The organism is Leptolyngbya sp. FACHB-8 (assembly GCF_014695575.1).
In the GTDB taxonomy this organism is placed as follows: Bacteria; Cyanobacteriota; Cyanobacteriia; order Elainellales; family Elainellaceae; genus Vacuolonema.
Window position 1 is genome coordinate 1 of the sequence record NZ_JACJOO010000017.1, and the last position, 50,682, is coordinate 50,682.

Genomic DNA, 50,682 nt, shown 5'->3' on the forward strand with positions numbered 1-50,682 from the left:
GGTTTCACAAAAACTGTCCGAACTAAGGAGATTTCCAGTAATGAAATTACCCCCAGAATGTTGGTGCTTTGCCCGCTTCGCGGGCAAAGCACCAACATTCTGGGTAAATTCTTATGCAGAAACCTCCTAATGTTATTTAAAGTTTTGTTTAAAGTGGCAGCCTCAAAAATTACAGGATTACGTTAGCCAAATTTAAGTATAGATTAAGCGATCGCAAGAGCTGAAACCCAACAGGTAAGGGCGTTATATGCAATGTCTCTATCTAAAGGGTTTCAGCTTACATAACTATTCTCCATAAATAATACAAATTAAATGACTGGGATTCTAACTGACCTTGCATAAACTCCGGAAAGCGGACGTGTAGTTGGGTAGGTGAAAACGCGATAGGTCTGTAGATGCTATCTGAGGTGCTGATATGATTCGTGTCCTACTGGTAGACAATCAAGGTCTCGTCCGTGACGGAATCAAAGCATTGCTGAATCATGAACCCGACTTGGCTGTAGTCGGCACAGCCGAAAATGGGAGAGAGGCATTAGAACAAATTGAAGTAACACAGCCAGATATCGTCCTCACGGATCTGAGTATGCCAGTTATGGGTGGGAAAGAGACGACGCAGGCGATCGCCCAACGTTTCCCCACTGTCAAAGTTCTCATCTTAAGTACCTGTAACGACACACCATCTGTCATTGAAGCGTTGTATGCTGGAGCGAAAGGTTACCTCCTAAAAACGATGATTGCGGAGGAACTGGCCGACTCTATTCGCCTGGTTCATCGGGGTTATACACAACTGGCTCCCGGTCTAATGGAAAAAATTCTGGATCAGGCCCTTCGTTCAGGGCTATCCCGTGGAGAGTCAGAATTACCCGCGATCGCCGAATTATCTGCCCGAGAAAGAGATGTCTTGCGATTAATCGGCAAAGGCGCAACCAATAGCGAGATCGCTCAACAGTTATTTATTTCAGAAGGAACGGTAAAAACCTATGTGACCCGTTTATTTACACGCCTCAATTTTAGAAACCGCTCAGAATTGGCGATCTACGCCAATTCTGTAGAATGGCACGACACCTGGAAGGCTGAAAGTGGTGGGGGCGATCGAACACCCACATCCAACGCCTGTTGATCGGAATTTCAAGAGAAAAACTATTCCCTATCGTTAAGGATGGGTAAATCAAGTGAAACAGAAGGAGCGATACACCTGATGATTGCAGTCAGCGGTTGTTCGTAACCTTGAACCCAGCATTAGTGATTTCCTTCAATCTACTGCACCGTTATCATTAGGTGAGTTGTCTAATGGTAGGGTGGTGATGCTTGCTTAAACAGAAGATGGTTTCTAAGAAGATTTCCAGTAATGAAATTACCCCCAGAATGTTGGTGCTTTGCCCGCTTCGCGGGCAAAGCACCAACATTCTGGGTAAATTCTTATGCAGAAACCTCCTAAAGGCACATCAGTTGAAACAAAAGCAGAAGCAGAAGCACCAGTGGCTGTGATAATTGCGACTACAGCGCATGATTAAGCACCGAGACCAGACGATGGAAGTGGACAGACTTCCATGGCTTGAATCAAGCCATGCTCAATGGTAAAACGGTGGCCAACGTGCTCATCGGCAAGCACGGCCCCGACCAAATCGCGCACGACCTGATGCACCTCGACCAGGACCTGCCCAGCGTCCTCTGGGTAAAAGGCAATTGGCTCGACGGATGGATTGATCTCACTCCACTGCTCTGTCCAGTAAGCGCGGACTTCCTCAGGCCCGTGAACAAAACCGCCTTTGAACGCCTTCGGCCAGGCCACATCGGGAGTCATAAGGGCGAGGGCGGCATCAATGTCACGCGCGTTGAAGGCCGCATACGCTGCGCGTAGCAGCTCGATTTCTGGTGCAGGTTGATTTGACATAGTAATTCAATATACAACACCGCTTGCAAGCCGTCGAACGGTTCGGCCAGCGATTGGCGATCGCTCTGCATCTACCCAACTTGAAGGAATAGACTTCTCTCCCAACGTGATCTCTATGCCACCCGGCAAAACTAAACTCTCTGCTTCAAGAAGTTGCTCTAAAATAACTTGTTCATCACTTGCAATACCAAATCAATGTGAAGCTGCACAGAATGAGAGTGGCAGCGGGTACCCGCCGCCACTCTCATTCTGTGCAGCTTCATATAAAACCGGTATAAGTTCTATTGGATTGTATTGAGCCAGTTGAGCCAAAACTAATCCAATTTCTAGATGTGTCATTTCTCCAGACAAACGGATCCTTGAAAAGGATTTACACTCTGGAACCGACCAAGGACAGGGAAATTTACCTTCGTAGTAGGGTGTTTCCATAACCGCCTGCATCTGGGCCATGAGTTCATTCATGCTTACACTTCTAAGGAGATTTCCAGATAAGAACTTCCCCATTATTTGGAAAAAAGGCGCGGCTTCGCCGCGCCTTTTTTCCAAATAATGGGGATATTGTTTCCCAGAAATCTCCTAAAAACCTAAACACAGTGTTTTCTATAGGCAACGGCAGAAGTATTGGCGATAGAGCTGACATCTGGGGACTCCATCATTACCAACAAGTTTTATGAGCCCCATACTGCTGAGTTTGAAGGCTTGCTCGGAGGGCAATCGCACTGGGGTGTTGTGGAATACGACCTCTCGAAATGCCTGCATCAAGGGTGGATTCTGTTCGAGATTGCTGAGATGACGACGGAGATGATCGGCATAGATGCCACCTTCTGTTGGCGCGGTCTGCAAGAGTTGCTCTAGGCTCAAATTTAGGTGGGCGATCGCATAGAGTGCCAGTCGAATCAAGAAGGGATGTCCTCCGACTAACCCCATTAACGCTTGAATCATCTCTGGTTGCTGGGGAAGACCGTATCGCTGCACCAGTTCCCCGACCTGACTGGTTGTAAATTCGGGTAGCTCAATGGGTAGTCCTACATTAAACGGAGACTTGTTTACATCGAGCGGGATATAAACCTCGGTGGAATGAACCACGATCAGACGAATATTTTTCCAGATCTCTCGCCGTTTCGCCTCTTCATGCAAAGCACGTAGCAATCCGAAGAAATCATCAGCAATTTCAAGACTGGCAAAGACGCGATCGACCTCATCTAATCCCAATGTTAAGGGAGTAGCCAGCTGCGGCAGTAAATACTGTTCAAAATAGGCTTTACAGCACTGGTTACTGCCAATCAAATCGGCAAGCTGCCAATGCTTTGCCAATTGCTCTGGATCAAGAAGCCCCAATTCCAGACTGACACTGGCACAAAACCACTGGAGAAATGTATCTGAATTGTTGAAGATGCGCTGATTAGCAAGTTGGAAGCTCAACGGCACAATCCGAGATCCCTGCTGTTCTGCTTGATGTAATATCCGCGCCATCAATGAGGTTTTTCCCATCTGCCGGGGCGCTTTAATCCGAATCAGGGCACCAGGTTGGGCGATCGCCTCATAACACAGTGTCTCAATAGGAGGACGCTGGATGTAAAGTCTCGACTCAAGATCCATCTGTCCCCCTGGAATTTCAGGAGAAGCGGTCGGCAGGGGCGGAGTAGGGGCACGAGTCGCTGGAGCCGTAAGCTGTGCCCAAGGGATAGCTAGCTCATGAGCCGGTAGCGCCATGCGCCGCTGATTGAATACGTCCAACAGTGCTGACGCTAAACGCGTGGGCGGCTCAGAGAGTTGCCATTGCCACGGCTGGCTTTCCTGCAAATAATTCAGCAGATCGAATGGCAATCGCTGTATCCAGGGCAGATTAATCGCGATGGGTAAGATAGTGGGTCGCTGTGTCTTATCCCATAACTCTCTGGCTAGCTGAACATTGGCCAGGGTTGCTTCGCTAACAGCTGATGGCTCGGTTAATAACAGCAGCCAATAGTCAAAGGATTGTAAGGTTTCCGCTAGTAGGAGGGGCGTTGGAGCGATCGCCACCTGATATGAAGTCTGAGCAAAATACTGCTGGATCTGAGCCGATAACTCGACACAACCCACATCACCACTAATTAAAACTGTCGCAGCATATTCCTGGGCTGCCGGTTCCTCTACCTGCTCCCCTAGCGGCTCAGCGTCCAGATCCACAAGATCGCGCCAGTCTTGTCCTAAGGCTTGAGAAAGTTCTACAAAATTTACGAAGTCTACGGATTTGCCGTTGAGGAAATGGCTAACGGTCGATTGGGCAATCTTCAAGTGCTCGGCCAGAATGCGCTGGCTGGGAAAGCCATTGCGCAACAGGGACAGCTTGATACGAGAGATGCAAGATTGACGAAGTCTGAGCGATCGCGGCATGGCAGAAATCACAGTAGGCCTGGTCAGCGTATCCCATTAGCGCATGAATGCAGGGTTCAAGATCGGATAGCATTTTGATGAAATTCTAGCTTGTATCGCAATATGGCAGGGGCGATCGCCTGCTCACGTACAAATCATAGTAGGCCGTGCTTTAAAGCAGAACCTGGTTTTCTGGCCACATATAAAAACTACAATTCAAGCTGGATATGCTATTGCTGACATCTCAATAAAGTCGATGGCAAGTCAATCACAATTCGAAGTTCTCCCTCCTGAACTCATCAATTGATCGAGTTTCATAGGAAATGACAACGGATTCCCTCGGAATCTATTCCTCTCATTTCTCGTCTAAATCGCTATGGCTGCACAAAAAGATCACGCTGCGATCGCTACCTACTACCAGGCCGGCGGCACTCTACCTGAACATGCTGCTACTTATGTTAAGCGGCAAGCTGACCTTGATTTGTATCAGGGGTTAAAAGCGGGAGAGTTCTGCTATGTTCTGAATTCTCGGCAAATGGGCAAATCGAGTCTTCAGGTGCAGGTGATGAATCGCTTGCAGGCGGAAGGAATTGCCTGCGTCACGATCGATATTTCAGATATTGGCAATCAGGTGTCGCTAGAGCAGTGGTATGGCGGCGTTGCCTATAAGCTGGCGAGCAGTCTGAATGTATTCACTTCTAAAGAATTCATGGGCTGGTGGAGCGATCGCGCCTCGCTTTCACCTGTGCAGCGGTTGAGTCAGTTGATTGAAGAAATTCTGCTGAAGCAATCACAGCCCATTGTCGTTTTCATTGATGAAATTGACAGTATTCTGAGCTTTCGTGACTCACTGGATGATTTCTTTGTGCTGATTCGTGCTTGCTACAACAAACGAGCGCATCACCCCGCTTATCGGCATTTAACGTTTGCATTGTTGGGTGTTGCCACCCCTAGCGATCTGATCAGCGACACCCACCGCACCCCCTTCAATATTGGTCGAGCCATTGATTTGCAGGGATTTGCTGAGCACGAAGCGCAAGTTTTATCAGAGGGATTGACAGAAATCGTTGACGCGCCTCAAACAGCATTGCATGAAATTTTGCGCTGGACGGGTGGACAACCGTTTCTAACGCAAAAGGTGTGTCAATTGGTGGTGCAGGAGTGGAGGAGTGAAGCAACAGATCATTTCACTACTTCATTGCTTCATGACTCGATCGAGCGCCTCATTCAAACCTACATAATCGACAATTGGGAAGCACAGGATTATCCTGAGCATTTCAAAACCATTCGCGATCGCCTACTGCGGAATGAGCAACGGGCCGGTCGATTATTGGGGCTTTATCAACAGATATTACTGGCTCCAGATCGGTCGATTCCAGCCGATGATTCGGCCGAGCAGATGGCGCTGAAGCTGTCTGGGCTAGTGGTGCAGCGTCAGGGCAAAGTGTGGGTTGCTAACCGGATTTATGAAACAGTGTTTGATGTCGCCTGGGTCAGTGAGCAGTTGGGTAATCTGCGAATTTACAATGATGCGATCGCCGCCTGGATATCTTCCGAGCGAGAGGATGGCTCTCGACTATTGCGGGGACAGACTTTGCGAGAAGCGCTGGATTGGGCAGCAGGAAAGAGTTTAAGCGATGAAGATTACCAATTTTTGGCAGCGAGTCAGGAAGCTGAAAATCGCACCATTCAATTAGAAAAGCTGGAGGTTCAGATCGGTTGGGATATTGAAAAACAGGAAAAGGAAACGATTGCCAAAGCGAATCAAATTTTGACGGTTGCTAACCATCAAGCCAAACGCCGAATACAAGTTGGTTCACTGATTCTGGCTGTTTCTGTGGTGGGAGCGGCAATCGCGGGCACCTTTGCCAGTGTTGCCCTGCAAAAGCAGCAGACTGCCCTGGCAGGAACTCGCTTGGAGCGACAAGGGATGAAGGTTTTGCGTCAGTTTGAAACCTCTGAACTGGATGCTTTAGTCTCAGCCATGGAGGCTGGGCAGGAGCTAAACCAACTGGTGAAAAGCGATCGCCCCTGGTCTGAATATCCAGCAACCAGCCCAATTCTGGCGCTACAAAATGTTTTAAGTCAAATTCATGAACAAAATCGGTTTACAGGCTTTCCGGTCAACCTGGGTGCAGCCGAATTTAGCCCCGATGGAGAGCTGGTCATCACGGCTTCTGCCTCTTCCTCCATAGATGTGCAATCAACAGCTCAATTGTGGACGACGCAAGGAACCTTGATTGCCAACCTGGGAGATCACGGGGGAACAGAGGTAGCAATGGGGTTTAGTCCTGATGGTCAATTGCTAGCTACATCTGGGTTTGATGGCAAAATTCGACTCTGGAATCGACAGGGCGATCGCCTTCGGGAGTTGCAACAGCCCGGAAACCGTCAGGTGTTTACTCTGGCGTTTAGTCCTAATGGTGAATCCCTTGCCGCGGCGAGTTCTCAAACCGTTGATGTTTGGTCGTCTCAAGGGAACTATCAGTTCAAACTAGAGGGCTTTGAGGGTAACATCCATACTGTGCAATTCAGCCCGGATGGGCAACATCTAGCGGCAATTGATGAGCAGGGCAATGTGAAAATTAGCTCGCTCAATGGGCAAAACCTCACTACCTTCAAGGCATCTGTTCCCCTGAACATGCAGTGGAGTTCCAATAGTGAGTATTTATTAACCGTTGGCCGGGAAGGAAACACGGAAGTCTGGACAGTGAAGGGCGATCGCCTCAGCGAGATTAAGGTTCCAGGTGGCGGCAATGGCTCCTATAAGTCCATTGCGGATGCTCAATTTACATCCAGCAATGAAATCGTTGTTGTCACCGTCAATGGAGAATTGAGCTACTGGACGCCCCAAGGGAAGCAACTACCGCCCAGGATTCCTAGAATTCCTCCTCAGCCTTTAACCCTTGTTCCGGTGGAGGCAAATTTGCAACTGAGTCCTCAGGGCGATCGCTTGATTTTTAGTAATTTCCCCGGCACCATCTACTTGTTGCAACAGATCGAGTCCATGCAACCGATTGCCTCAACGCTGAAGGGACAAGGCAGAATTTTGAATGCCTGGTTTAGCCCAGAGGGCGATCGCCTGCTCACCTTTTCCAGCACAGGCACCGTTCAGGACTGGAACCTGCAAGCGCAGAATCAACACCAGTTAGCAGGGATTGCACCCGGCACAACCCTCTTCTCAGACCTGAATGGACAATCGCAGCGCATCCTAAGCGTCAATAATCAGGACGGCAGTGCCCTTTTGTGGGATCTGGCAGGACGACAACAGGCAACGCTGAATGTATCGGGTCAGTCTTCTCCCCATACTCAGTTCAGCCAGGATGGTCAGGTGATGGCGATCGCGGGCAGAGAAGGCTTAATTCGCCTGTGGAATCCACAAGGTCAACTGATCCAAGAACTAACAGACAGCCTCCCCTCCCCTGCCTCTCTTGCCCTTAGCCACAATGGTAGCCACATTGCCGCTGCTACCGCCAATAATCAGATTAACCTCTGGACTCGTGAGGGAGAATTGCTACTGCAAACGCGCACACCATCTCAGGCTTCCATCAATGCTCTGAGCCTCAGTCCAAGGGGAAATTATCTGGCGGTGGGTCAGATGGATGGCCAGATGACGCTGTGGTCGGCCAAAGGAGAAGTTTTGGCAACGCTCAAAGCCCATGAGCAAGATATTATCGCAATGCAGTTTAGCCCCGATGAGCAACACCTAATCACCACAGGTCTAGAAGGAACGGTGAAAATTTGGACGCCTCAAGGAAAGCTGGTCAAAACACTATCTCAGTTTCAACCAGATGTTTACCTGATTAAATTCAGCCCGGATGGCAACTACTTTGCTACCTCTGGAGCGAACGGCAGCATTAAGCTGTGGAATCGCCAGGGGCAACTCATCACCGATTTTACAGGCAATACAGACACAACCTTCCGAATGGAATTTAGCCCCGATAGCCGCAGTCTTGCCACCGTTGCTAACAACACGCTAAAGCTGTGGACATTAGAAGGAAACTTGCTGAGCAACATCACTGTCCCAGAAGGCATTCACAATATCAGCTTCAGCAACGATGGAAAAACAATTTTCACCATTGGTACTAGCACTACAGTGCACCATTGGCAGGTTGCCAGTTTGCCAAATCTCCTAGACCGTGGCTGCGATTGGTTAGACGGCTATTTCAATCACCATCCAGACTTACGCGCTAAGCTCAGATGTTCCACCTGAACTGGAGGAGCCTGGTTCATTGCTGTGCGTGGTGTGTGATGGTGCCCATTACGCACGATGCACAGCTAAGGTTGGGTGAGCAATTCAACCAGCTGACTACCGATCCTCTCAGTTGTGCCGTTTCTGTCTATCACCCCAAATTCTGTGGATCGCAAGAAATTTTCTTCAGATTATTCCGCGTTGGTGCGATCGCAAGAAATCTTTCAGATTATTTTAGATACGAGATGCTGGTAGCGATCGCAGCCCCACCACTCACCTAAATGATCGACACCCAGCCTTTTACCTCAGTATCAGTGAGGGTTCGTTCTAGCTTCATATATTCGCTATAAGCCGCATCCCGCAGGTGATGCATCTGCACAGGTTCATTGTTGCTGGCTGCCAGAAATGTAGCATTCAAGGCGATATTGCGAATGTTGCCCCCTGAAACATTGAGTTTTGCCAGCTTTTGAAAATCCAGGTCATGGGTGGGTGTTTGTGGCGGAAATATTTTCTGCCAGATGCGTATCCGTTGGGCGATGTCAGGGAAGGGGAATTTAACAACGAAGCGAATCCGGCGCAGGAAGGCTGTATCTAGCGAATCTTTCAGGTTACTGGTGAGGATAGCCAAGCCCTGATAGGATTCCATGCGTTGGAGTAGATAGCTCACTTCCATATTGGCGTAGCGATCGTGGGAGTCCTTTACATCTGAGCGCTTGCCAAACAACGCATCCGCCTCATCAAATAAAAGAATGACTGTGCTGGCTTCCGCTGCATCAAAAATTCGGCGTAAATTCTTCTCCGTTTCACCAATGTATTTACTAACAACAGAACTCAAATCAATACGGTACAGGTCTAATTGCAACGTATGGGCTAGAACCTCCGCAGACATGGTTTTTCCGGTGCCGCTGACTCCTGCAAACAGCGCGCTAATGCCTAACCCGCGACTACTCTTGGAACGGAATCCCCATTGTTCATACACACGAATGCGCTGGTTCACATGGGCAGCAATGGTTTGCAAAACGGCACATTCCTTGTCGGGGAGAATCAGGTCGTTCCAGGTGGCGATCGCCTCAATCCGCTGCGCCAGATCATCCAATTGTGGACGCGTATGGATACGACAGACCTGCCAGAGTGCCTGACCTAATGACTCGCTTTGCGCGGCATGAACCGTAGAAGGCGGATGAACATCGCCTATCACTTCCGTACAAATGGTCTGAATCGTTGAAGCATTTAGCCGAAACTGGCTGGCTAATTGCTCCACCTGACCGTTGAGAGACGCGGCTACTGGCCCCAGAGCTTGCTGCCAGAGTCTCTGTTGCTCATCGCGCGTTGGTGATTCAACCGTCAGGCTAACGAAAGCACGCTGTTGTTGAGGCCAGCGATCGCGACTGGCAATCATCAACGGACTCCGAATCTGTTCCATCAGCCGGGTCAGGGCATCCTCACGAGAGTTGAATTCATGGGCGATCGCATCACAATCAACTAACAATACCGAAGGTTGAAGCGCCGCCGTCCGTTCCCACAGGGTTAGCAGGGTTTGGAGATCCTGCATTTGAGCCGGGAGAACAAGGGCTGAGAGGGTGTGAAGTTGCCAACCGAGTTGATGGCATGCGGCAGCGGCGATCGCCTGCTTACTGCCCGATTCTGAGCCACAGAGTTGGGCGATCGGATAATGTGTGGTGTCTCCCTGTTGCCAGAGTGCGGCTAATTGATTGGCAAGCTGTTGATGGGAAGACACCAGGCTGGGCTGTAATGAGACGGGTTGAATCAGATGCAGGGTGCGATCGTCACCGCATTGTGTTCCCGTTAGATAATGCAAAATCCACTCATCGACCCGTAATGGACTGAGCATCAGCGTTTGACTGATTCCCATTTCAATCAATCGCCAGCGTCGTAGAGGGGCTGTCGGCGTGAGGGCGCTCCAATGGGCGCTGGGTAAGATAGCCAACGCTAGATCAAATGTGGGATAAGGCTTTTGTGTATCTCCTTGCGCTTCAGCACAGAGGGCGGCAATGGTGCGATCCAATTCCATGCCGACACATAGCAGGAGGATAGCCCGTTCAAACGGCGATAGCCCAAAGGTATTGCACAGGTGTTCCAGGTTGGAAGGGGCGATCGCCGATTCAGGTTCACTCGATGACCTATTCTCCTGCGGATTCGTAGCCCTCGCATCGGAAGAGTGCACACGGGCAATGTGTTGTTCGAGGTAGTGGCGAATTTGAGAGAGTTCAGACCAGAGCGATCGCCACGAATCCTGGGCTGAAGCAAGGGTGGATGGGCTCATGAAATTTCGATGGTAGGGCCAATGTACTGTTCAAACGTGGGGCTATTGGGAGTGGTATCTACGGTGAGGGGGCTTTCGGAGCGATCAACCTGAATTCGCACCAGGTATACCCCCTCCTGCACGTCTTGAATGGGGAACTCCACCATGTGAGTATCCATTTCACGGGTTTTGGCCTTAAAGATGTAGGCCGCAGGATTCTGGGATGTTAGTTGGTTGAGTAATAGAAAAACTCGTTGTTCTTTACCAATCAACAGATCCGACTGAACTTGAATTTCACCGTTATATTCGTCATCCTCTGTGAGATGCCTGTGAACCAGGACGATTTCGCGAATAGTGGGACATAGGACGATCGCCATCACATTAGAACCAATCGCCCGATCAATATCAAAGGCCGTTCGCTTAGCAACGGGATGGAGTACCTGCAAGCTTTGAACACCAGCCCGTAGCCCTGCCACTTCTGCCCCTGACAAGCCAGACAGGTTGAGTCTGATTTGGGTTTCCCCGACTTCCTGGGGGGTCACCCTGGCATCTCCAACCCGAATCTGGATTTGATCCATTCGCAATTGCTTGCCCCGAATTGTTAGAGAACTGCCCAGGGTAATCGGCTGATGGCTACCCCCATCGGGAATAACCTGGTCAACCACAGGCTGATTGGGCGTGATATAGAACTGGCAACCGCGCAGAGGAAGCAAGCGACGGGCGGGTTTATCCCCTTCAATCAGAACAGTGCTGCCCTGGTAGCCAAAGGATAACGTGTAGGGAGTTTGAAAAAAGACGGACCAGATTTTCGAGAGTTCTTCTGTGGTCATGGAACTGGGAACCAGCGTAACCCGTTCAACCTGACTGGCTAGTGTTGAATCTGCCAGGTAGCTAAATGCAGGATGTTGAACAGTCTCCTCAATCATGTCCTGGGTTAGAATCGGCTGATCAATTAACGTGCGTACTGCACTTCCCAGTAACCGTTGAGGTTCTAACTCAATCTCATTTCCGTAAAACGTCATTAAATAAAATAAATTTAGACCGGCCTGCGAATGCTTAATCAGATCGCCCTTAGGACGACGGGTATGCAGGTCATTGTTGCGCCAGGCTGGATTAGGAGAAGCCTGGTACAGATAGAGATTAACCCCAATATCGGGAGTGCCACTGCCGGAAGCATCGGGCCGTGTTGTGGTTACACGAACACCCGGCACATCGCTTTGTAGTGATGCTTGCAATAGACGCTGCATGGTTGCGGTAACGGTTGCGATCGCCAAATAATTACTCATTACATCCTTTCCTGCAAAGCAATAAAACATTCCCTAAACTTTGATAGCTCCATTCATACCGATTGTGAGTAAGAGATACCAGTCTTCATCACAAGATCAAGACTTTAGTGATGCGTAGTCCAGTATGAATGAATACATGGCGTACAGAGATGATGAATTCGTATCAACGAAGGTCTTAAGGCTACTCGACTTTCTTCTGAATTGATATTGGGACATTCTTCAGATACCCAAGACCAGAGCCGCTGCCTATGATATGAGCCAACACACAAACATTTCAAATACTGAATAGCCCCATCCCATACGGAGATACGTAACATGGCAAGACTGGATTACTTTGCCCCCGGTGTTTATGTTGAAGAGGTCGATCGCGGCAGTCGTCCAATTGAAGGTGTACAAACCAATATTGCTGGCTTTGTGGGTTTTACAGAAGCCATTCGGGGTGGTGCTGAGTTGGGTAAACCCGTTCTCGTCGCCAGTTGGAATCAATATCTGGAATACTTTGCCCGCGAAAACTCTGATGGATTTACAGACTTTGACGCCTATTTGCCGTTTGCCGTGAACGGTTGGTTTCTCAACGGAGGTGCCCGGTGTTGGATCGTGAGCATCGGTACCGATCTTCCCAAAACTGATCCAGAAAACCAGCAACCAGATTTCAATACAACGGCTGTGACCATCAAAACTGCAAGCCGTCACGAGGCGCTCCAGGTACGTCTCAAATCAGACGCGACATGCGGTTCTGTCCGCATGGCAGTGCTTCCCGGAGAACCCAAGGCCCTTCCAGAAGACCCCAATACACCAGCCCCGATTCCTGCGGAGTTTTTCACACTGGTGGTCAAGCGAGATGGAGAAGAATTAGAGATCTTCCGTCACTTGACGATGGATACACAGGTACAGCCCGAAGTGGGGGATTATGTCGTCACGAAGTTACAGGAATCTCAGTACCTTCAAGTTGCTGATGTCACCCAATCCGGTTTAGCCCTAGCTCGCCGTCCCGTGGATGGGCAATACGAAATCAGCATGCCGCCTCTCCTGCCGACCCCTGAGAACCTGGCTCGCTATGTGCAGGGGATTCGAGATGACCGCCGAGGCATCCAGGGGTTATTTGAAATTGATGAAATTACCATAATTGCCTGCCCCGACTTGATGCGGGCTTACGAAGCAGATTTAATGAACGCTGATCAGGTGCATAACTTGATGCAACTAATGGTCAGCCTTTGCGAAAATTCGGCTCCTAATCCACCCAATCGCATGGTGGTGTTAGACACGCCACCCGAATGCATCAAGCCCCAACAGGTCGTTCACTGGTTAGATCAGGACTTTAGCCGTCGATCGATGTTCGCGGCCCTGTACTACCCCTGGATTAAAGTTCCCAATCCCCGTAAGGGTGGACGCTCCATTGCCATCCCTCCCTGCGGCCACATGATGGGTATCTGGTCGCGTACCGATGAAACTCGTGGTGTCTACAAAGCACCCGCGAACGAAACTCCTCGTGGCGTTGTGGGCTTAGCCTACGACTGCAACTTCCGCGAACAAGAAATGCTAAACCCCAGGGGCATTAACTGTATTCGCACCTTCCCCAATCGCGGCATTAAGGTTTGGGGGGCACGGACGCTGGTTGAACCCGAAAAGACGGATTGGCGGTATATCAACGTCCGTCGTCTGGTCAGCTATATCGAAAAATCAATTGAGTTGGGGACGCAATGGGTTGTTTTTGAACCCAACGATCAAGACTTGTGGGCACGCGTTCGTCGTACCGTCAACAACTTCTTGGAACGACTCTGGCGAGAAGGCGCATTATTCGGCGCAACACCGGAACAAGCCTTTTATGTCAAATGTGATGAGGAAATTAATACCCCCGAAACGATGTTACTGGGTCGTTTGTATGTGGAAGTCGGTATTTGCCCGGTACGACCAGCAGAATTTGTTGTGTTTCGAATTAGCCAGTGGGTTAGCCAGCAAGATGAATAAAAAATCCTACGATTAAGCATGCTTTGTGAATGTAAGTGTGAACTAGAAGGAATCTCATCATGATGCAGCAAGAAGAAGTATTAGTCAGTTGTCGGTTTTACTTTGAGGCCGACGGGGTTACGGATAAGCAGATTTTGGAGGTGTCGGGTTTAAGTTCGGAAACCCCTGCGGCAGGGGGAGATAAGGTGCTGGGTTCAGGGAAGAATGCGATCAATTTGCGGCAGGCAACACCGACACGGACTAAGTTTACCCCGGTGGTCATCAAGCTGGTGGCGACAACCAACAAAGATCTGTACCGCTGGTACGAGGATTGTAATCGAAATGAGGGCGGGCGTTCTGATTGGAGCAGCAGTCGGAAAGCAGCTTCGGTGAGTGTGTACGATCAGGCAGGAGATATGAAAGCTCGATGGGAATTGCTGAATGCTTATCCCACCAAGTATGAGGGACCCAAGCTGGAAGCAGGAGCCAATGATGTGGCGAATGAAACCCTGACCCTGGTGCATGAGGGAATTAAACGGGTGATGTAATCCATGGCAAACCTGATTAATCACTTTCCAGAAATTCTCACCACCTGTCGCTTCTATATTGAATTGAAACTGGATGGCAGTCTGGATCCCGTTGATGCTTTTTTTATGGAATGTAAGGGGTTCAAGCAGAGCCAGACGGCGATCGAGGTGAGTGAGGTGTCTCCCCGGCAGTGGGGAAAGGCTAAATCGGGGCAAATCTCTCATACCAAGCTTCCAGGCAATGCGAAAACCAGCAACCTCACCCTACGGCGGGGAATGACGCAATCTGCAACACTCTGGAATTGGTTTGAAACGGTGCAGCAAGGCAACTGGGCCAGACAATTACGGGATGGGGCATTGACGATCTATGACCAGGCGGGGAATTCTCAAGCGCTCTTTCAATTTCAGGGAGCATGGCCCGTTAGCTATCTGGTTTCTGATCTGAATGTAGGTACAGGAGATCTGGCGATCGAAGAAATGGAATTAGCCGTTGAAACGTTTACACGGCAGAGGTAAAACATGTTTCCAACAGAATTTGAGTTTGTATTGCCAAAAGGCTATCTGGATGGGGAGGGCAACCTACACCGCCATGGATTGATGCGCTTAGCTACAGCGGCAGATGAAGTCATGCCATTGCGGGATCCAAGAGTGAAAGCTAATCCCGCCTATGCAACGGTGATTATCCTGTCTCGGGTAATTACGCAGCTAGGGGTTTTAGAAGACGTAACACCCGTTGTGATTGAAGGGCTGTTTGCCTGCGATCTCAATTATCTTTACCAGTTTTATCGCCAAATCAATGAGCTGGAAACAGAGCTGTCTTCCTCAACGGTCGATGAGCCGATGATTGAATCCTTCAATTCGGCCATTCCCACGGAAACAGCACAGCTTGAGGTTGGTTAGGGTATTTCCCTTTCCTAAAAGCCTTGCTTATGCATCATCGAATCCGACCCGTTTCGTCGTGAGGGATTGCTATGAAGTTAACCGACATTATCTTCAGGCTAGGCCACTATTATCGTGGGGCTGAAAACTTCATTCGTCATCCCGTTGAAATCCTGGCACAACGGGGCAGGCGTGAGGCTCAGCATCGGCTGGAGGAGATTGAAATCCCCATGGGAAGGGAAACGCCACGCTCGGCACCATCGCGTCAGGTAGATAGGGCTGAAAGGGAGGAACATTGGCAAAATCCCCCTGAACGCGATGTGCGCCGTTTCCAAGCACGTACTGCCACTGCCGCACCGACACCAGTGAGTGCGCGATCGCGCCCCCTCCCAACCCCTCTACCTACCCGATCCACTCGTTCTACAGAGATTCCATTTTTGTCTGAACAGGATCAGATCCGGGGACGGTGGGGGCGCTATCGCCGGGTAGGTGATGTTCTCCAAACTGGGGAACGGGTGCGGTGCTATAACGGGATTCTGGCCCTGAATAACAAACCCGTTTTAATCAAAGAGTATTTGCTGTTAGAAGGAGATTTCAACGCTAGAGAGATTCGCGATCGCAAAGAAAAGTTCACCACTCTCGCCAACCTAAATTTACGCAACGGGGGTGGACAAGACTTTCGGTTAGTGAATCTGTATGAGGCGATCGCCTCCCCTAACTCCACCGAAAACCGCTGTTATTTGATCAGCGAACCGATTCCCAAAAGTCAAACACTCCGTCAGTATCTTGCAGCTACTCCAACGGTCACGCCTCGTCAGGTCCGTCATGTTCTAGCCCAGGTGTTGCAAACGCTCTGGTTCCTGCATCAGCAGAAGGTGCGGTTGCCTACAGGGGAAGTTCAGTACGGCCTGCCCCACGGCAATCTCAGCTTAAATAGCTTGCTCATTGCTCCCCAATCCTCAACAGAACAGCTAACCCCAGAAAATGAACTGCAATTTTTCATTTACGTGACAGATTTGGCCCTTTGGGAACATCTCTTTCTACCTGCGTCTGCCAAAGTTGCAACCCCTACTCTAGCAGGGGATCTGGTTGATTTAGGCTACCTTGGCTTTGATCTGCTCACCGGAATGGCAAATGCAACTCGTCCAAATCTTCTGCTAGAGCAGCCCTGGGCATCAGTGGCAGATCAACCCCTTAAGCAATTTATTCGCCAACTAGTTAGCGGTAAATTTAAAGCCAATGCGGAAGAAGCTCGTCAAGTTTTACTGGGTCTTCCGTGGCAAGAAGCATCGGAACAGGGAGAGCCTCTAGCAACGGAACAGGCTACATCCAGTGAAACGAGACATCGGTTTCTACGGCAACTGTTGCTTTTAGGGTTGCTGGGTGGATGCCTCGGCGGATTGCTCTGGATAGGAGGACGTTGGTTTGTTGGGCGATCGCCCAACGCCACAGATCCCACCCGCCCCTGTTGCCTGGCTGCGATTACAAGCCTGCCTGATCAGCCTACTTCCTATGTGATCGAAGCGGGGGGAATTTGGGACAGGGTGTTGCGATCGCAACACTCCATTGCCTTGAGTCGTACTCTGGAACAGACCTTACAGGAACGAGATGCTCGCCTGAAGCAATACACCTTACAAACAACTCAGGAAGATGTGATATCGGTTTTACGTTCTAAATCCGCTGCGTTTGCACTCACGGAATGGCGAACCGATTTGCCGGAAGGGTTTGAGCAACAGGAGGTGGCCTACGATGGCCTGGTAGCCGTGGTCGCATTTAGCGATGGTAATCCTTCTAATGGCAATGCAACGTTACTGAAGGGCATTCCAGAGCAATTGGAGGGCCGTATCACGGTTGAGCAGTTACGTCAGCTTTATACAGGCCATGTTACCCCACAGGATTTAGCCGACCGCTTAGAAGGATGGTCACTTAAGCTCTACCGTCCTGCGGATCAAGCGACGATTCAGCAGTTCGAACAGACGGTTTTGCAAGGCGATCGCACCACCATTCAGCAATTTCGGGAACGGGCGATCGCCCCTCTACCCGTTAACCAGATGTTCAGTGAAATCCTGAAGGATTTTGAGCAGCGGCATACTGTGGGAATTGGATTTGCACGCCTCAGTCAGGTCATTAACCAATGCTCAGTGTATCCGCTAGCGCTGGGGGAAAACGGCAAGGAAGTTCAACCCCTGATGCAACAGCAAGGAGTACCCATTAATCCAGCGACAGACTTATGTGGTGACAAAGGTAGCTATACCTCTAATGCCAACGTGTTTAGCTCCAGCCGAGGGTTTCTGCAAAATCAATATCCTCTGCGCTATCGTCTGGTGGTTGTTTATCCAAAGGGCTCCCAGGCAGGCCGCAGCTTTGCAGAAACCCTCAGAACGGATGAGGGGCAAGCTCTCCTCAATGCAGCAGGTCTGGTTCCGATTCGGGCTTTGAGCGATCGCTAACAACACCCAGACACCCGGTGTTTTTAAAAACACTAGTAGGCTGGGGCAGAAGTGTACAACCTATTTTTTGTGGTGGGGTGCTTCGCACCCCACCACAAAAAATAGGCAACGAACTTAGGCCGGAGCCTACTAGGTGTCTAATTCTCCACAGGCCAATTGAATAGATTGGAAGATGTATATGAATGCGAACGAAACAAGCTTATTAAAGCTGATCGATCAGGTTTTACAAGATCCAGTGTTGTTGCTGAAGCTGAGCGATCGCATCTACGAACGAATACAACAGGAAAATTCAATGGATTGGGATCGTGACAGATCTTATCCGAATTTTAGGAGATAGAAAATGGCTAAAAACGGTGTTGTTACACACGAATTTAACTACGTCACGTCAAATCGTTTCTACGTAGAAATGGAAAGCCAAATAACCGCTTCATTCAGTGAATGCTCCGGGCTAGGTGTAACCGTGAAGCGTGATGTTCAGCGGGAGGGAGGCGTTAATGATCAGCAACGAATTCTCTTAGGGCAGGCAGAATTCACCGATGTCACCTTAAAACGGGGCATAACGGACAGCCTGACTTTTTGGAGCTGGATGGATCAAACCCTCAGCAGTACGAAAAAAGAACGGCGTAATGTCAATATTTTGCTGTTTAACCAGGCAGGTGAAACCATGCAATGTTGGACGCTGATTGGAGCCGTTCCGATTGGATGGAAAGCTCCAGCTCTACAAGCCAATGCAGACAGCACCGCCATCGAAGAATTGACCCTGGCCTATGAAGGCTTAAAAATTATTCGTTCCAATGGTGGTGGAGCTACGATTCACACCACGGGTCGGGATTCTACCGGCTATTTCCCGAGCAATTAACCCTCACCGTTTCTCCTCTCGTTATGGCTCCCAAACGATTCCCATTTCCATCCCTGGCTCAGCGCTTTTACTTTGCGGGTCAGCGATCGCTCGCCCAACAGCGATCGCCCTTAGGCAATCATCGCCCCCTCGGTTGGGCCAGCCAATCCACGCCGCCCGTCTCCCTACCCTTTCAGATGCCATTGGGAGGGCAATCTGAAGCTTTGCCAACGTACTTCTCGCAGCCTAATTTTCGGCCTTGGGCTGAAAAAGGGGTGCCTGATGGGAACGGGTGGCGATCGCAAACTAGGTTTCAAGCGCCTGAAAAAACGAACTCCTCCCATACTGCTCGTCCACCCGAAACAACGCCCCCTTCTGAAACCAGCACAGCCCATCTATCTACAGCTTCATCCGAGCCTTCCACTTCACCTACCTACCTCGGATCAGAACACGAAACTGAGCCTCTAGATTCCTCTGAACCTCAGGCTGTCCAGACCCAAGCAGAGCCGACCACTTCACTCGGACTGGAGCGCACAACACCTGAAGCTCCTCCAACGAAACCTTCGGCTATCCAGACCCAGGCAGAGCCGACCGCTTCTCCCGCGCTGGAGCGCACAACACCTGAAGCTTCTCTAACGGGACTTTCACCACAAAATACATCTCACAGTTCAGAGGTTCAGCGCCCTCAGATTCAGCCACAACTGGATCATGCTGAAGCACCTGCTGACGTTAGCGAAGCACCCCAGAAGAACACCCGTTCCTCTACAGAATCCGCTTTAAGTGCAGAGCTACTTGCAACGCTTCAACGCCAGCCTGAAACGCAAAACGTAGAGGCAGAGCAATCCTTTTCGTCTTCTAATACCAAATTATCCCCTCGCAATCAGGGCGAACCTGGCACACATGTAGCAAAAACAAATCAAGCGATTCCCGAAATTCAGCCCCGCATAGAAGAGAATGCGGAGAAAAATCTTCTCCAAAAAAGCTCGACTAACACCCAAAGCAAGGAAAAGGCCCAGGTAACAAGCCAGTTGAGTGACCCAGTAACGGTTGACGTAGGGCAGCGATCGCCCCAAACTCCAACGCCAACTATTCAGACAAAGCCTAGCTTTCCAGAACTACCCCGCTCTGACACAGCCCATCAACCTCCTAGAGCTGCGTCTCCCTCCACTCATCCGGATACACCGTCCCCATCTTTCGACGTGGCTGGTAACAATACCAAGTCCACGCTGCCATTACCAACTATTCAACGACGTGTAGTGGCTCCTGAGGAAAAAGAGAACAGGCAGTCGATCGATCCCTCCATCCCTGTAAAAGGCGATCGCTCAACTGCATCTTCAATTACACCCAACCAAACCACTCAAGCTGAAGCAACAGGGGAGATCACACAATCCTCTACCCTACCTCTGATATCACCTCAACGTGAGCATCCCCATTCCATTCTGCTAAAACCATTGGGGTTCACTCATTCACTTGCAAAAACTAATGAGGTGGCTGCACTAGATTCTACAAGGGCACCAGATTCATTACATTCTTCCTTTGATTCAGCATCATCAGAATATTCCCCAACTACTTCAATTCAAAGAAAATCTAACCATTCACATCCAGAATACTTCGACCGCTCAACTTCAACTACAAGTGTAAATTTAGAATCTCAATCCTCTATCGATTTGTCTCATCAATCTTCACAAACATCCGAACAAAATTCCTCTGCAATTATCCATCATTCAGCTATTTTTTCCATTCAGAGACGCATTACTTCATCCAATTCACAAGCTCAATTACCTTCTCAATCAATTCCAAAAACCTGGTCAGATATTTCCGAACTGCTTCATCATAATTCATCTATTTATGATGCAGCTGATCCGGTTCATCATCTAATGGCATCTGATGATTTTGATAAATCCTTAGAGAAAACATCCGAGACAATCGGCAAGGAAACCCCTACGAAACCGGACGAATCGACTGGCTCTAATCCAACAGATTACGGGAAAGATCAGGAACAAAGAAGGAGCGATCGCAAATCCTCTTCAAAGGAGAACCGCCCTCTGTCACGGCAATCTTTAGAACAAGAGTTAGAACAGCTCATTTATCCCGTATCTTACCTGCTGGAGCAACATTGGCATCTTGAAGCCGAGCGTCAATTCAATCTGCGAACAGGCATTCCTTTCTGGTCTAGCGATCGCCTATGGAACGGTTTTCTATCGGAACTTCCCTCCTCAAATTCCCATCACGCCACAACCGTTCTGGAACCGCCTATACCCGGCTCTCCCCTCTACACCAAACTCCAATGTCTATCGGATCGGGTGAAGGGATTGGTGCAGGAAAAATGGGAGGTTGAACGAGAACGGAATGGCCTTTACACAATGGATCGTTCGTTTTAGGAGAAATCGTCATGTTGGTCAAAGCAACGTTGAAATCCGATGATGGAGTTCCCCCTCTAGAGTTTATGTTTAATCCGGCAGAACTGGCCTTTGAAGGAGTCGTGGATACCGCTGAAAGCCCAGGTTCACGCACTGAAGAAACGGGTCAGCCTAAAGTGAGTTTTGCCAATGTGAAAGCCTATACCGTCACCATCAGCCAGGTGATGTTTGACACATACGAAGAACGAACCGATGTAGTACAGCGCTACATTGAACCCTTTCGCAAAGCAGTGCAATTTGTTTCAGGCAAACAACGCCCACCCATCTATACCCTGATGTGGGGAAAACAGATATATCTGCGCCGTTGTTTTGTCGAAAAGCTGAGCTATAAACTCACCCTTTTTCTCCCCGATGGTACCCCCGTTCGTGCCGTGATTGACAATCTCACCTTAAAGGAAGCTGACGAGCCGAAACCCAACGGCTCTCTGGCAGCCACGGCTCCCACCGCTGCCGATCGCCAGAATGACAGCATTCCCGCCCGCCAGAACGCCGCAAGATAGGAGACGTCCCATGCCCGCAACCCACCGCGATCGCCCTACCCTGCTGATCGATGGCCAACCGGCCCCCACCGAGTTAATGGAAGACATCCTGCAACTGTCGGTTGAGGAAAGCCTGCATCGCCCCGGTTTATTTACCCTGGTGTTGCAGAATGATTACTATCCGGGGCGATCGCACACCCGACCCTGGCGGCATCAAAACCTGCTTCAGATTGGCAAACCCATCAAGGTTGGTTTCAGCACCAGCACCACCGAAGCCCCTGCCTTCAACCAGTCCAACCAGAACTATTTACTGGAAGGCGAGATTACAGCCATCGAAACCCAATTTAGTGAGAAGTCACAAGCTCCAATTATTGTGCGTGGCTACGATGTTTCCCATCGTCTGCATCGCGGCCACCATAACCGCTCGTTTCAGAACATGACCGACAGCGACATCGTCAAAAAGATTGTGGCGGAAGTGGGTATTAAAGAAGGGGCGATCGAGGATAGCGGCATCCCCCATGACTATGTGTTTCAGGAGAACCAGAGTAATATGGCATTCCTGCGGGAACGAGCCATGCGGCTTGGCTTTGAACTGTTTGTTCAGGATGGCAAACTCAACTTCCGCAAGCCTAAAGTCGATGGGGAATTGCGCCTGAAGTGGCTGACGGATCTGCACAGCTTCCGCGTTCGCGTGACGAGCGCAGAACAGGTCAAAGCGGTGGAAGTACGAGCCTGGGATTATGGGGAAAAACGGGCGATCGTCTCCACCCGCCAGCGAGAGCAGGTTTTAACGACCACCCAAAACGGACACGGCAGTGACACCAGCCCACAATTTAATGGCAGACCCAACAACCCGACCACGATCCTGGTCGATCAGCCCGTCTTCAGCTCCAAAGAAGCGGATGTCATGGCTCAGGCAGCATGTGATGAACTGGGGGGACAATTTGTCTGCGCCGATGCGAGGGGCGAGGGAAATGCCACGATTCGCCCTGGGCGAGTCGTGCAACTGGACGACATGGGGCCACATAGCGGTCAGTATTATGTGACGGAGACCCGCCACATCTATCAGGAACGAGTGTACCGAACCGAATTTAGCGTGCGGGGATTGCGAGGAGGCTATATACCCAGGCTCACCCCTCAACCCTCCCTGCAACCGGGACAAACGCTGCTCGTGGGCATCGTGACAGACAACGAAGATCCTGAAGGCTGGGGACGCGTTAAGGTCAAGTTCCCAACCTTGACGGAGGAGCACGCTAGCAATTGGGCGCGGGTCGTCGCGATTGGGGCAGGTAATGCCTGTGGTTTTGATTGTCTCCCCGAAATTAATGATGAAGTGCTAGTGGCCTTTGAGCATGGCGACATTCATCGTCCTTACATCCTGGGTGGCGTGTGGAATGGTACCGATGCGCCACCCGTACCCGTACGGCAAAGCGTCCAGAATGGCAGAGTCCGGGTACGAACGTTCAAAACGCGCGCCGGACATCAGCTTCAGTTTGTCGATGATGAGGGTGGCAAGATTCAGATTCAAACAGCAGGTGGCCAGACCATCACACTGAATGATAGCGATGGCAGTATTCAAATTTCGGCTACAGCGAGTGTCGCGATCGCCGCTCCCAAAATCAGTTTGCGTGGGGCACTGGTGACAACAACGACACCCATCCAAGTTGTTCCAGGTTGATGATGACAACTCAACCTTAGTCTCAACCATACCAAGACTTTCGATGACAGACAGGTGTGTTATCAGCCCGTTACTGTTAATCCAATCGCTCGTCAACGTCTTCAGGTTTCTCTAGTTTGTCCTGCCGAGGATACATCCCATGAGTCAAACGCTCCATCATCAGGTCAAGCCATCAACGGATGTATCCCCACCCGTACAATCGGAGTCGCAACTGCAACGGCGTGCTTTTCCCCATGAAGTGGAGTCGCAAGCTGGTAAGGCGATCGCTCCTCCCACTCCCATCTCAGCCGACTGGCAAGCCCAGCAAGGGAAAATAGCGCGTGCCCGATTTAACCCCGGCATGATTTCGCTCTATCCTGCTAACCCACTGAAGGATGAGAAGGATAAACCCGTTCAGAAGAAAGCAGATTCTACCGTTGAATCAGATGACCATCAAACAAAACCTATTCAGCGAAAGGAAGGAGCAACTTCTGAACCCGATAGAGACACGAAAGATACAATTCAACAAAAGACTGAATCAACAGCGCAGAATGAACTAGAGAAGGATAAACCATCGTCTAACAAGTTGGTACAGACGAAACTCAGTGTGGGGAAGGTGGGCGATCGCTACGAACAGGAAGCCGATCAGGTCGCCGCCAAAGTCATGACCATGCCCGACCCCGCTCACAATCGTATCCAGCGACAACCAGAGCAACCGGAATCTGATATCCAGCCTAAACCTTTAGCCATTACTCCCCTGGTGCAGAGACAAGCGTCCGAGGAGGAGGTGCAGACCAAAGCAACTCAGGAGCGATCGCAACCGGACAACCATTTCGAGGCTCGGTTATCCAGCAGTATGGCTGGGGGTAACCCGTTGCCGGAAGATGTGCGATCGTTCATGGAACCGCGCTTGGGCGTTAGCTTAAAGCATGTAAAGGCTCATACAGGAGCCAACGCTGCTCAGATGAATAAAGCCGTGAGTGCCCAGGCATTCACTTATCGCAATCACATTTTCTATGCGGCTGGAAAAGCGCCAGCCAAGGATGAGTTAACGGCTCACGAATTAACCCACGTCATCCAACAAACTGGCGCAAAAGAACTGAACAAAGAAAAGGTGCGGCGATCGCCCGATGAAACGGAATCCCTTCAGCCAAAAGCGATCGAATCCCATTCCACAAAAGCCGAGGACAATAAACTCACTCCAGCAGAAGCTTCAATCCAACGTCGCGATATCAGTCTCGTTTCTCCTCGCATTCAACGCGATGTCCTTGGGGCAGTTGGCAATCTTCTGACAGGCAATTTTGAAGGAGCCAAGCGGGAATTTTTAGATTCCGTGGCAGGCTTTGCTTCTCGGATGCCAGGATATTCCCTTCTATCGGTGGTGCTGGGCAAAGATCCCATTAAAGATACGCCTGTCGAGCGCAATGCAACCAATTTAGTCAAAGGGGTGCTGGAGCTGGCACCGGGGGGCGATCGCCTATTCCAAAATCTCCAGGAATCGGGTGCATTGCAGAAAGCGTTTGATTGGTTTGGACAAGAAATCCAAAAGCTGAATCTGACATGGGATGTCATTAAAAGCCTATTCCGCCGGGCCATTGATGCGCTTTCCCCTGATGACATTCTCAATCCAGGGGGACTGATAGAAGAACTCGCCAATATTTTCAGAGAACCCATTCAGCGAATCGTACGTTTTGCCCTTAACGTTGGTCAAAAGGTGATGGAATTCATCTTTGAAGGGGCTATGGCGCTGGCTGGGAAAGGCGGAGCCGAGCAGGTTATGGGCATTCTGAAGAAGGTCGGTGGCCTGTTCATGACCATTATCAAAGACCCGGTGGGTTTCGTCGGGAATCTCGTGAAATCTGTCAAAGGTGGCTTTGAGCAGTTTTCCGCCAATATTACCAGGCACCTCAAAGCAGGTCTGATGGGTTGGCTATTCGGTGCCCTCTCAGGATCTGGATTGCAAATGCCCCCTGCACTTAACTCGAAAGGAATGCTATCGATTGCATTGCAGGTCGCTGGCGCAACTTATCAGAACCTGAGAAAGCAACTGGTGAAGCGCATGGGCGAGAAAAGGGTTTCCCAGGTAGAAAAATCATTCGCGTTACTCCGAAGTATTGCAACGGGTGGACTGATCGCTGCCTGGCAGCAAATCTCCCAAAGCGTTGGCGATGTGAAAGAGATGGTAATTAGCGAAGTACGCAACTGGGTGATCACGACTATCATCAAGCAGGCTGTCATCAAACTCGTATCGATGTTCAACCCAGCCGGTGCCATTGTGCAGGCGATCATCGCCGTTTACAACGCCGTCATGTTCTTCATTGAACGGTGGCAGCAAATTTTAGATCTTGCCAATGCCGTATTCAATTCCATTAGCAGCATCGTCGCAGGCAAAATTGGAGCCGCGATCAAATTCGTTGAGCAATCCATGGCAAAATCCCTCCCCGTCATTATCAGCTTCATGGCACGGCTACTTGGCTTAGGCGGTATCTCCAATAGAATCCGCAACATTATCAAGCGGATACAAAAGCCGCTCGACCGGGCAATGAATCGAATTGTTGACTTGGTAATGAAGTTTGCAAGGAAGCTTTTTGGCAAGAAACAGAAAAATGGTAAGAGTGACGATCGTACTGATTTACAAAAGAAGGAAGATTTGCAAAAAGCATTAAAGGAGGCAGAAAAGCAATTAAAAGATCCTAATGCAACTACTCGAAAGATTAAGAAAGCGCTTCCGAAGATAAAAAGTAGTTTTAACTTGAAGAGAATTGAATTGATTAATAATGATAGAGGTGGCAACAATAATAACTTCTATATTCAGGCGGAAATTAATCCCATAGATAACACAGCAGTTGTACCATTAGTGACTAAAATGCAAGAAGTCAAAGTCGAGTTTGAAGTTCCTTTGAAGTTCAAAGAGCAATACCATCAATTCAAAGGTCAATTAAGACAACATGAACGCGGTATTAATGCGCTTAAAATGAGTGAGTGGTCTGCGAGAAGGGACCGATTTAAAAAACTCAAACTAACGCGAACAAAGGGGAGAACCTCTGAAAGCGATGCCGACCAAAAATTGTTTCGAAGGATAATCGAAAATAGAATCATTAAACAACGAATTGAGAATTCTGTCAAAGCCGGAAAATCTTGTGAAGAAGCCCGCAAGGATGCCGAAGCTTTTGCTAAAAAATGGATGAAAAAACGTGTAGCTCTTCATGGTCCCGACCATATCGCTGGTGGAGGTAGATCGGTTGGTGATATAACCCCAGCCAAAGATATAGAGTCAGAATCTTTCTCTGAACTTAGGAAGCGAACCGGACTAAATGGCATGGGCAATTCTCGTATTAATTACTCTATTGGTCCAAGATGGGGGAAAAACGTTACTAAAATCGACAATGAAGTTAATAGTAGCAAATATACTCTCGAGATGAAGAAGGAGTTTCATATGGATGTAAGTATAGACGTGAAACAAGGTAACAAGTAAGAAAAAGTGCGATTGCCATTACCACAATTTGAATTGCCAGAATTTTTAATGCAATTGCCTGCAAGCCATAGATTGGCTTCATTCCTCAACTCAACATCCACGTCAATCGCATTGCTACCAGTATTACTTGAATTGAATTTCACAAACCATCATTACCTCTCAATTTGACCTTTGTTGGGTTTCGTCAAGCTCAACTCAACCTGCAAAATGTAAAAGGAGCCATTGGCATGAATTTGGATGAATTGCCTCAAAGTATTTCTAATGTGCTTGAGCAAGAACTATCGCCAAGTAAGCAAATGTTTGATCAACTGATCACTTTCTTCGCCAACGATGATTGGTCATTCACTCGTTTGCATGGTGAACCCATCCTCTACACTTCCATCCAAGGTAAGAACGGTGAATGGAATTGCTATGCTCATATTCGAGGGGAGCAAGCACAATTCGCCTTCTACTCCATCTGCCCGATCGCCACTCCCTCCGAGAAACTCCTCTCAATCGCCGAATTCATCACCCGGGTCAACTCTGGAATGATTTTGGGCAACTTTGAGCTTGACTTTGAGGATGGTGAGATTCGTTATAAGACCAGTATTGATGTCACGGATGATTACCTCAGTTATGCCCTGATTAAGCAGCTTGTCTATGCCAACATCAGTATGATGGATGCTTATCTGCCAGGTATCCGGGCTGTGATTGCGGGAGCGGCTACGCCGCTGGAGGCGATTCGACAGATTGAAGCATCTGGGCAGGTGGCAGAGGGAAGCAGAGAGATTGAAGAATCCGAGAATGTCCCGGTTGAGGTGTAAATAGTCGGGTGCGAATCTTTTGGGTTCAACATCCCGTTTCCGATATTCGTCTGTGAACCTCTGGCATTGATGCGTGAGTCTTGAATACTCAATCACGAGTCTTTTTGACTGAATCACGAGTTTCAACTACTCAATCACGAGTCTTTTTGACTGAATCACGAGTTTCAACTACTCAATCGTGATTCTCGGATACTCGGTGATGAGGTTTTGAGACTCAACCACCAGTCATGGAAGATGGCGATCGCCCCTCCTCACCCATCAACACCCATCAAAATCCCCTTCTGCTAGTAATTCCCTGTACAGGTCATGTATACACAGGTCAATACCTCAGCCATTAGCCCGCCCGCGAATAAAATTGCGGGCTAATCAGAAAAGTCCGTTAAAACGGACTGCGCACTTATTGGGAGTTCTTCAACCCATTTCAATGGGTTTTCCTGTCATTAGCCCACAATTCATTCGCGGGCGGGTGTAAACGGGGAGCAAGACCACCGTATGGCAAGCACAAGCAAGTTACATATACCCCTTAGCCTGTACAGGGAAATGGCAAGATTCTGCCTGCATAAACTCCAACAGCCATCCGTAATGTTCAGGTAGAGGTGTCTACATCCACTGCCCCCGGAGTCAACCATGAAACGCTCGATCGCCACCATGAGAAATACAACGGCGAATCTGCTCCTGAATCCGCTTTATACAACATTGCTCACCATGTTGCAGGGCGATCGCCACACCACAGATCGTTTAATCCAAACTATTCGTATCACGTACCCGCATCAGTCTAAACAATGGTGGTACGAAAAAGCGATCGATCAAGTGATGCGCGATCGCCCCTTATCCAGGTAACGCAGCCCCTTCAAATAGTAGTCATTCCCATGTTGCAATCGATAAACAATTCTCCAGATTACATTGGTTCTGGCTTTGCATCTCCGTTGCAAATTAACGTTCAAGGTGGCATTCAGTTGAGTGCCAAAACGTCGAATATTGAGGAATCAATTTACATCATCTTACGTACAGATCTGGGTGAGCGAGTGTATCGCCCCGCTTTTGGTTCACGCTTATCAGAATTGATGTATGAACCGTTGAACCTGCAAACGTTATTGCAAATTCGTTTGTATGTGGAAGAAGCCTTACAAATGTGGGAACCGCGCATTAATCTGCGAGGCGTTCAAACAGAGCCAGATCCCATTCGGGGCAAGGTCAACATTACGATTTCCTATCAGCCCAAAGGGAGCCATGACATTCGCAGTCTGGTCTATCCCTTCTACCTGGCATCAGCCCCTGAGAAGCCTTACGAATAACCTACGTTGGATTCAGAGAAATCAGTCATGAGCTTCGACTTTTTACCCCAACTGCCCAAGCCCAACTTAGACGATCGCAAATACAACGATCTAGTTGAAGAATGCCTGCTTCGGATTCCCCGCTATTGCCCTGAATGGACGAATCACAACCCCAGCGATCCCGGCGTGACGTTGCTAGAACTGTTCGCCTGGCTGACAGATCAAATGTTGTTCCGGTTCAATCAGGTGCCTTACCGGAATTACATTGTTTTCCTGGAAATGTTGGGAATTCGGCTGCAAGCGCCTGCCCCTGCACAAACCGCACTGACCTTCTACCTCAGCCAATCTCAAACCGATGCAGTGAGGATTCCCTACAGTACGGAGGTGGCAACCCTGCGAACGGAAAGTGAGCCTGCGATTATCTTCAGCACCGAGCAAGAACTGGTGATTGGTACGCCACAAATTAAACATTTGCTCACGGCAGATGTCGCTGAAGAGCATCCCCAACAATGGCGCGATCGCACGCCACCCAATCACCAATGGCATCGCTTCGAAGAAACTCAACTCTTTGAACAACCGACCCCCGGCAACTGCTTCTATCTGGCACTGGACGCACCCGACAATTCGATTCAAGGGAATGTTGTCGCCATCAACATTAAAGGCGTTGCGGCTCGTACCACGGGCATCAATCCTGATGATCCGCCCCGACAATGGCAGGCATGGAATGGGCAGGAGTGGGAGCCGATTCTGCGGGGCGAAGCGGATGATAAAACGCGAGGCTTTAGTTTTAGCGAATTTAATCAAGCGGCTCAAAATTCGGTGCAGGAAGGTGCGGATGTCATCCTGCACTTGCCGCAACGGTTTCCTGCCTGGGAGTTTGGAGCTGGGAATACGCACCATCGAGGGCATTGGATTCGCTGTATCTATACATCTCCCCGCGACCTCCAGCCCAGCTACAGCAGTTCGCCCAGCATTGTCGGCTTGTCTGTACGTTCCATTGGCGGGACAGTCAACGCCAGCCAGTGCGTTCGGGTAGAACGGGAGTTACTGGGGGTGAGCAATGGCAAACCGGGGCAAAGCTTTGAGTTGCAGGGGAAGCCTGTTTTAGAGCGGCAGAGCGATCGCGACGAATACATTGAACTGCGACTTCCCACAGGTGAAATACAGCGTTGGCGGGAGGTGCCCGACTTCGCAGATTCAGGAGCCGAAGACCCCCACTACACCCTCGATTCCCTCACCGGAACCGTACAATTCGGCCCCCTGATTCGGGAGCCTGCCCAGTTGCGACAGAAGACCCAGCAACGGGCCTTGCAACAAGCCTGGCAAGGGCCCACCCAGCGATCGCCCTCTCGTCATAATCCCCTGGAAACACGGACCCAGAATGGGACAGGGGCGATCGCTTCCCTCAGTGAGTTGCTGGAGCGCCAATATGGCAAAGTGCCGCCTCTGGGAGCCGAAATTTACATGGTGGCTTACCGGACAGGGGGAGGAAGTCAGGGCAACGTTCAGGCAGAAAAACTGACGGTGTTGAAGTCTGCCATTCCCTACGTGAAGCATGTGACGAATTATGGGGCCGCGGTGGGTGGCGTCGATGCCGAGTCCTTAGACGAGGCCGTTTTACGGGTGCCCCATCTGCTGCGCACACGGGAATCAGCCGTTATCCCCGAAGATTTTGAGAATGTGGCCCGCAAAGCTTCCCGTTCCGTTGCCCGTGCCCATTGCCTGAGCGAGGCCCAAACCACTCCAGGGATTGTTCGGCTGCTCATGGTTCCCCAGGTGTCCCTGGAAACAGTGGATTGGCAGATGGGGATGCACCCGGATGAAGCCTTTACGCTGAATGAAAGGCTAAAGGCTGAGGTTTTGGACTACATCCGCGATCGCAAACCTCTGGGAATTCAGGTGCACCTTCAAGAACCGGAGTACGTTGGGGTTAGTGTACGCCTTAAGCTATTGCTCGATCCGAGCTACAACCATCCTGTCACCCAAGCTGCCATTCGTGAGCAGCTTTTGCGGGCACTCTATCGCTTCCTTAATCCATTAACGGGGGGGATTGATGGACGTGGTTGGGAATTGGGCCGTCCTGTCTATCCAAACGATATTGTCGGATTATGCCAGGGGCAAGTGATGCCGGGGCTTCGGCATGTGGGATTCGTGGAGTTATACGAACTGCGGAAATATGGCGAAGAATGGTTTCGTTCTTCGTTACCAGAACCCGCAATCAATCCTGGCTCATTGGGATTAATTTGCTCCTGGAATGATGGCGATTCCCATCTGCGATCGCACCATGTCATCGAATTTGCTGATTAACCCTATCGCTATCGCTTCAACGAAGGATCTGCCATGACACTCAGCTATACCCCATCCTTAACCCTTCAAGCCACCTCTACCCATATCCCCGAAGCGCTCGCCACCGTGACAATATCCCTCTCAGGTGGGCCAGACGAGCAGGCGTCCAACCAGCTACTCCTGCATCCTGGAGAACCCAGTGCGATCGCCATCCATGTGGAAAACCACAGCGATCGCCCCCTCCGTTGGAGTCTTGAGACAAAAGGAGACTTCCCCTCAGAGTGGTGCCAGTGGCAGGTTGATGTCCCTGTTCTTGCGTTTCAACAACGACTCGATCGCACCATCGAGTTTCAGGTGCCCCACGACTTTTTTGAACGTTCGGAGGAGTTGGGGGGCGATCGCTCGCACTTACAACTCAATTATCAAAGTGAAGTGTTCGTCTACATCGAACATGAAGCAGACGGTAAGCCTGAGGGGACACCGACGTCTCGCCAGTTAGTTGGCTATCAGGTCTTTACCCTCCATGTTCGGCCCCCCAGCCCCTACCTTAACTTTTTACCCGCTCTATACCGAGAGAATGATTTCATAGGCCGGTTCCTCGCCATTATTGAACAAGCATTTGATCCCGTGGTGCAAACTATGGATCAAATGTGGGCTTATTTAGATCCCCTCACCGCCCCCGAAGCCTTACTTCCCTTCCTGGCACACTGGGTCGGTTGGACAACAGATACTCAATGGACGGTTCAACAACAACGACGCCTGATTCGTCATGCCGTCACGCTTTATCGTTGGCACGGCACCCGGCAAGGCCTACGCTTCTATCTTCATCTCTATACAGGATTACCTTTAGATGAACATGTGAAAAAGGAGTCAGAGAAGCATATTTGTATTGAAGAAGTTTTCAGCTATGGTTTTGTTGTAAATCAGGCTGCTATTGGAGAAGACGCCATGTTGGGAGGAGGACGGCCTTACCACTTCATCGTGCGTCTGCGGTTGAACGAACGTGCCAGCCATATACACGAAGATCTCATACGCAAAATTATTGACTCTCAAAAACCAGCTTTTTGTACTTACGATCTATACATTGAACAACCAACGATCTGTACAGTGCCCAATTAAACAGCCTCAGTAGATCGCAAATTCATAGCGGAGCAGGTAAATAAATGGCTGTGATGACTGGAAAATTTCGCTCAACTGCCTGAGAAAGGAATTCCAGCATTGTTTTGAGGCTAAAGAGTTCTCGATAAACGCCCCGTCCTCCTCGTTGAGTGCGGCTGACAAAGAACCAGAGCAAATACACCCAGAGATTAACCAAGATAAAAGCCAGCGCAACAAACAACAACCGGGTCATCGGATTTTTGTTCGTGGTTCGGATGCGACACTGGTTTTTGATTCTGTAACGGGTCTCAATTCCGAAACGGTCTTTGTAATGCTGATGCAGTTGATTGAGTGCGACCGTGACTCGATGAACGACATAGAGGGTGTAGTGGATGCCATGCTTCCCCTTGAAACCCTTGTGATAATTGCAGACAACCCGCATGTAACAGCGAATTGAACCATAGGTCGGACTGGTGAGGGTGTAGTGGGTCGCATAACGTTTACGTCCAACGAACAGTTGCCGAGTGCCCCCCGATTTCCCTCGGATCACTGCTGGCATCAGGAAGAGGATATTGAGAGCTTTGAGCCAACGGATCTACAGGCACACTGTAGAATCCCCGGTCGAGATAAAGCCGCTTCATTCTCAGACGCAATGGAGACAGCATCACCAACAAGTACGTCACGGTTGCGACCAAGGTTTCTTGTCGATGCACCGCATGAATGCCTAAGTGACTCGTTTGTTGCGACAAATCACATAAACAGTGGCGTAGGCGAAGAAGGAAGTGGTTCCAGCTTTGGCTTGAGAACGATAGATATAGGGGGCTTCGGCTTCACTGGCGCTTACAGGATCGGTATTGCGCTGATTTCCTGCCTTATGTATTCGATCGCTTTCGTCAAGCTCAAGACGCAAATACAACGAAAGGCTTGGGACTCGGCTTGGCGATCGCCCGTCACATCGTTGAACGACACAACGGCACAATTCATACTGAAAGTGCCGGAGAAGAGCAGGGGGCAACCTTCATTGTCAGATTGCCGCTCCTCGAGGATGTGAAAGGCTCAAGTTACAGGCAGAGAACTTGCCAGTCAGGGCTGAGCCAGTAAAGACCGTCAGATAGTTGCACCACGACACCGGGAACCACCCCTGCACATGGGCTTTCTTGCAAGTTACGGGCGAACAAGGCGATCGCATCCTGTAGCTGCTTCCGGGTTGCTAATGGTCCCTCTCCATTGCCATTAATGCCTTGTAGGGTATCCCAGTACAACACGACAGGCTGATAAGGACGGCTTGGTCTAAGATTGGGGGAAGTTGCCTGAGAAGAAGCAGTAGAACTACTCATGGGATTCAGATGTAGGCCGGTTGGAACTTGTAAGTAAGATCAGTAATACCCTGAATTACATCATGGTCTATCATAGCCGCGATCGCCACCCATTGAAACTTGAGTTAAAGTATACTCTAAGTTTTTATTAAGCTGGAAATGATATGAATCAATATTTCTGATTCTATTGGTTTAGAAATGTGCTTCTGGAACCCAGCTGTTAATGCCTGCTGCTGATTCATTTCCCCAGCGTAAGCGGTGAGAGCGATCGCCGGGATTTGCCCGCCTTGCTCAGGCGTGAGCATCCTCACGTGCTGGATCAACATATAGCCATCCATATCGGGCATTCCAATATCACTGATAAGAATATCTGGCTTGGATTGGCTCAGAAGTAACAATGCTTCATGAGCCGAAGTTGCAGCAACCACCTGTGCCCCTTGCTGTTCCAGTAGAAACACAAGCAATTCCCGTGCATCGATCTCATCGTCCACCACCAAAATTTGGATCCCGCTCAAATTCAGGGAAGGCTCAGGCAGTTGCTCATCCTGGCTTCGTGTTGATGGAGTGAGTAGGAGCGGCAGCCGAACCGTAAACGTTGCCCCTTGCCCGGCTCCAGCACTTTCAACTCCAACAGTGCCTCCGTGCAATTCAACCAGGTAGCGGACGATCGCAAGTCCTAAACCCAAGCCACCAAAGTGACGGGTTGTTGTTGAGTTGGCCTGGCGGAAGTGGTCAAACACATAGGGCAAAAATTGGGATTCAATCCCTTGCCCAGTATCACTGACAGTCATTTGGGCAAATGAATCAATCCGCTCTAATCGAATGCAAACGTTTCCTCCTTCTGGCGTGAACTTCACTGCATTTGAAAGGAGGTTCCAAACCACCTGCTGCAACCGAGTAGAGTCACCCAAAACAGGTTCAACATTAGGTGCAAGGCTTACTTCTATTGAGATAGATTTGACTTCGGCTGCCAACTGGACGGTTTCCAGAGCACCCTCAATGATGGCAGTTAGATGAACTGGAAATACGTTAAGGCTGAGCTTGCCACTTAGGATTCGGGATACATCTAGAAGGTCTTCAATGAGTTCCGATTGCAGCTTTGCATTCCGCTCAATTGTTGCCAGCGCTTGTGCTGTTTTCGTTTGATCTAACTTGCCACTTTGGAGCAATCTAGACCAGCCGAGAATAGGGTTAAGGGGCGATCGCAGTTCGTGGGACAGTACTGCTAAAAATTCATCTTTGATGCGATTGGCACGTTCAGCTTCTTCACGGGCAGTTTGTTCACGGATGAGCAGTTGTTCACGCTCAGCTTCAACTTGTTTTCGCTCGGTAACATCCCGCGCTACACAGTAAAGTAACTTCTGATCGACCGAGGGAACCACATTCCATGAAATCCAGTGATAGGAGCCATCTTGAGCGCAATAACGGTTCTCAAAACCAATGGTTGGACTGCCCTCGGCGAGGACTTTCGCTTCAGCAATTGTCCTTGCTCGATCGTCTGGATGAACAAACGCAATGTAGCTCTGACCAATCAGCGTTTCGATGGAATATCCCAGTATCTTCGTCCATGCGGGGTTCAGGTGAACGAAATACCCGTCCATATGAACGATCGCCAGCATATCGTAGGACAGTTGGAAGAAGCGATCGCGATCTTCTTCTGCCCGTTTGCGCTCGGTAATATCGGCAAGCGCACCCAGAAAGGCGATCGCATTACCCGCCGCATCATATTCCACCTGCCCCCGCGCTGTGACCCATCGCACTTCACCCGTCGCATTATAGACCCGGTACTCAGCCGTAAACACATCACCGGTCTCGATCGCCTGTTGCATGGCAGCTAAAACGCGAGGACGGTCTTCTGAATGGATTGAACGGGTAAAGACCTCAATCGTTACTCCTGTCGGGGTTAAGATGGCTGGGTCTAAGCCAAACAATTGGGCCAGCGTCGCATTCACCAGTATTTGATTTGCCGGAATGTCCCACCGCCAAGTGTAAACAGCTCCGGCCGCTAAAGCAGACTCTAACTGCACGTTGGCTTCTCGCAGTGCCAGTTCAGCCTTCTGGCGATCTGCTTCAGCTTGTTTGCGACTGCTAATATTGCGGCTGACGGTTGCTAAACCAATCGGCTGATTGTTCGCGTCTCGGATGTAAAACACGTTGTAAATCATCCAGATGGCTTCGCCTGTTTTGAAGTGACGGAACCGAATTTCCACTTCTGCCCATCCGTCTTGCAATACCCGTGGCAAGACTTCATTGACAATAAAATCTTGATCTTCGGGAAAAAAGAACTCGTTAACCGGAGTTTCCTTGTACTGCTGATCCTCAAGGCCAACCAGTTGTAGAGCAGCTTGGTTGGCATAAAACGGTACCAGATCCAGATCGCACATCCCGATAAATTCGGTGCTGTTGTCGGCCAGGGAGACAAATTTTTGGATTTCGAGTTCCGCTTGTTTGCGAGCAGTGATGTCGTTGAAGACAATGGCAATTTTCCGGCTGTGTTCGTCACCCACTTTGAAGGTGTAGCAGTCATACCATGTTTCCGTCAGCTTGGCGTATTGCTCCGAGCGCTCACCGATACCCGTTTGAGCAACGCGACCAAAGATTTCATACCAGTGTTCCTCAGCATTTGGGTTAAATTCTCTCAGCCGCCGTCCGGTGAAATCTTGCCCAAGCATTCGTACCGTCGCCGGATTTGCTTCCAAATACAAAATGTCAGTCGCGCGAGGCACAGTGCCGGGGGCATCCAGCTGATCATTTTCCTCAACAATCATCTCAGCCAGAACATACCCTTCGTCCATGGAGTTGAACAGGCTACGATATTTCTCTTCCGATTGGCGCAAAGCTGCTTCGACGCGGGCACGTTCGATAATCGGAACGACGCGCGCAACAACGTTTTCCAATAACAACAACTCATCCACGGTCCAACAACGCGGCTGGTTAAAACTGACGCCGATCGAAGCCACCCAATGTCCTTCCCGCACAAATGGTGCGATCGCATAGGATTGCATATTGATCAGCATGTAATTGTCGACGAAATCCTTTGTCCAGGGATGTACAGTTACATCATCAATGCCGAACGGTTGCTGTGCTGCCGTTTTCCACCAGTCCTCTGCGCCAAAAAGGGCGAGGTTATACGTTCCCGCCAGATCGGGTCCATCGAGCCGCCAATCCGGTAAAACCGTGACGTGATTGCCATCTGGCGCAACATCAAGATAGTAGCAACGATGCCCATTGAAAAACGTTCCGACTGCGTGGGTGACGATGCGGTTAATTTCTCCTACATCTGTTACCGTACCCAGTTTCTGGCTTAATTCGGTTAGAAACTCCACGCGTTGTTGAGCTTGTTTGCGCTCGGTTACTTCAGCCGCAAAAATTGTCAGTCCCTCTGGGGACGGGTAAACCCGATACTCAAACCAACGATTCCAGGGTAGATAAAGATGCTCAAATTGGAGAGGCGTCTGTTCACTCATCGCTTGATGGAATTGAACATAAGCCTCTGTATCAATAGCATCTGGAAATAGCTTCCAATAGCTATAACCCAGCAATTCTTCCCGCGATTTCCCAGCCAATTCGCAGAAGCGATCGTTGGCGTAGGTGTAGTGCCAGTTGCGATTGAGAACAAAAAATCCATCCTGGATGCTAGATAGAATTGTCTCGACCTGCTGTCGTGCCGCTTCTGCCTGCTGCCGCAGCAATTGCTCTTGTTGTCCTGCCACTTGTCGCAGTTGGCTCAGCTTCAACGTTGCTTCGACTCGTGCTAGCAATTCACGGGCAGAAAAGGGTTTGGTTAAATAGTCATCGGCTCCTACTTCTAGCCCCTCAATACAAGCTTCTTCACCCGCCCGAGCCGACAGCAAAATAATTGGAATTTCTCGCGTACTTGGATTTGCCCGTAATTCTCGCAATAGCCCAAACCCATCCAGTTGAGGCATCATCACATCGGCCAGAATAAGATCCGGCTGCTGTTGCTCAATGGCTACCAACGCCGCTCTGCCATCGATCGCGGTTTCCACGGTATACCCCTGATCAAACAACAACCGCCTGACGTAATCGCGCATATCCCGGTTATCGTCAACGAGCAGAATTCGAGCCGCAGCAGAAGACGAGAGTGAGGAGATGGGAGCCGGGGAGGAACTGCCATTCCCGTCCTGCCTCCCATTCCCTTCTTCGGGTAGCCAGTGTAAGAATTCTTGTACCCAGGTTTTAGTCCCCGTTGCAGTGGAATCCAGGGTGCGGGATACTCCAATGCGGTTTTGCGGTAGGTGGGCATACCCGGTCGGAATAGAAACGGTGAAGCATGTCCCTTGCCCCACAACGCTTTTGACATCGATTGTGCCACCGTGAAGCCACACTAGCTCCTGAACCAGCGACAGTCCAATGCCAGTGCCTTCATAGGTTCGCCCTTTTGCTTCACGGACCCGATAGAACCGCTCAAAAATGTGGGGCAACTCATCGGGGGAAATCCCAATCCCAGTATCTCGAACCTCCAGTTCAATCTGGTCGTGGCGTTCACGCATTACAACGACGATCTCGCCCTTAAGGGTAAACTTGAAGGCGTTGGAAAGCAGGTTCAGCACAATCTTTTCCCACATCTCCTGATCAACCCAGGCGGGTGCAGCCAGGGGTGGACAATCAACGATAAGACTCAGATTGGCTTGGGCGATCGCAGAACGAAACACACTGGCAAGCTCAGTTGTGAATGCAGCTAAATCGGTCGGTTCATATACGGCTGCCATCCGATCCACTTCGATGCGAGAAAAGTCTAAGAGTGTGTTGACCAGTTTCAACAACCGCTGTCCATTGCGTTGCACCATCTGCAACTGTTCCTGCTCAACTGCAGGCAGTTGCCCGTTCAGTCGGTTGAGCGTCTCGCCCAGCGGTTCTAACATCAGCGTCAGCGGGGTCCGAAGCTCGTGGCTAACATTGCTGAAGAAGGTTGTTTTGGCACGATCCAATTCTGCCAGTGCCTCAGCCCGTTGGCGTTCTGCTTCGTAAGCTTCGACATTGGCGATCGCCGTTTCTACGTTTCCGGTAACGAGATCGAAAAAGCTTTGATATTCCGGATCGAACGCGAGTTTCGGGCTGATGCCTAGCACCAGAAATCCAACAACCCGCTGCTTGTCACCCGCCTGAGTTAAGGGCAATAGGATTGCATCATGGGCGATCGTCGTCCCATTTCTGTCGAACAACTCGCCAAATCGAGTTCTCAAATTCTCAATTCGCTGAGGTTGCCTCGTAGCTCGCGCTGGTTGAAATGGCCACTCCTGAGCTCGAGATAAATCAACTACGCCTGGACTCGCAAGGGTTTCAGCTTCCAATCCGGTCGCTCCCACTAGATGAGCCTGATCGTCAGATTCAATTCGATAAAGCAACGCAAATGGGATGCAGTTGATATTACTAGCCAGCGCTGCGATCGCTGCCTTGTAAGCTTCCTCAACCGTTTTTGCCTTAGCGGTATCAGCAGCAAGATCCCGGAGAGTCTGCAAGCGCCGCTCCCCAATAACTTGTCGGGTCGTTTCTGTCACAGCCGTAAACACGCCACCAGTGCCGCCCGTTTCATCAGCAATGGGGCTGTAGGAGAACGTGAAATAGCACTCCTCGATATAGCCGTGGCGATCGAGCAGAAGTACTTGATTCTCCGACCACGTAGCCTCTCCAGTCAGTAAAACTCCTTCCAGCATGGGGCCGATCACGTCCCATACTTCGCTCCAACAGTCTCGTCCCCGCTGCCCCATCGACTTTGGATGCTTGGTTCCCAGAATGGGTTGGTAAGCATCGTTGTAAAACATCACCAAATCCGTTCCCCACCAAAGCAGAATCGGAAACCGGGACGATAAACAAATGCTGATAGACGTTCGTAAGCTCTGCGACCAGGTTTCGATAGAGCCAAGGGGCGTCTGCGACCAGTCGAGCGATCGCATGAGCACCCCCATCTCACCGCCACCAGCAAAAATCTCTGCAGGCGTTACCACGATTCAGACCTCCTCTCCGTTGCCGTCTTTGAGGAATACTTCACTCGTAGTACCTCACCTTGCTCTCCTAACTGATTCAGGAGAGTATTAATTTGCTTGAGTGCCAGGGGCGAAGGCGTAGCGTGCCCATTCTCCCAACGATTAATCGTGGCAAAGGTCATGCCTAATTCGTCGGCAAACTTTTCCTGAGATAACTGCATGATGCAGCGCAGTTCCCGCACCAGGTTGCTGATCTCGGGTTGCTGCATCCAACGCTGTTTCGATTTGAGGAGCATCTCAATCAGCAGGCATATAGGGCTATATATCACTCTGGGCAGAACTAGCCCTTCTGGCAATCTGCCCAGAGTGGGAAACCACCTTCTGGCAAGAGATTTAGCAGAATGAGGATGGCAAGCCTTTTACTGATTTACAGCACTCTGTGCTTGAATCAGCCACGGTTGTTTTTGTGGGAGCCGCGCTCCGCGCGGCTCCCACAAAAACAACCAGGTTTTAAGCGTTTGAAAAGCGCTGTATTTCGGCTGAACGAGTCACACAAAAATCGGTGTTGCTGAGAGCTATAAAATAGTTAGCATGCTCTGATCGAGGCAATTGCAACGCTCTCATTACTCCACACAGGGTAATGGGTTTGCCTAGACCCAGACAAGCGTTTACGGCAAACATGTCCTTGACCTCAAGGATCCTTACAAAAATAACTTGTATAACTTTTATGGGAGCGTGCGGCTCCGCCGCACGCTCCCATAAAAGTTACAGGTTTTAATCTTGTAAAAATCCTAAGTACGTCAAACCCAGCTCGTCCATAATTTAGCTTTTGGCTGAAGACTGTTGTAGCCCTTGCTATATCATTGTCTTCTCTATTGTCTGTATTTCTAGACCCGCACGGTTTAGTTCACCTTCTAACCAGGCTAGCTCTGCCCATAGGGCGATCGCCCGAGCGGCTTTTTCCACTTCTGTTCTTTTGAGTATTCGAGCACCCTTCTTTTGGGTTGCGACATCAACAAACCACCGTAAGCGGGTATAACGCTTTGCTACACTGAGATCTTGATAGGAATCCAGCCAACATTCACGATAGGTATGACCGCCAATATTAGCGAGTTCTGTCTTAATGATGGCGATCGTTTCCGAAAGGCACCATTCCTGCTTACGTAATTCTTGAATGACTTCCATAGCTAGTTGTTATTTCGATGGATAAAGTGCCATAGCCATAAGCCTTAAGAGAATAAAGGTACTTACGGTTAAGTGTCTGTTGTTTCTAATGCAATAATTCTAAGTGATGAATGTGAAGAACTTGTGTTGAAAGGCTTCTTGGCTCCGGGGTACGTTCTGCTTCTCATGTTTAACATGTATTTTTCTGTCGATTTAAGCTGCATTAGACAGAACCCAGTCCATGGATCCAGGGCCAGTTCCCCATAAGCAGCTCAGCTTCTGTGGTTCTGTCGGTTGAGATCTAAATCAACAAAAGTGCTCAAGTTCCATGTTGCAGCAGAGCGCGATCGCCCCCTAGACCTCATCCAGATGCTCCTTGGCAAGTACTTCTACTACGAATTCAGCAGCAATAAACCTAAGGAGATTTCCAGATAAGAACTTCCCCAATATTTGGAAAAAAGGCGCGGCGAAGTCGCGCCTTTTTTCCAAATATTGGGGATATTGTTTCTCAGAAATCTCCTTATACCAAACTTTAGTTAAAAACTCGCTTAAGTGCGGGAATACGCGACAACACAAAGTAGTCCAGCAGAAGGACAACCACCAGCGAAAGGCCAACTAGGGGAAATGCTAGTCCCAGCACTGCAACGATCGCCAATGGAACCCGCCAATTTTGTACATAGGGTGGCATAGCAGGAGCACCAATAAGCCCAGGTTCTTGAGGACGACGTTGCCACCACATCACGGCTCCCGTAATCGAGAGCAACATCACAATCAAAGCTGCGAGCAGCATCAGCAATTGGTTTGCCCATCCAAAATATTTTCCCATGTGAATCGCAGCTCCCATTTCGACAGCTTTGGGAAGTAGACCATAATCTTTCCATCGGACGTCTGCCAGCACTTTGCCACTGTATTGATCAATGTGCATTGTCACTTCCTGAGTTGGGTCACCCGGGAAAGCCGAAACTGTGTATACCCCTGTTTCTCCTTCCGGTAACGTCACACTGAAGCCAGGAGGTGCACCCTTCTCTTGAGCTAAGGCAATAACAGAGTTGAGATCTACGGTCGTACCAGGGATAACGCCCGCTTGAGTAGGAGCAGAACCGGCCTCTCCGTGATTGCCGTGGTTACTGTGACCAGCATCTGTCGATTGCGGCATGGGTAGCTGTTCTACAGCCCAAGGCACTACTTGCCCTCGCTGGTTCAGTGAGCCGGTCAATACGGTTGATTGGGGCACGTCATCCCACATTTGAGCGGGAAACTTTCCATATACATTGGCAAAAGTTTCTCCCCAAAAGCCCGTCCAGGGTAAGCCCGTGAGGATCAGAAACCCGATCAAGAGAATGCCATAAAAGCCAGGAACAGCATGCAAATCTCTCCAGAATACTCGCTTGTTCTGGCTCCAAAGACGGGGAATTAAAGTGCCTAAAACTGAGAATTTGTTCCGTGGCAGCCACAAGTAAAGTCCTGAAATCAACAGCACTAGCCCCCAGCAAGCAGCCAACTCGACCAGATAATCCCCCAACTTGCCGATCAATAACTCACCGTGAATCTTGCGGGTGATCGCCTGAAGGTTATTATCTTCATCTCGGCTGCCTAACACTTGGCCTGTATGAGGATCGACAAAGACCATCAAGTTGCGTTCATCTGTCGTCGTTACCAATACTTCACTGCTGCGATCGACTGCAATGTTAGGTGTAACTTGAGTGACAGTCGCACCAGGATATATCTTCTGAACGGAATGCACCTGTTCTGTATAGGACAGAGTGTTAGCTCCAGGTTGCACAAACATCAAGTTGTGATACATGGCAGTATCAAGCTGAGGCTTAAACAGGTAGATAATGCCTGTTATTGCCAAAATGAGCATGAAGGGAATGACAAATAAACCAGCATAGAAGTGCCAGCGCCATACGGTTCGGTAAAACCGATGACCAGGAGATTGGACAGTTGATGTTTGATTAAAAGCGGTTGCTGACTTACTCATATTGATTGCCTTTTGTCAAAAACAGAGGCGTGATGACTATGCCCCACACCTGAATACGTTGTCAAAAGACAACCTGTCAAAGTTTTACAAACCTTTAGGTTGCAGAAACTCAAGCAAAGGCTGAAGGAGGTATTCGCATCGGTTCTAGGGACGGTTCATCCTACGTGGAGAAGAATAGATCCTGTCGGCAGTGTAAACTGATTTCAATTTTGGATTCCCATTACCCATGTCGCCTCTGCCAGACCACCGCCCTAAGCAGCTCTCATTGGGTCCACTCGAAAGCGAGATCCTGGAAATCCTTTGGGAGTTTGGGTCAGCAACCGTTAAGGAAATTCACGATCGCATCCTGTCTGACCCCGATCGCGAACTTGCCCAAGCCTCTGTTACAACAGTCTTAAATCGTCTAGCGCAGAAAGGTTGGGTCATGTGCCATAAACAGGAAAAAGCCTTCCAGTGGCAACCCCAAATCTCTCAAGAAGAAGCTAGGGCTCTACAATCCCATGCCCAACTGAATCAGTTTCTCGCAGTGAGCAATCCTGACGTGGTTGCAGCATTTGCAGATAGCCTGGATACAGGTAGTTTAGAACAACTGGAGGCGATCGCGGATCGGATTCGAGCTCTGCGGCAAAACAGGGAGAAGCAATAATGCATTTAAGCATCATGCTCATAGCCGTGGCGATCGCAGGACTGACCCGGCTTTGTTGGTTCCGCTCTCCAGGTACGTGGGCTAACCGTTGGCAACGAACTTTAGGAGCGTTTCTTTTGCCGCCTCTTCTGTTGCTAACGACGAGTATGATTGTCCTCGGCATGGGGCATCATGGCACAATGCTGCAATATCCTGTTGGATGGATGGGATGCCACATTGCTTTAGGATTTTTTGTAATTGCAGGGGTATCGCTTGCCTTCCTGTTTGGACAACAATGGCAAGCGATTCAACAAGTCCGATCGCTACAATCAACCATCATCTTAGGTAGAACAGGGCGAGTCTTAGAAATTCACAATCTATTTGCAGCTCAAGTCGGTCTCTGGAAATCAGAGTTAGTCGTTAGCCGGGGCTTGCTGCAATCTTTGAGTGAGAACCAAATAGAAGCCGTTATGAGCCATGAAGAAGCGCACTGGTATTACCATGATACTTTCTTCTTCTTCTGGCTAAATTGGATTCGGCAATTCACCTTTTGGCTCCCTAAAACGGAATTGCTTTGGCAAGAACTACTACTGTTACGAGAGCTTCGCGCAGATGGTTGGGCAGCCCAGCGGGTCGATCCTCTGACATTAGCAGAAACCTTGTTGTTTGTTGTGCGAGCTACTTCTACTCCTCATTATCACTGCGCTGCATTCTATGACACAACTCCTGTCACTCGATTAGAAGAACGAATTGACTTTCTTCTCAGCCAATCAGAAATTAATCAAAGCCAGTGTCAACTTTGGGTTTGGTTACTTCCGATCGCCTTGCCTATATTGACAGTACCACTTCATGGATAATTGAATTGCCGATAGCAAGATTACAGTTGAAAAGGCATTGAATAAGCTTTATACGATTAGCAATAGTTCACATCAGGGCGATGTCTATTGCAATGCCGGTTACCGTAGTTAGTTGACCATCCTTTCAAAAAAAGCTACATTTCAAGACAAATCGATTCAATAAATTTTGATGCAAAAGCCTACTGCACTACCATCAAGCTCTATTGTTGCAGGGTTTCACGCACTCTCTGATCCCCTACGAATTCAAGTCATCGAGCTACTAAGAGATCAGGAACTCTGTGTTTGCGATCTCTGTGAGAAGCTAGGGGTCACACAGTCAAAGCTCTCCTTCCACCTAAAAAACTTGAAAGCAGCAGAATTAGTTCGCTCCAGGCAGGAGGGGCGGTGGATTTACTACAGCTTGAACCTTTCCCAGTTTGTTGTCCTGGAGCAGTATCTATCAGAGTTTCGCCGATTCAGCCCTATCTTGCCTGCCCGTCCCTGCGGCGACTGAAGTTAAACATCAATTTTATTAATACTTCATGTGTTCTACTTGACTTGTCAAATCAATTTATTTTGAAATGATAAAGCTAAATACCCCTTAAAGTTGGATGAGAGGTGTGGACTTATGGTTGCACCCTGTTGAGAAACGGTGTGTAGATTGCGATCGCTCTAGAAGAAGCCTGGATTGGTAGAGTTTTTGGAATATTCCTCAACAATACCTCCTGGCTCATACTGGAGGCTGGTTTCCTCCTGCCGCACAAAACCTACGAGGCTGTGCAGAAGCACTTGTTGAAGAGAGGCTCCGAGCCTGCCTCTGGGTAAATTACGGCAATGCAAGAAGAGTTTTCAGTTTTATATCTTCACGTCAGAACAAGTTATGGCGATTCGAGTTGGCATTAATGGCTTTGGCAGAATGGGACGGCTGACACTCCGGGTAGCCTGGGGCTGGCCGGAATTAGAGTTTGTCCACATCAACGAAGTCAAAGGGGAAACCGAGGCTGCCGCTCACCTACTGAAGTTTGATTCAGTCCATGGCCGGTGGTATCCAGAAGTTGAGTCGAAGGGTGATCGCATCTGGATCGATAACAAGTCCCTGAGCTTTAGCGAGTATCACACTCCTGGCGAGATACCCTGGGATGAATTAGGGGTTGACTTAGTATTGGAGTGTTCTGGCAAGTTCAGAACGATTGAAACCCTTGACCCGTACTTCAAGCGGGGGGTACAGAAGGTAATTGTGGCCGCCCCGGTTAAGGAGCAAGCGTTGAATATTGTGATGGGGATTAATGATCATCTCTATCATCCTGAGCAGCATCACCTATTAACGGCTGCGTCCTGCACTACGAACTGTTTGGCTCCTGTCGTCAAGGTTATCCATGAAGGTCTGGGTATTCGGCACGGGGTCATCACAACCATTCACGACAACACCAATACTCAAACGATTGTCGATGCACCCCACAAAGACCTGCAACGGGCGCGGGCTACCAGCTTGTCACTGATTCCCACTACGACGGGTTCTGCAACAGCGATCGCCCTCATTTATCCCGAATTGAAGGGGAAGCTCAATGGCTTGGCAGTGCGAGTGCCTCTCCTCAATGCCTCGTTAACAGATTGTGTCTTTGAAATTACTCAACCCACTACGGTTGAAGAGGTGAATACTCTCCTGAAAGCGGCGGCTGATGGCCCACTTAAGGGCATTTTGGGCTATGAGGAGCGCCCCCTTGTGTCGGTTGACTATAAGGATGATCCTCGTTCTTCTATCATTGATGCCCTTTCAACGATGGTGGTGAATGACACCCAGGTGAAAATTCTGGCCTGGTATGACAACGAGTGGGGCTACGTAAACCGCATGGCCGAACTGGCGAAAAAAGTTGCTCTAAGCCTCAAACCGTAAGGAGTTCAAATCCATGGGTGCAGCGACAACCGCCTCTAATGCCAATCTCAAAAATTACATGCTGGTGACGCTCGCCTATTGGGGCTTTACGCTCACCGATGGCGCACTGCGAATGTTGGTGCTGCTGTATTTTAACGAGATTGGCTACACCCCTCTGCAAATTGCATTTCTGTTCCTCTTTTATGAGGCATTTGGTATTGTTACTAACTTTCTGGGAGGTTGGATTGGTTCCCAGATGGGTTTGAAGCTCACACTCTATGCAGGAATTGGGCTACAGGTATTTGCACTACTCATGCTGTCATTCCTGAACCGGGATTGGGTGCAGTGGATGGCGATCGCCTACGTTATGACAGCCCAGGCTTTTTCCGGTATTGCCAAAGACCTCACCAAGATGAGTTCTAAGAGTGCCATTCGTCTAGTGGTGCCTCAGGACGCACAATCCTCCCTGTTCAAGTGGGTAGCTGTCCTTACAGGCTCGAAGAATGCCCTCAAGGGCGTGGGCTTTTTCATGGGGGCAGCGCTACTGGCGACTGTGGGCTTTGTGAATTCGCTGTGGATGATGGCAGCGGGTCTCTTTTTAGTGATGCTGACAGGCTTTTTCCTGCCCGGAGGTATGGGCAAGATTAAAGCGAAGGTCAAGTTCACCCAACTGTTTTCTAAAAGCCCTGAGATTAACGTCCTCTCGGCAGCACGATTCTTCCTATTTGGATCCAGAGATGTCTGGTTTGTGGTGGGTTTACCTGTATTTCTCCGCAGCATTTTAGGGTGGTCATTCTTTGAGGCGGGTGGATTTCTGGCGTGTTGGGTGATTGGTTATGGAGCCGTTCAATTTCTAGCCCCCACGTTGTTAAATCGGTTTAATGGTGGGCAACCGCCCCAGTCTAAAACAATTCAGTTCTGGACCTTTACCCTAACGACCGTGCCAGCGGCGATCGCCGTTGCCCTTCAAGCTGGGCTTCCAGCCGCTCAGGTCATCATTGTAGGATTGGCTGTCTTTGGCATCGTATTTGCCTTCAACTCAGCCGTTCACTCCTACCTGGTATTAGCCTTTACGGACGATGACAAAGTGGCACTGAACGTCGGGTTCTATTACATGGCAAATTCCGGTGGACGATTGGTTGGCACGGTGCTGTCGGGCTTGGTTTATCAACTTTCGGGGCTAGTGGGATGTTTAGGGGTGTCTACCCTATTTGTGTTGGCCGCAGGCATTATTTCCCTGAAGTTGCCCGATCCACAGCCGTCGAAGGCGATCGCCTGAAAATCCGGGGATGGCGATTAGCAACTTAATGCGTTTTGTGTTTGGGTGCATCCCACTTACAAAAGCGGGTTTCCAAATCTGCAAAAGTGGGATGCACCCCTGTGTTTCCATACAAAAGAGGTTTGCGATGACTACCTTCAAAACCCATGTTGCCCTCCGAGTGACAGATGTTGAAAAAGAGGAAGCAGCACAAATTATTAAGAGTTAGGGCTTACGCACGTCTGCTGAGCGTTTTCCCCATTTCCGAACCAATTCAGCCGCAACTTCCACCATGGGAAGCTCGAAGGTTGCAATGTAATCGGTCCATTGCTGGGAGAACTCCTCCTGTTGCAATTGGAGTAAAAGGCCATCTGCATCCGTTGAGGCAGCCAGAATTTCTAGTAGAGTACTCTGAAAGTGCGCTAAATCTTTTGTCATCGTCGCCTTTGGTGAACGATTTGCTGAATACGCTGGAAATCCTGTCGCCACTGCTGTTGTTCCGTCTCAGTTGAAAGGGTATGCCCCAGACGCTCGAAAATTACGGCTTCAACATGGGAACAATGTTGGAGTGCGATCGCCAGTAACTCGAATACCATTTCTGGAACAGGCCCGTCGTGGGTATCCCGTCGAATCATAGAATCACTCGATGCACTTTTGCTCCAGGAACCGCCAGAAATGTGGAGTTCCCGAACCCGATGGAGTGGGTAGCGCTTGAGTAATGCTTCTGGTGATTGCTGAAAGTTGTGAATTTGGCAATACAAATTGTGCAGATCCAGCACCAGAAAACCTTGAACATGGGCCAGCAGTTGATCGAGGAAAGTTCCTTGCTCTTCAACATCTCGCTGCCCAAATGCAAAAGCCAGGTTTTCTAAGCCAATAGGAACCTTTGCCGCCGCTGCTAAACAATTGAGGCGATCGCACCCTAAACGCAATGTGTCGGCTGTCAGCGGCAGGGGCAGCGGGGCACTCTGGACAAAGTTGCCCGCCGCCATCCAACCAAAATGCTCAGAGATGTGACGATAGCGATACCGTTTGCACTCCTCCTGCAGGTTCTTCAGCCATTGATCTTGGGCTTCTTCCCATTGAGCTGAGAGTAAAGAATAGGTGACTCCATGTCCCAGCAGGCGATCGCGCTGGCTATAAAACTCCAGCAGATGGGTGACCCAATCCGGTAAATCTGCTTCCCACCCCATATCAAAGCTCCACTCCAAAACCTGCACGGCTCCCGCTTCAAATAGTGGTTGTGAAGCCTGGAAAAAATCAGGTGTAGGCATCAGCGAGAGCCCTATCCACGGTGCCGGGCGCGATCGCTTGAACATCAACCCATACCACAGGCAATACAGGGAGCATTATCCTTCTGCTGAGAAGATATGGGTGTTACAGGCTGATCAGGCGTTGCATCACTCACTTGAGAAGTCGTTGCCTCTCCTCTATTAACTGACTGCTTAAAGTTCACCATCAAATCGGCAGACTGTACCTGTCCGCCAATACCCGACACCAGAGTGCTACCAATACCAAGCAGGGCGATCGCAATGTGTTTCATATTGCTTCCTGAAGAATAGTGAACGTTGAATTAAATCTATCAGGTTGCTTCCTGGCTATCCGATATGGTTTCAAAAGTTGAAACCGAAGTTTGATAGCACTTTTCCTGGTGTGGGGTTCTAATAAAAGGTGCAAGATATGAGCAGCACTCTATGGCTATAGGGTGGCAACCTATAGTCAGGTAATCCCATATTTTTCTAATATGGGAGAAATCATAGCTTGCAGAAACTGCTTCATATAGATACTAATTTCTTGGGGAAAGGCCTGAAATTCTTCGCTTGTACTCGGCGCAAAACGGACACCGTGTTGGTTGGCTAAGGTTTGCGCCGCTATCTGACACTGATTGAGATATGCCCGTGCCAAACTGCGTCCAGGACACCAAACTTCGTACTTGCCGGGAAGTGTTTTCCCTGAGTCATCCTTACGATAGCAATCATGAAGATCTACGAAGGCTAAAGTTTTAGGTTGTGACACTTTTTTGTTGGTTAAAACCCCATCAAGCAGATCAGCACCATAGATACGCATTAGGTCACGAAATCCTTCACCGCCTGCCACACGGAAAATAGCATCCAAAATCGCGGCATCTTCCGGTTTAGCATTCAGGTACTCGTTGAGTAGAGCCTCAGTACTTCCCAACATCGCCAGAACGAAGTAAGGCGCAGTGGTGTGAACATAATGATGAGTAACTCTATCTGCGAATGAACAGGTTGCATATTTGCCGACAATAAAGCCCGTGAGTGATGTTAGGGTTTCATCGATATAACGCTCCTGTTCCTCAGTAAATGAAGACTCTACAGCACAGTTTTTAGCACCGCCCAGGAATGCGTAAGCCTTGACACCATACTTACGAACATACATTGAAGTAACATCTGCTCGTTCGTAACCTCCTCGTTCAACAGCATTTTTATTAAATTTCTGCCGAATATCGTGAAACAGCGTATATGTATACTGTAGCCGCGCATGAATCGCGTCTGGGGGGAGTGCGTTTTTCATATCACTTAAGTTTTACCCGTCTGGCATTGTTTGAATTCAGCCTCTTTCAGGACTACAGTAAGAACTGTTTATCCTCCTACAGTGGTAACAAAAGAGATATCGAAGGACAAGTATCAGTTGGCCATGTTTCGAACGCGTGAATGGAACGTGGTGAAAGGGGTACTTCGTGCCTTTTTCACCACATCCCATCCACACGCTTAGAACTCTACCCCAACGGTACCTAAGGAGATTTCTGAGAAACAATATCCCCATTATTTGGAAAAAAGGCGCGGCTTCGCCGCGCCTTTTTTCCAAATAATGGGGAAGTTCTTATCTGGAAATCTCCTAAGTCGAGCGTTCGAACGTGGGTTAGCGAGGCGATCGCCAAAATGCGGGCAAATGGAGATGAGGCAGCAGAAGGTGAGACAGCATCTTGATTAGTATAAATATTTACACTATTACCCTTATCAGAACGAGCCTACTTATAGGATTCAGAATGAATGGCGTTGCAGGACTGTTAAGGAGAAGGCTATCCAGACTAAAAACCTTATTTTTTCTCTCTTGAGAAGTAGAAGAAGGTGTATCCGAAAGCAGAGTGATACTCAGTATTTCAACTGATTTGATGGAACTAATTCACCTCCTCGTGCTTCCCTATGACTACTTTCGAGACGATTAGAAAAATTGCGGCCAGCATTGGTTATCAACTTCTTCAAAATGATGCCAGTACGAAAGAAGAGTATGTGCTTAGGCAAGAGCGATCGCGTTGGCCAGATGGAATCTTCCAATCCCTCGATGAGGTTGTTGTTTATCTGATGGCTCAAAGTCAAAAGACTTGACAGGCTCACAAATAATCTCGATTTGGTTCCGATAGCCCGCAATCAGCAACAAAAAAGCGCCCCCGAAGGAGCGCTTTTTTGTTAGGTAGCTCAGGATTAACCGTTGATAGCAGGAGCGGTCAGAGCGACAGGAGCAGCCTCACCAGCAGCCAGGTCGAGGGGGAAGTTGTGAGCGTTGCGCTCGTGCATCACTTCCATACCCAGGTTC

Annotated in this window: 40 protein-coding genes and 1 pseudogene; 25 read left to right on the forward strand and 16 right to left on the reverse strand. The window is 49.5% G+C overall.

Features of this window, described 5'->3' with window-relative positions:
- On the forward strand, positions 1-186 hold a 186-nt coding region (locus tag H6F91_RS27695), incomplete at its 5' end, for a hypothetical protein (RefSeq protein ID WP_206754896.1).
- Positions 187-415: 229 nt separating this feature from the next.
- Entirely contained in the window at positions 416-1,120 is a 705-nt protein-coding gene (locus H6F91_RS04015; RefSeq protein ID WP_190772598.1) for a response regulator transcription factor, read from the forward strand.
- A 390-nt stretch (positions 1,121-1,510) separates the two neighbouring features.
- Here H6F91_RS04015 and H6F91_RS04020 read toward each other — a convergent pair whose 3' ends face one another.
- The 3 genes from H6F91_RS04020 to H6F91_RS28520 form a co-directional block, all read right to left on the reverse strand.
- Positions 1,511-1,894: a nuclear transport factor 2 family protein gene (locus H6F91_RS04020; RefSeq protein WP_190772597.1), complete on the reverse strand. Its 384-nt coding sequence runs from the start codon at positions 1,892-1,894 to the stop codon at positions 1,511-1,513.
- Positions 1,895-2,086: 192 nt separating this feature from the next.
- Positions 2,087-2,356 (reverse strand): hypothetical protein, encoded by a 270-nt coding sequence (locus H6F91_RS27700; RefSeq protein ID WP_190772596.1) that lies wholly within the window; start codon positions 2,354-2,356, stop codon positions 2,087-2,089.
- 138 nt (positions 2,357-2,494) lie between these two features.
- Positions 2,495-4,282 (reverse strand): AAA-like domain-containing protein, encoded by a 1,788-nt coding sequence (locus H6F91_RS28520; RefSeq protein ID WP_199307626.1) that lies wholly within the window; start codon positions 4,280-4,282, stop codon positions 2,495-2,497.
- A gap of 343 nt (positions 4,283-4,625) precedes the next feature.
- Here H6F91_RS28520 and H6F91_RS04030 point away from each other — a divergent pair, with 343 nt between their 5' ends.
- The gene (locus tag H6F91_RS04030) at positions 4,626-8,462 is read left to right on the forward strand and encodes an AAA-like domain-containing protein (RefSeq protein ID WP_190774497.1); all 3,837 of its coding nucleotides are present in this window, start codon (positions 4,626-4,628) and stop codon (positions 8,460-8,462) included.
- Between the two features lie 256 nt (positions 8,463-8,718).
- Here the strand turns inward: H6F91_RS04030 and H6F91_RS04035 are convergent, their stop codons facing one another.
- Both H6F91_RS04035 and H6F91_RS04040 read right to left on the reverse strand, forming a co-directional pair.
- Positions 8,719-10,725 carry an ATP-binding protein gene (locus H6F91_RS04035; RefSeq protein WP_190774498.1) on the reverse strand — a complete coding sequence of 669 codons (2,007 nt, stop codon included), beginning with the start codon at positions 10,723-10,725 and terminating at the stop codon, positions 8,719-8,721.
- Positions 10,722-11,990: a DUF4255 domain-containing protein gene (locus H6F91_RS04040; protein WP_190774499.1), complete on the reverse strand. Its 1,269-nt coding sequence runs from the start codon at positions 11,988-11,990 to the stop codon at positions 10,722-10,724. The genes H6F91_RS04035 and H6F91_RS04040 overlap by 4 nt, the downstream gene beginning before the upstream one ends.
- A 315-nt stretch (positions 11,991-12,305) precedes the next feature.
- Here H6F91_RS04040 and H6F91_RS04045 point away from each other — a divergent pair, with 315 nt between their 5' ends.
- The 15 genes from H6F91_RS04045 to H6F91_RS04120 all read left to right on the forward strand — a co-directional run bounded on the left by H6F91_RS04045 (position 12,306) and on the right by H6F91_RS04120 (position 32,144).
- A complete protein-coding gene (locus tag H6F91_RS04045) occupies positions 12,306-13,958 on the forward strand; it encodes a phage tail sheath C-terminal domain-containing protein (protein ID WP_190774500.1) in 1,653 nt (550 codons plus the stop codon).
- A 59-nt stretch (positions 13,959-14,017) separates the two neighbouring features.
- The gene (locus H6F91_RS04050) at positions 14,018-14,485 is read left to right on the forward strand and encodes a phage tail protein (RefSeq protein WP_190774501.1); all 468 of its coding nucleotides are present in this window, start codon (positions 14,018-14,020) and stop codon (positions 14,483-14,485) included.
- Between the two features lie 3 nt (positions 14,486-14,488).
- A complete protein-coding gene (locus H6F91_RS04055; RefSeq protein WP_190774502.1) occupies positions 14,489-14,980 on the forward strand; it encodes a phage tail protein in 492 nt (163 codons plus the stop codon).
- A 3-nt stretch (positions 14,981-14,983) separates the two neighbouring features.
- Entirely contained in the window at positions 14,984-15,364 is a 381-nt protein-coding gene (locus tag H6F91_RS04060; protein ID WP_190774503.1) for a hypothetical protein, read from the forward strand.
- Positions 15,365-15,435: 71 nt separating this feature from the next.
- Complete coding sequence (locus H6F91_RS04065; protein ID WP_190774504.1) at positions 15,436-17,793, forward strand: hypothetical protein; 2,358 nt, start codon at positions 15,436-15,438, stop codon at positions 17,791-17,793.
- 340 nt (positions 17,794-18,133) lie between these two features.
- Positions 18,134-18,652, forward strand: a complete 519-nt coding sequence (locus tag H6F91_RS04070) for a phage tail protein (RefSeq protein WP_190774505.1) — start codon at positions 18,134-18,136, stop codon at positions 18,650-18,652.
- Positions 18,653-18,675: 23 nt separating this feature from the next.
- Positions 18,676-21,012 (forward strand): hypothetical protein, encoded by a 2,337-nt coding sequence (locus tag H6F91_RS04075; RefSeq protein ID WP_190789232.1) that lies wholly within the window; start codon positions 18,676-18,678, stop codon positions 21,010-21,012.
- Positions 21,013-21,023: 11 nt separating this feature from the next.
- Positions 21,024-21,551: a hypothetical protein gene (locus tag H6F91_RS04080; protein ID WP_190774507.1), complete on the forward strand. Its 528-nt coding sequence runs from the start codon at positions 21,024-21,026 to the stop codon at positions 21,549-21,551.
- A gap of 10 nt (positions 21,552-21,561) precedes the next feature.
- A complete protein-coding gene (locus tag H6F91_RS04085) occupies positions 21,562-23,208 on the forward strand; it encodes a VgrG-related protein (protein WP_190789233.1) in 1,647 nt (548 codons plus the stop codon).
- A gap of 238 nt (positions 23,209-23,446) precedes the next feature.
- A complete protein-coding gene (locus tag H6F91_RS04095) occupies positions 23,447-26,662 on the forward strand; it encodes a DUF4157 domain-containing protein (protein WP_206754897.1) in 3,216 nt (1,071 codons plus the stop codon).
- A gap of 227 nt (positions 26,663-26,889) precedes the next feature.
- Entirely contained in the window at positions 26,890-27,465 is a 576-nt protein-coding gene (locus H6F91_RS04100; RefSeq protein WP_190774531.1) for a YbjN domain-containing protein, read from the forward strand.
- Positions 27,466-28,092: 627 nt separating this feature from the next.
- On the forward strand, positions 28,093-28,305 hold the full coding sequence (locus H6F91_RS04105; protein ID WP_190774511.1) for a hypothetical protein: 213 nt from the start codon (positions 28,093-28,095) through the stop codon (positions 28,303-28,305).
- Positions 28,306-28,334: 29 nt separating this feature from the next.
- Entirely contained in the window at positions 28,335-28,760 is a 426-nt protein-coding gene (locus tag H6F91_RS04110) for a GPW/gp25 family protein (RefSeq protein WP_190774532.1), read from the forward strand.
- Positions 28,761-28,787: 27 nt separating this feature from the next.
- Positions 28,788-31,046 carry a putative baseplate assembly protein gene (locus H6F91_RS04115; protein WP_190774512.1) on the forward strand — a complete coding sequence of 753 codons (2,259 nt, stop codon included), beginning with the start codon at positions 28,788-28,790 and terminating at the stop codon, positions 31,044-31,046.
- A 33-nt stretch (positions 31,047-31,079) separates the two neighbouring features.
- Positions 31,080-32,144 carry a phage tail protein gene (locus tag H6F91_RS04120; protein WP_190774513.1) on the forward strand — a complete coding sequence of 355 codons (1,065 nt, stop codon included), beginning with the start codon at positions 31,080-31,082 and terminating at the stop codon, positions 32,142-32,144.
- Positions 32,145-32,166: 22 nt separating this feature from the next.
- Here H6F91_RS04120 and H6F91_RS04125 read toward each other — a convergent pair whose 3' ends face one another.
- On the reverse strand, positions 32,167-32,682 hold the full coding sequence (locus H6F91_RS04125) for a transposase (protein ID WP_190774514.1): 516 nt from the start codon (positions 32,680-32,682) through the stop codon (positions 32,167-32,169).
- Between the two features lie 365 nt (positions 32,683-33,047).
- Between H6F91_RS04125 and H6F91_RS04130 the strand changes: the two genes are divergently transcribed.
- Entirely contained in the window at positions 33,048-33,224 is a 177-nt protein-coding gene (locus tag H6F91_RS04130) for an ATP-binding protein (protein ID WP_347280009.1), read from the forward strand.
- Here the strand turns inward: H6F91_RS04130 and H6F91_RS04135 are convergent.
- The 5 genes from H6F91_RS04135 to H6F91_RS04155 all read right to left on the reverse strand — a co-directional run bounded on the left by H6F91_RS04135 (position 33,185) and on the right by H6F91_RS04155 (position 42,532).
- Positions 33,185-33,460 (reverse strand): hypothetical protein, encoded by a 276-nt coding sequence (locus H6F91_RS04135; RefSeq protein ID WP_190774515.1) that lies wholly within the window; start codon positions 33,458-33,460, stop codon positions 33,185-33,187. The genes H6F91_RS04130 and H6F91_RS04135 overlap by 40 nt on opposite strands.
- 116 nt (positions 33,461-33,576) lie before the next feature.
- A complete protein-coding gene (locus tag H6F91_RS27795; RefSeq protein WP_190774516.1) occupies positions 33,577-39,408 on the reverse strand; it encodes a PAS domain S-box protein in 5,832 nt (1,943 codons plus the stop codon).
- On the reverse strand, positions 39,402-39,683 hold the full coding sequence (locus H6F91_RS04145) for a helix-turn-helix transcriptional regulator (RefSeq protein ID WP_190774517.1): 282 nt from the start codon (positions 39,681-39,683) through the stop codon (positions 39,402-39,404). The genes H6F91_RS27795 and H6F91_RS04145 overlap by 7 nt, the downstream gene beginning before the upstream one ends.
- Before the next feature lie 559 nt (positions 39,684-40,242).
- Positions 40,243-40,572, reverse strand: coding sequence for a hypothetical protein (locus H6F91_RS04150; protein ID WP_190789234.1), 330 nt, complete (start codon positions 40,570-40,572; stop codon positions 40,243-40,245).
- A gap of 511 nt (positions 40,573-41,083) precedes the next feature.
- Positions 41,084-42,532 carry a PepSY domain-containing protein gene (locus H6F91_RS04155; RefSeq protein ID WP_190774519.1) on the reverse strand — a complete coding sequence of 483 codons (1,449 nt, stop codon included), beginning with the start codon at positions 42,530-42,532 and terminating at the stop codon, positions 41,084-41,086.
- A gap of 226 nt (positions 42,533-42,758) precedes the next feature.
- On the opposite strand from H6F91_RS04155, the gene H6F91_RS04160 reads away from it, so the two are divergent.
- The 5 genes from H6F91_RS04160 (at position 42,759) to arsJ (ending at position 47,145) form a co-directional block, all read left to right on the forward strand.
- The gene (locus H6F91_RS04160; RefSeq protein WP_190774520.1) at positions 42,759-43,178 is read left to right on the forward strand and encodes a BlaI/MecI/CopY family transcriptional regulator; all 420 of its coding nucleotides are present in this window, start codon (positions 42,759-42,761) and stop codon (positions 43,176-43,178) included.
- On the forward strand, positions 43,178-44,014 hold the full coding sequence (locus H6F91_RS04165; RefSeq protein WP_190774521.1) for a M56 family metallopeptidase: 837 nt from the start codon (positions 43,178-43,180) through the stop codon (positions 44,012-44,014). Before H6F91_RS04160 ends, H6F91_RS04165 begins: the two co-directional genes overlap by 1 nt.
- A 169-nt stretch (positions 44,015-44,183) precedes the next feature.
- A complete protein-coding gene (locus tag H6F91_RS04170) occupies positions 44,184-44,507 on the forward strand; it encodes a metalloregulator ArsR/SmtB family transcription factor (protein ID WP_190774522.1) in 324 nt (107 codons plus the stop codon).
- A gap of 366 nt (positions 44,508-44,873) precedes the next feature.
- Positions 44,874-45,887: an ArsJ-associated glyceraldehyde-3-phosphate dehydrogenase gene (locus H6F91_RS04175; protein WP_190789235.1), complete on the forward strand. Its 1,014-nt coding sequence runs from the start codon at positions 44,874-44,876 to the stop codon at positions 45,885-45,887.
- Positions 45,888-45,900: 13 nt separating this feature from the next.
- Positions 45,901-47,145, forward strand: coding sequence for an organoarsenical effux MFS transporter ArsJ (gene arsJ / locus H6F91_RS04180; RefSeq protein WP_190774524.1), 1,245 nt, complete (start codon positions 45,901-45,903; stop codon positions 47,143-47,145).
- 204 nt (positions 47,146-47,349) lie between these two features.
- Here the strand turns inward: arsJ and H6F91_RS04185 are convergent, their stop codons facing one another.
- The 4 genes from H6F91_RS04185 to H6F91_RS04200 all read right to left on the reverse strand — a co-directional run bounded on the left by H6F91_RS04185 (position 47,350) and on the right by H6F91_RS04200 (position 49,659).
- Positions 47,350-47,562 (reverse strand): hypothetical protein, encoded by a 213-nt coding sequence (locus H6F91_RS04185; protein WP_190774525.1) that lies wholly within the window; start codon positions 47,560-47,562, stop codon positions 47,350-47,352.
- The gene (locus H6F91_RS04190) at positions 47,559-48,398 is read right to left on the reverse strand and encodes a DUF692 family multinuclear iron-containing protein (RefSeq protein WP_190774526.1); all 840 of its coding nucleotides are present in this window, start codon (positions 48,396-48,398) and stop codon (positions 47,559-47,561) included. Before H6F91_RS04190 ends, H6F91_RS04185 begins: the two co-directional genes overlap by 4 nt.
- 44 nt (positions 48,399-48,442) lie before the next feature.
- Entirely contained in the window at positions 48,443-48,667 is a 225-nt protein-coding gene (locus H6F91_RS04195) for a hypothetical protein (protein ID WP_190774527.1), read from the reverse strand.
- A gap of 176 nt (positions 48,668-48,843) precedes the next feature.
- A complete protein-coding gene (locus H6F91_RS04200; RefSeq protein ID WP_190774528.1) occupies positions 48,844-49,659 on the reverse strand; it encodes a hypothetical protein in 816 nt (271 codons plus the stop codon).
- Between the two features lie 632 nt (positions 49,660-50,291).
- Between H6F91_RS04200 and H6F91_RS04205 the strand changes: the two genes are divergently transcribed.
- Entirely contained in the window at positions 50,292-50,474 is a 183-nt protein-coding gene (locus tag H6F91_RS04205) for a hypothetical protein (protein ID WP_190774529.1), read from the forward strand.
- Between the two features lie 96 nt (positions 50,475-50,570).
- On the opposite strand, the pseudogene H6F91_RS04210 reads toward H6F91_RS04205, so the two are convergent.
- A pseudogene (locus H6F91_RS04210) lies at positions 50,571-50,682 on the reverse strand (photosystem II q(b) protein); the annotation flags it as partial.

Coding starts and splice junctions, on each gene's coding strand:
- H6F91_RS04105 (WP_190774511.1), top strand. CDS start 28,093: ATGAAACGCTCGATCGCCACCATGAGAAATACAACGGCGAATCTGCTC.
- H6F91_RS04035 (WP_190774498.1), bottom strand. CDS start 10,725: ATGAGCCCATCCACCCTTGCTTCAGCCCAGGATTCGTGGCGATCGCTC.
- H6F91_RS04075 (WP_190789232.1), top strand. CDS start 18,676: ATGGCTCCCAAACGATTCCCATTTCCATCCCTGGCTCAGCGCTTTTAC.
- H6F91_RS04065 (WP_190774504.1), top strand. CDS start 15,436: ATGAAGTTAACCGACATTATCTTCAGGCTAGGCCACTATTATCGTGGG.
- H6F91_RS04205 (WP_190774529.1), top strand. CDS start 50,292: ATGACTACTTTCGAGACGATTAGAAAAATTGCGGCCAGCATTGGTTAT.
- H6F91_RS04165 (WP_190774521.1), top strand. CDS start 43,178: ATGCATTTAAGCATCATGCTCATAGCCGTGGCGATCGCAGGACTGACC.
- H6F91_RS04045 (WP_190774500.1), top strand. CDS start 12,306: ATGGCAAGACTGGATTACTTTGCCCCCGGTGTTTATGTTGAAGAGGTC.
- H6F91_RS04175 (WP_190789235.1), top strand. CDS start 44,874: ATGGCGATTCGAGTTGGCATTAATGGCTTTGGCAGAATGGGACGGCTG.
- H6F91_RS04100 (WP_190774531.1), top strand. CDS start 26,890: ATGAATTTGGATGAATTGCCTCAAAGTATTTCTAATGTGCTTGAGCAA.
- H6F91_RS04155 (WP_190774519.1), bottom strand. CDS start 42,532: ATGAGTAAGTCAGCAACCGCTTTTAATCAAACATCAACTGTCCAATCT.
- H6F91_RS04135 (WP_190774515.1), bottom strand. CDS start 33,460: ATGAGTAGTTCTACTGCTTCTTCTCAGGCAACTTCCCCCAATCTTAGA.
- H6F91_RS04195 (WP_190774527.1), bottom strand. CDS start 48,667: ATGAAACACATTGCGATCGCCCTGCTTGGTATTGGTAGCACTCTGGTG.
- H6F91_RS04070 (WP_190774505.1), top strand. CDS start 18,134: ATGGCTAAAAACGGTGTTGTTACACACGAATTTAACTACGTCACGTCA.
- H6F91_RS04115 (WP_190774512.1), top strand. CDS start 28,788: ATGAGCTTCGACTTTTTACCCCAACTGCCCAAGCCCAACTTAGACGAT.
- H6F91_RS04085 (WP_190789233.1), top strand. CDS start 21,562: ATGCCCGCAACCCACCGCGATCGCCCTACCCTGCTGATCGATGGCCAA.
- H6F91_RS04040 (WP_190774499.1), bottom strand. CDS start 11,990: ATGAGTAATTATTTGGCGATCGCAACCGTTACCGCAACCATGCAGCGT.
- H6F91_RS04200 (WP_190774528.1), bottom strand. CDS start 49,659: ATGAAAAACGCACTCCCCCCAGACGCGATTCATGCGCGGCTACAGTAT.
- H6F91_RS04150 (WP_190789234.1), bottom strand. CDS start 40,572: ATGGAAGTCATTCAAGAATTACGTAAGCAGGAATGGTGCCTTTCGGAA.
- H6F91_RS04125 (WP_190774514.1), bottom strand. CDS start 32,682: ATGCCAGCAGTGATCCGAGGGAAATCGGGGGGCACTCGGCAACTGTTC.
- H6F91_RS04060 (WP_190774503.1), top strand. CDS start 14,984: ATGTTTCCAACAGAATTTGAGTTTGTATTGCCAAAAGGCTATCTGGAT.
- arsJ (WP_190774524.1), top strand. CDS start 45,901: ATGGGTGCAGCGACAACCGCCTCTAATGCCAATCTCAAAAATTACATG.
- H6F91_RS04050 (WP_190774501.1), top strand. CDS start 14,018: ATGATGCAGCAAGAAGAAGTATTAGTCAGTTGTCGGTTTTACTTTGAG.
- H6F91_RS04145 (WP_190774517.1), bottom strand. CDS start 39,683: ATGCTCCTCAAATCGAAACAGCGTTGGATGCAGCAACCCGAGATCAGC.
- H6F91_RS04030 (WP_190774497.1), top strand. CDS start 4,626: ATGGCTGCACAAAAAGATCACGCTGCGATCGCTACCTACTACCAGGCC.
- H6F91_RS04055 (WP_190774502.1), top strand. CDS start 14,489: ATGGCAAACCTGATTAATCACTTTCCAGAAATTCTCACCACCTGTCGC.
- H6F91_RS04110 (WP_190774532.1), top strand. CDS start 28,335: ATGTTGCAATCGATAAACAATTCTCCAGATTACATTGGTTCTGGCTTT.
- H6F91_RS04190 (WP_190774526.1), bottom strand. CDS start 48,398: ATGCCTACACCTGATTTTTTCCAGGCTTCACAACCACTATTTGAAGCG.
- H6F91_RS04080 (WP_190774507.1), top strand. CDS start 21,024: ATGTTGGTCAAAGCAACGTTGAAATCCGATGATGGAGTTCCCCCTCTA.
- H6F91_RS04120 (WP_190774513.1), top strand. CDS start 31,080: ATGACACTCAGCTATACCCCATCCTTAACCCTTCAAGCCACCTCTACC.
- H6F91_RS04170 (WP_190774522.1), top strand. CDS start 44,184: ATGCAAAAGCCTACTGCACTACCATCAAGCTCTATTGTTGCAGGGTTT.
- H6F91_RS04020 (WP_190772597.1), bottom strand. CDS start 1,894: ATGTCAAATCAACCTGCACCAGAAATCGAGCTGCTACGCGCAGCGTAT.
- H6F91_RS27700 (WP_190772596.1), bottom strand. CDS start 2,356: ATGAATGAACTCATGGCCCAGATGCAGGCGGTTATGGAAACACCCTAC.
- H6F91_RS04015 (WP_190772598.1), top strand. CDS start 416: ATGATTCGTGTCCTACTGGTAGACAATCAAGGTCTCGTCCGTGACGGA.
- H6F91_RS04160 (WP_190774520.1), top strand. CDS start 42,759: ATGTCGCCTCTGCCAGACCACCGCCCTAAGCAGCTCTCATTGGGTCCA.
- H6F91_RS04185 (WP_190774525.1), bottom strand. CDS start 47,562: ATGACAAAAGATTTAGCGCACTTTCAGAGTACTCTACTAGAAATTCTG.